We start from the raw sequence: 57,671 nt of genomic DNA on the forward strand, positions 1-57,671 counted from the left end.
AATTATACAATAAAAGGTGTCCTTTTTGGTTGTTTATCCAGAAAAAACAGTGATTTTTCTTTCAATAAGGGAATTCCCCATTCTGCTGGATGCGCTCTCGGCAAAACGGGGATATTATTTTCTAAAAGCGAAATCTCTGTCTTCCGATATTATCACAAACTGCGCAAAAACAGGAGGCAGAATCTGCCTCCTGTAGCTTTTTAACACTATGATATTCTTTATGCCAGCGGTTTTCCAGTCAGCATCTCGTATGCCTGAAGGTATTTCTCAATGGTCTTGTCCACGATTTCCTGCGGCAGGGTCCAGTCGTGGTTTCCGTCGTTGGCTTTGAGCCAGTCGCGGGCGAACTGTTTGTCGAAGGACGGCTGGCCATGGCCTGGCTCGTAGCCGTCGGCCGGCCAGAAGCGGGAGCTGTCCGGAGTCAGCATCTCATCGCCGATGACGATGTTTCCGTTTTCATCGAGACCAAACTCAAATTTGGTGTCTGCGATGATGATACCTTTGCTTAATGCGTAATCGGCGCATTTTTTATACAGAGCGATGGTGTAGTCGCGGAGCTTTTTGGCATATTCTTCTCCTTTTCCCGGAAAGTATTTTTCCAGGTGCGCGATGCTCTGCTCATAAGAGATATTTTCGTCATGATCCCCGATTTCAGCCTTGGTGGACGGGGTGTAGATTGGCTCAGGGAGCTTGTCGGACTCTTTTAATCCTTCCGGGAGCTCGATGCCGCATACTTTTCCGGTCTTCTGATAGCTTGCCCAGCCGCTTCCGGTGATATATCCGCGGACGATGCACTCCAGCGGAAGCATCTCCAGTTTACGGCACATCATGCTGTTTCCGTCAAATTTTTCCTGCTGGAAGAATTCCGGCATGTCTTTTACGTCTACAGAGATCATGTGATTCGGAAGGATGTCCTCGGTCAGGTCAAACCAGAATTTGGACATCTGCGTCAGAACGGTACCCTTTTTTGTTACTACATTGTTCAGAATAACATCGAAGCAGCTGATGCGGTCGGTTGCTACCATGATCAGGCTGTCGCCGTTATCATAAATCTCGCGTACCTTACCCTCTTTGATTGGCTTTAATTCTTTCATCATGAATACCTCTTCTTTTCGTATTGGATTGTGAGCGGAATCTCATCGAGGACGGTGAAATTCCTTTGACACTTTTACCCTACACCACTCCTTATAAATTGTCAAGCATTTATTACCGTGACTACTAAATAAAATTCGTCAAAAAGCGGGCGGTTCCCCACCTTTTTATGGAAAAGCCGCCCGTTGTATCTGTTTTTATACAATTTTTATGCGAAATGGAACCGGAAGGTATAGCTGTATCTTCCCTTGCATACACGGTACTCCGGATGAATGTTCTTCGTCCAGCCGGTATCTCCGCCAAGGCCTGCGTGAGCCGCATCCAGCATCAGCCAGGTGCCTGTCGTCTCTTTCGGAAGTTCCTCCTCATATGCAGCTTTCCGATATTCTTCCATAGAATACGGCAGGGCACTGAAATGGAAGTCATCGCCGCCTACCACCTGAACGGTATGGGTTCCGTCAGAAAGAACAGCAAATCTTGTGTCCTCATGACCGCCGCACTCACACGGTACCACGAACGGAACGTGCTGTTCTGCCACAGTCGAAGTGTAAAGACCCGTCAGTGCTGCATCTTTTCGGTCAGCATACGTCTCCCACGGTCCTTTTCCGTACCAGGTCAGCTTATCGAATGCTGCCGGAAGGCGGAAGGACTGGCCGACTCTTGCGATTGTCTCAAGACCGCTGTTGTTTACCACCTCATTTTTCAGCTCCATGCCTTCACTGCCGATGCGGTACAGGGTATGAACGGTAAAGAGTACGGCGTTGTCCGGCTCTGCTGCATAAGAAGACTGTACTTCGAGTAGAACCTGATTTCCTGCACTGACAGCAGATATGGTCTGTACTTCTTTTTTCAGGCGGTCCAGACCCTCTGCACGCCAGATATCATCGTAATCGCTCTCATGGGTTCCCTCATCAATACCGGTTGCCGCGCGGTAGAACTCGTCTTTTCCGCCGGTCATAAAGGAAACACCCTTTGCCTGATACTCGGTGAATTCTCCAGTCTTTTTATCAAAGACAATTTTAGTCTCCTCGCCGGTGATGACAACCTGATTCTCGTCTTCTGCCATGGTCAGCGGTTTCTCTGCTATCGCTTTTTCCTCTGCAAGATAAACACCTGTGGTAACCGGAATCTGACGGCGGTATACGTCTGTTCCAGCCGGTGCATAGAACGTATCGCTGGCAAGTTCAATGTAATAATTTACATACGCCTCACCGTGCAGCTCCTCCGGAAGCTCCGGCATCGGAAGCGGCTCTGTCGTTCCTGCGGCGGTGTGGAATGCAGGATAGGTGCCTTCCGCGATCTTTTCGCCGTTCTGTACGATCTCATAGCGCACCTGCAGATGGGAGAGATCGAGGGTATGATAGCGGTTTGCCAGCACCCATGCCGTCTCACCGGTATATGGATTGCGTACCTGCTCGATCGTAACCGGAGACTGGCCGTTTCTTACCTCATATGCGCCCGGTTTATAGGAAAGATCTGCAAAGACAACGCCGTTCAGACACATATCCGGAACCGGATCGGTCACATCCTCGCCGAACGCTCCGCCGTAGCCGTATTTGATGCTTCCGTCCTCTTTGTGGATGGCAATCGCTTTGTCTGCAAAATCCCAGATAAAACCGCCCTGGAAACGTGGGTATTTGTTGACGTAGTCCCAGAATTCCTTGAAGTTTCCGTTGCTGTTGCTCTTTGCATACGCGTACTCGCACATGATGAACGGACGGAGATCGGAATCATCTGCCATCACATCCTCGAGCCAGCTCATGGTCGGATACATCGGGCAGATGACATCGGAAATGTTTCCTTTCGGGTTGCCGGACTCATACTGAACGTATCTTGTCTTGTCGTACTCGCGGATCCAGCCGTGCATGGCAGCGTGGTTTGCGCCTGCACCGGACTCATTGCCAAGAGACCACAGAACGATCGACGGATGGTTCTTGTCGCGCAGTACCATGCGGGTTGCTCTCTCCAGATAAGCGGCTGTCCACTCTGCAGATGCACTGAGCTGTCCGCCGTAGCCGTGTGTCTCAAGGTTTGTCTCATCGACAAGATAGATACCGAGTTCATCGCACAGATCGTACCATTTCACGGAATTTGGATAATGACTGGTACGAACGGCATTGAAATTCAGTCGTTTCATCACAGCGATCTCTTTGCGCATCTGCTCCTCGGAAACGGTACGTCCCGTCTCTGCGCAGAAATCATGACGGTCGACACCTCGGATCACAAGGCGCTTGCCGTTCAGCGTCAGAATACCGCGGCTGTTGATCTCCACCTGACGGAAACCGACTTTACAGCTCTCGATGTCAACGGTTTCGTTCTCTTTGTTCTGCAGTTCAACAACCAGAGTGTAAAGATTCGGAGTCTCTGCAGTCCACAGTGCCGGGTTCTCTACCGGAGCAGTTACAGTTGCAATGAACTTCGGCATCAGATAAAAGCCGCACTCCGCGAACGGTTTGGAAACCATCTCGGTTACTTTGTTCTGCTCCGCATCGTACAGTGTCACTTTTGCATGGTATTCGCCGTACAGCGGTTTGGAATTATCCGGCCAGATCGTAACGGAAAGGGTGGCTTTTGTGTAATCCGGATGGGTAAACAGCGTCTCTGCCTTGTAGTCCAGCATGTGCTGCATCGGTTTCGATACGAGGCGGACATCGCGGTAGATACCGGACAGATGCCAGTAATCCTGATCCTCGAGATACGTACCGTCACAATAGCGCATGACCTGTACCGCGAGGGTATTTGTTCCTTCTTTCACATACTCTGTGATATCGAACTCCGCGTTTACCTTGCTGTCCTGGGAATAGCCGACCTGTTTTCCGTTGACCCAGAGATAGAAGCAGGACTCGACACCTGCAAAATCGATGAGAAGCTGTCTGCCGATATAGTCTGCCGGAACTTCAAATGTTCTGAAATAACAGCCCGTCAGGTTTTTCTCCGGTACGTACGGTGCATTCAGCTCATAGTTACCTTCGGTAATTTCAATTTCAAATGCTTCACCGTTTTCGCCGCGTTTGAAGGGATACAGCATATTGGTGTAAACCGGTTTTCCATAGCCCTGCAGCTCCCAGTTGGACGGCACCGGAATCGTATCCCAATCTGCGTGATCAAACGTTTCCTCATAAAATGCTTCTGCATCATCCGGGCACGGATACATTTTGAATTTCCAGTCTCCGTTCAGGTCTGCTACAAAACGGGATGCATTCCGGTCTCCGGCGAGCGCCTGCTCTATGGTCTCATACGCGCCGTATGGTGTATGCATCGGATAACGGTTTTTCTGTGTTACATGCTGATTTTCCCAGTCTCTTGTCTGTTTCATGTTCTTGAAACCCTCCTTACGTTCGCTTTCGCATCTTCCGACTGCCTATCTTCTTTTATCCAGATTGGTGTTCCTTTTTTGCTTTCCTGTGATATAATACATCTGTGGATTTCCAGAAGATTTATGCAGTTACCTTATGATTTAGTATAAAACACTGCACGTGGATGAGAAATAGTTGATCTGGTGTTTCTTTTATCCAAAATGGGAAAGTAAAGGAGAAGGCGTATGATACCGGAATATCTGCTTGCAAAAATCAAAAAGAGCGATGTCATCTATCGCTGTATTGGAAATGAAATGAAAAACGGGATTCTGGCATGCGGTTTTATGCGGAAAGAAACGGCGGACCGCTCCCAGTACCATTTTTCGAATGAATATTACAGCTGTTTTGTGCTGCTGCGCGGGAACGGAGAATATATTGCCGAGGACGGCACCTCCTATCCGCTGCAGACGGGAAGTCTGGTCCAGCGTCTGCCAGGCGTGCCGCATTCCACACGCGTTGATCCAGACGGGAAATGGCTGGAATTTTTTATCTCGATTGGGAAGCCGTTTTTTGAATCGTTCTGCTCGCTTTCTGTGCTAAACCGCGAGCCGGTGTTAAAAACGGAGCTGCTTCCCGGTGATCTCGAGCGGTATCAGAAACTTCTGCAGTCGCTGAAGGCCACACCGGACAGTCTGCTTCCTTTACAGATTCCGGAGCTGCAGACGGAGATTCTCCGGATGTACGGTTACCATGCGCACCGGGTAAACCTGCAGCGTGACCCGATCGAGGCCGCCTGCGATGCACTCTCCCAGAATCTTGACGGGGAGATTTCTCTTGAGGAACTCGCTCAGTCACTTCAGATCGGTTATGAGACGTTTCGAAAAATATTTAAAAAACAGACCGGCGTCTCTCCTGCACGGTACCGCACCGGGAAGAAAATGGAGCAGGCCCGTATTCTTCTCGAGGGCGGCGTACCGATGAAGGAAATTGCCGGTCTGGTAGGATATGGCGATGTCTATGCATTCAGCAAACAGTTCTCCCGTTTTTTCGGATTCCCGCCTGGAAAGTACCGTTCGCGTTTTCAGTCGGATACGGCTGATTTAGAACAGTTTTAAAATATCATCTACCGTTTTGCGTTTTGGCTTATCCGGGTTGATCGCGCGGTAGCCGACAGCGATGACAGCACCGAGGAGTTCCGTTTCCGGAATGGAAAGCGCTTCGCGGATGGCTTTCTCATTGCGGATACCCATGATCAGGGTGTCGAGGCCGAGTTCTCTTGCGCGCAGGATGAAGTTTTCATCGTGAAGACCAAGATCATAGTAGCCCCAGCCATTTCCAACCTCATTGTCCGGGGTTCCGTCCTGCATAAAGCCGGAACGGTCTTTGACGAAGGTCGTCACTACGAGAACGGCTCCTTTGGAGCTTTTCTGATTGAATTCCGGCAGACATTTTGCGGAAAATTCTTCGACTTTCTCCGGTGTTACAAGGGCATAGTACCGTGTTGTCTGTGAGTTTTTCCAGGACGGAGCCTGAATGGCTGCCTGTACGATCTCCTGGATCTGCTCTGCGGTTACGTGTTTCTCCGGATCAAATGCGCGGATGCTTCTTCTTTCTTCCAGCAGTTTTGTAAATTCCATGATGTATGTCCTCCTTTTTCTTATAAGGCCTCGTAATCTTCCCGTGAAAAACGGTGGTACGTCAGGCCGAATTCATTTTCTTCGACACAGTAACAGTATTCATCTACAGACGGGTCTGCAAAAGAAAATACATGGCCCATCTCATGCTCCTCGGATGCGTTTTCTTCCACGGTAGTATGCATTTTCTCTGCATAGGAAGAAAAGCAGTCCCGAACCTGCTCCATTGTGTTTCCAGGCATTGTGATCACCTGCAGAAGGTTCTGTAAGAGCTCCGGGACAGGAATCTCGCGTTCAATATAGGAACAGCCTTCCTCCGGGATTTCCACGCAGTAACGGTCTTTGATTGCTGATATTGCAAGAGCGCCAAGACGTGGCTGTACTTCCTTGCAGAATGCCGCAAGTGCGCTGTCCAGATCTTCTGTTTCGTTTAAAGAGAGGGAACGGCGCAGGGATTCCGCCGGGTAGTAGAGCTTCATCGTACCGCCCTCATAGCCGATCTTCACCTGCCATTCCCGAATCGTATCAGTAATATGTTTTTCCAACAGTTCTGCTGTCATATTTTTTTCAGTCACCTCCATTATGCTGCATATGCGAAAAGCACAGTATTATCATCGCACGAATCGTCCTCTGTTTCAAGAAAAAATTTCTGTTTTTATCCAGAGAAACCCACAGACCCCTTCAATCCAGATTTTCTGGCGGAGGGGTCTGTGGATTCTTATGATCAGAAGAATTTCTCAGTCATTTCATTCTGGATTACTCTTCATCTTCGTTTTTCTTTCTGCCGCGGAGTTTAAGTCCAAGTCCGCCGGCGCCAAGAGATGCAACGGCCATGCTTACCCATCCCCAGATGTTGGTTACATCACCAGTCTTTGCATTATCACTCTTCTTGGAAGTAGATGTATTGGATACATTGCTGCTTGCAAGCGGAGTCGAAGTTGCTTTCGGCGTGCTGGCCGGGGTCTTGGTCGGCTGTGCCGCAGGTGTTGTAGTCGGAGCAGTCGTCGGCGTTGTAGTCGGCGTTGTTGTAGGCGTGGTGGTTGGAGTAACAGTTGGAATCTCAGTTGGTGTTACGGTCGGAGTTTCCGTTGGGGTAACAGTCGGAGTCTCGGTAGGTGTTACAGTTGGGGTTTCCGTCGGGGTAACAGTCGGAGTCTCAGTCGGTGTTACGGTTGGGGTTTCTGTAGGAGCCGGGGTTGGCGTATCTGTTGCTGCTTTTACAAGTGCTTCAATAGCTGCATTCAGATGCTCGGCTGCCTCATCGACCGCTGCCTGCGTATGTTTTGCTTCCAGTTCTTCTTTCGCTTCGGAAAGCTCGGTCTGCATGCTTGCCCAGGATTCTGCGGTGTAATCAGCCTCATTCAGTGCCTCTGCTTTTGCAATCGCTGCTTCCAGAGCTTCCGTACTCTGTACCGGATCATCTTTTACAATGTTCTCATTGGTTGCCTGGAATTTGTAGGTTACATCTGCATAACCAAGTGCATGCATGGTGATCGTCCAGTATCCGGTTCCGTCAGTTCCTTCCGGAAGCTGGCAGCGTACCGAATCGGTCAGTCCGAGCTGGATTCCCATAGATTTGTGCATCCAGTTATCTGCGGCAAATTTCGTTCCGAAGGTGCGGAGTGCATTGGTATAGGTATCATCATTTCCATAGTAGGTCCAGGTTACACTCTGCATATTAGCGCCAAGGTCACCATAATCCTTATTCAGGTCTACACGAAGGAACTCGCCGAAGGAACCGTTTGCTTCCTGAACGGTCAGGCCAGCATCTTCTGCTGATGGAGCTGTCTTCAGTGCCTGATCTTTGATTCCGGATTCACTTCCAACTGTTCTTGCAGAGAAGGAGAAGCTTCCATCTTCGTTTTTCACTGCCGTTTTCAGTCCGTTGGTGTTCTCTGTTACATTAGCAACAAGGCCGGTGTAGCCGCTCAGTTTACCCTCGGAGAAACCGCCATTCAAAATTCCGCCGTTTTCTACAACTGCATATTTCTGGCAGAATGCTTCATAATCATCCTCAGCTACTTTAACTGGAACGTATTTCAATCCGTATACTTCATAATGATCGATATCTTTTGCATCATAGGTTACTGTCTGGCCGTTTGTCAGAACTACCGTTGTTCTGTCCGTGTAGTAAGCTACTTTGTACTGGGTGCCGTCTTTCATAAAGATAGTAGCATTGCACTGATAGCTTCCTCTGTGGAGACCATGGTTTGTAGTTGCACGGGTTACGGTATCAAATGCACCTTTATCATACTCGCCTTTCGCATCTACTTCTTTAGATTCCTCCGTACTTCCTGCCTCATATACGCCCTCATTTGCCCAGTACTCACTCCAGGAAAGACCTGCATATACGTATTTGTAAGTAATCTCTTTCTTTACAAGTGCTTCAATGGCTGCATTCAGATGCTGTGCTGCTTCATCCACTGCTGCCTGGGTATGTTTTGCTTCCAGCTCTTCTTTTGCCTCAGCCAGCTCGACCTGCATATTTGCCCAGCTCTCTGCGGTGTAATCAGCCTCATTCAGTGCCTCTGCTTTTGCGATAGCTGCTTCCAGAGCTTCTGTACTCTGTACCGGATCCTCTTTTACAATGTTCTCATCGGTTGCCTGGAATTTGTAAGTTACATCTGCATAACCAAGTGCATGCATGGTGATCGTCCAGTATCCGGTTCCGTCAGTTCCTTCCGGGAGCTGGCAGCGTACCGAATCGATCAGACCCAGCTGAATTCCCATGGATTTGTGCATCCAGTTATCTGCGGCGAATTTCGTTCCGAAGGTGCGGAGTGCATTCGTATAAGTTGCATCATTTCCATAGTAGGTCCAGGTTACACTCTGCATATTAGCACCAAGGTCACCATAGTCCTTATTCAGGTCTACACGAAGGAATTCACCAAAGGAACCATTTGCTTCCTGTACCGTCAGGCCTGCATCTTCTGCGGATGGAGCAGTCTTCAGAGCCTGATCTTTGATTCCGGATTCGCTTCCAGTTGTTCTTGCAGAAAAAGAGAAACTTCCGTCTGCATTCTTTGTTGCAGTTTTCAGTCCATTCGTATTCTCTGTTACATCTGCAACAAGACCAGTATATCCGCTCAGTTTGCCCTCAGAGAATCCACCATTTAAAGTTCCGCCATTTTCTACCACAGCATATTTCTGGCAGAATGCTTCATAATCTTCGGATGCTACTTTGACGGGAACATATTTCAGTCCATATACTTCATAATGATCAATATCAGCTGCATTATAAGTTACAGTCTCACCATTCGTCAGAACTACCGTTGTTCTATCGGTGTAATAAGAAACCTGATACTGCGTACCGTCTTTCATAAAGATGGTGGCATTGCACTGATAGCTTCCTCTGTGAAGTCCGTGGTTCGTCGTTGCACGCGTTACAGTATCGAAAGCGCCTTTATCATACTCGCCTTTGGCATCAACAACGCTGGAGCTTGTGGTATCTCCGGCCTGATATACGCCTTCTGCTGCCCAGTACTCTGACCAGGAAAGGCCTGCATACACATATTTGTATTCATCCTCTGCAGGTGTTGTGGTAGGCGTTGCCGTTGGGGCTGCTGTAGGAGCAGCTGTAGGAGTCGCCGTTGGGATCGACGCTTTCACAAGCGCTTTTACTGCCGTGTTCAATGCGTCTGCTGCGGTATCAACAGCCGTCTGAGACTCTTTTGCAGAAAGAGCCGCCTTTGCTGCGGTAAGTGCGGTCTGAACAGCTTTCCAGGAATCTGCGGTATAATCAGTCTCTTTTAATGCTTCAGCAGATGCGATTGCTTTTTCAAGAACTGCAGTATCTACGACAGCTGGAGTTGGAGTTGTCGTTTTGGCTGCTGCAAGAGCTGCTGTTTTTACTGCTGTAGAGGTTCTGGTTGCACCGGATACGGTATCCCAGCTTTCGATATTCGCAACAGTTGCATCTTTTCCCTGTAACTGTGCAATAATACCATTAGCTTTTTTGGTGCCGTTTAAGGCTTTGTTAAAATATGATCCATTTTCAGTTGCAACGTAGCCGCTTCCAGGTGTAACGGAAACATCTGTAAATTTTCCGTCTGCAACGGTCAGTTTAACGTTGACGTCATATTCATTCCATTCATTTTCAGCGTCATCGTCTTCTTCCGTTCTCGTAACATGAGCGGTAGACTCATAAGTGCCATCTGCCAGCACGCCGCTTGTGGAATCTGCCAGTACAGTTCCCGGGAGCAGGCTCATGGTCATGGAAGCTGCCATAACGGCGGCTAATGATTTTTTCTGAAGTTCCTTTCTTTTGATCATAACTTCCTCCTTTTTCCTTTTCCACAGTTTTGCAGGAAAAACAGGGGCAAAACTGTTGTTTATTATTATATTAGCTTTTGCTAATTAATAATTGTTTTAACTAACTGTAAATTATATTACTAATCCTAGATCGTTTTGTCTAACTCGCAAGTGGTTATTTTTTCTCAAAAAAGACACAGATTCTCCTTATTGAGTTTTTTTCACTATTTACTTATCTGATTTTTTGAAGTTTGCGGAATGATTTTTGTTTCCACACAGAAACATTTCTGAAGATATGCAGTGTTTACCGCGAAGAACTCTTCCGTCCTTCGCGTTTTACTGCCGAAAGAATGCGGTCCGAAAGGATTCCGATCAGCATTCCGGTGATGACACCGGCCACGAGAAGGGCCGGCAGATAATAGAACAGTTTGCGGTTCTGCACCACGAAAGCCGCCACGCAGATCTGGGCAACATTGTGTGTCACGCCGCCTGCAATGCTTACGCCGGTGATACTAAATCCTTTGATGTGTTTCAGCAGAAGCATCACCAGAAAGCTCAAAAGTCCGCCGGCAAGGCTGTAGAGGATGGACATTCCGTTTCCAAACAGATAGCCCATCAGAAGAATGCGGGCAACGGAAATCATCAGGACTTCCCCTGCCGGAAGGAAAAAGAGGCCGACAACGACAACCAGATTGGCAACGCCAAGTTTGATGCCGGGAACGCCGAGGTTGATCGGGATTAGTACCTCCACGTAACTGAAAATCATGGCAAGTGCCATCAGCATGGCGCATAAGGCAATTTTTCTGCTTGCAGTGCGGCTGTCTCTCATAAGTTCCAATTCCTTTCTTTTGCTGGTGCGTTTATTTCACAATGACATCCGGCGCATCGTCTGTGTCGTCTGATATCGAGCCATCGCTTTCTACCTCCGCCACCAGCTTATGCGGCAGGCACACGATCGTCTCATTCACCCGGGAAATCGTACCCTGTCTTTTGCAGTAGCCGTCCGGGCAGTCGGCCTCTTCCATGTGGGCACTTCCATTTTTAATCACGAGGACATTCGTTCCGTGATCTGTCTGAATTCTCACGGTCTGATCCTCTGCGAGCAGATACGTTCCGTAAACCTCGCCGTCCACCGTGACTTTCATGGTATTTCCATTTTCCGTTTTCGGCAGCCGAAGCGCCAGGGCAAGGATTCCGGCCAGGAGCAAAACGGCGCCTGCCAGAATCAGATCTTTTTTCTTCATACAATTTTCCTTATTCTGAAATTAGATGCCAGCCCATAACAGCAGTGTCAGCAGGAATACCGCACGGAACAGGGTAAACAGGATTTCATTTCCATGAAGTTCCTTTACTCCGCAGCAGATATTGCCTTTCGGACACGTATCAATACATTTCTGACACTGGAAACAGTCGCCGGAAATTTCCATGGAACTGTCGGACGGCAGCTCCACCGCAGACGGACACTGTCTCGTACAGGCGCTGCAGCCGCGGATACAGTTTTCACGTTTCCGGTGCAGGGTGAAAAACGGCAGGATCGGGAGCAGAGAAAAGACAGCTCCCATCGGGCACAGGAAACGGCAGAAAAAGCGTTCCTCAAAAAACATGCCGACCAGGATCAGCAGCAGGAGTACAATTCCCGGAACATAAGAGGAAAGCCGGAAATTTCCTGCATGCAGCATGGAAAAGACATCCCACGGACTCGTTCCTCTGGCTTTCTGATAAACTCCTGCAAAGCAGCAAAGTGCAATCAGAAGCAGAATGCCGTATTTGAACAGTGCCAGTTTTTTTGCTGTTTCCGGTTTGATGCGTCTGGGCTTCTTTTTACGTTTCTTACAGATTATACCATAAATTGCGTGCATTGCATCCCCCAGACTTCCAAAAGCGCATGCAAAACCGCAGAAAAATCTGCCAAAAACAATCGTAAATGCACAGACAAGGAGCAGAGCCGACACAAACGCGGTCATTTCGATTTTCTCGCCCTGTCCCAGCTGCGTAAAAATGTATTTGACTCCGTTAAATGCAGCAGTGAATACCGACGGAAGAAACAGGAAATATAAAAGCTGGATTCCGGCGCGCAGGCAGGAAACGATCTGCTTTCTCTTCTTTGCCGGCAATTTGGATAAGTCTAAATTTTTCATGTTATTTCTCCGCCTTTTCTATTGCTTCCTGCGCCGCATTTTTGATGCCGGTGGAGCTGAAGGTTGCTCCGCTTATCGTATCAACATCGGCGGACTGTGCCTCAAGAATCTTTGGAATGATCGCCTCCGCGTTTGACAGATACGCACTGTCCTCGCCGTCGGCGGATGTGATGGCAAGATCGGTAATCTGGCCGCCCTCTACAGTTACTTCAACTGCAATGGTGCCGCCGAAGCCGTCAGCCTCACCGTCATACGTGCCGTCCACGTACTGCCCTTCTGCTTCTGCTGCTTCATCCGCGCCCGTATCCGCCGTGTTGGATGCAGCTGCGGCGGCCTGCAGGTTTTCCTTCTGCAGCTGGGTCGTCTCAAGCTCTGCCGAAAGCCGTGCGATCTGATCCTCTTTGTCTCTTTTGTCGAGCACCGTGTTGTAGCCGATCAGAACAGCGGCAATGACAGCGATATTCAAAAAACGAACAATCAATTGTCTCATCTGTTTTCCCCTTTATTGCGTTACTTTCGCAGCGTCCAGCGCATTCCGGCATGCCTCAAGAATGGCTTTTGAGGAGCAGGTTGCGCGGGAAACGGTATCAATGTTCTCAAGCGTTCCTGTTTCCAGAATCTGAGCGGAAACGCCTTTGATTTTGGAGGTTCCCTCGGATGCGCGGCGGATGTAGGAGGCATTCTGACTATCTCCGTACCCGGTGATGTTGCTTAATGCTACGATTTTATCGTTTTCAATCGTTACCGTTACGGAAAGCTGATAAGCAGTAAAATCTTCATCTTCATCCGGTTCGCAGACGGCAATCGCTGTGTATTCGCCGTCCTGATAGATCTTTTGTTCCGGAGTTTCCGTCGGCGTTGGGGTTGGCGTCTCAGTTGGCTCCGGGGTTTCGGTCGGGGTTGGAGTTTCCGTCGGTGTCGGAGTTACCGTTGGCGTCGGGGTTGGATTTTTCTTTTCTTCAGTTACGCGTTCTGCCTCTTTTAAAGCTTCCTCGATTGCCGCAAGAATTCCCCTGGAGCTGTAGGTTGCGCCGGAAACAGTGTCAACTTCCAGTGTCTGGTTTTTCACAACGTCCTTTGCCGTCTGTTTTGCGCGTTTTAAGAATGCTTCGTCATCTTCACTCTCGGTCACGAGAATGGCCTTGATCGTCTCATCCTGAATGACAACTGCCGTTGTAATGTCTCCCAGATAGCCCTCACCGGTTCCGTAGTAAATGCCTTCCTCGTATGGGAATTTTCCTTCCGGAACCGCTGTGGTTCCGCCGCTGTTCGTTCCGTTATCCGGAACGGTTTCGCCGTTTGTTGCTTTCTTCGCATTTTCCAGTGCCTGTTTTACTGCGTTCTGGATGCCGCGGGAGCTGTAGGTTGCGCCGGATACGAGATCCACATCGGTTTTCTGTCCGTCTACGATGCGGTCCGCTACGACTTTGGCACGGTTGAAGAATGTCTCGTCATCTTCGTTTTCCAGAATCAGTACCGCTTTGATCGTCTGATCCTGCAGGGCTACCGCCACTTTGATGTCTCCCTGAAAACCGGCGGCTGTGCCGTAATAAATGCCGTCCTTATACGGGAAACTTCCCTTGGATGCGGATGAGTTGTTGCTCTGACTGTTTCCATTGCCGTTGTTCTGGCTGCTGTTTCCATTGTTTGTATTATTCTGGCTGCTTCCATTTGTGCCGGAAGATCCATTCACCGCCGCCTGGCTTAACGCGCTGCGTACGGCTTCGATAATACCGCGGGAGCTGTACGTTGCACCTGAAACGGTATCCACATTGGTGCTCTGTGTCGAGATAATCGTGGAAATCAGGGAAGAAGCGCTGGAAAGATAGCTCGGTGTATCACTGTTTTCCACAATATTAATCGAGGTGATTTTTCCGCCGCTGACAACAACACAGACTTTCATCGTACCGCCAAAGCCCGTTCCGCTTCCGTAATACGTTCCGTCCCGGTATGCGGCCGGTTCTTCGATTTTCGATACGGTAACACTTCCGCCGGAAGATGCAGCGCCTATCGCACCAGATGCAGATGCCGGTTCTGAGGTATCTGTCTGACCGGTCAGTGCATTTTTTACGGCCGCCAGGATTCCTTTAGAACTGAAGGTTGCACCGGATACCGTGTCCACATCCACACTTTGGGATGCGATGATGCGGTCAATGACACCCTTGGCACGGTTCAGGAAGGCTGCGTCCTCACCCGGAGCACTGACAATCGAGATAGACTGAATGGTTTTGTCCTTTAATACCACAGATACGGTAATTGTTCCGCCAAAACCAATTCCGCTTCCCTCATACGTTCCGTCTGCCAGTTCAAAACTGCCGGAGCCGACTGCCGCAGCAGTTTCTGCTTCGGTATCAGTTGTCTTCTTTTTCGTATCCTCTTTCTTTTTATTGTCGTCTTTCTTTTCCGCTGTATCGGTATCCCGTCCCGGCTCCGGTGTCACCAGTGCCTCCGGCTGCTCTACGGCATAAACCGGTGCAGTATATCCATTCAGCGAAATGCCCGCGCAGGCCGCTACAATAACCGCTGCAAGAGCCGGTGCAAATGCTGTCAGTTTTTTCCATTTTCCCATGGTTATGTATCACCGTCTTTCCTGATAATGTTTGTCTCATGATCGGATGTGAAATCATCGGCGATTCCTTCGGTTACGTACAGAACGCCGTTCTCATCCTCCAGAATGGTGTCGAATTCATCGCTGTGCGCACGCCAGTATTCGGCCGCCTTATCCTTTCCCATGATGAAAAGAGAAGTCGAAAGGCCATCCGCCAGTGTTCCGTCCGCGCTTACGATCGTCACAGATACCAGACCGTTATTCGCCGGATGACCAGTTGCCGGATCAATGATGTGATGGTATCTCACACCGTCCTGTTCGAAATACCGCTCATATCCACCCGAAGTGATGACTGCCCGGTCAGCTGTTGAGAGAATGCCGAGATAATCGTCCTCTGCTTCCGGACTCTGCACGGCAACACGCCATTTGCTGCCATCCGTTTTCGTGCCGACAACCTGAACGTTTCCTCCGAGGTTGATGAGCCCGCTCGTCACACCGCATTCCCGGTAAATATCCGCGATTCTGCCGGACGTATAACCCTTTGCAATTCCGCCGAAGTCGATTTTCATGCCGCTCTTTGCGAAGCTGATGGATGAATTTTCTTTGTCGTAGACAATATTATTGGCATCGGTCAGTGGAAGGAGACTTTCGATCGTCTCATCCGAAGGAACGGTATAATTTCCAGTCGTAAAGCCCCAGGCATCCATGATCGGGTAAATTGCGATGTCGAAAACACCGTTTGTGCTGTCATACAGATCCAGGGAGCGTTCCAACAGATAGGTGGTATCCTCCGATAAGGTTCCGCCGCCGTTCGCATTGATCTGCGCGACCTCACTCGTTTCCTCTCCAGTCGACAGGAGCGCATCCAGCCGCTCAATCTCCTGCTGTGCCTGATCTACCGCCTTCTCTGCGTTTGGACCGTAGGCAGTTACCGTCATGTACGTATCCATCGCAAAAATATCACGGCTGCTCGACGCATCGGCGGCATCGGAAGAAGATGTGGATGACGCGGATTCCTGCGTGGAATTCTCTTCCGAAGCGTCAGAACTGCTCGAAGACTCCGAAACAGACACCGGCTGTGTCTGACTTTCACTGCTCTCCGGCTGCGCTGCTGTCCCCGTACCGGAACATCCGCCGACCGTCATCACCATGGCAAGACAAAATGCTGCAACAATTTTCTTTTTCATAAATAAAACTCCATTTTTTCTTATGTTAGGAAACTCTAACTTTGGTATTATAACATTAACTTGTAACTTACGCTATGAATTACTTGATAAAAGTTTTTCAATTAGTGTTCTGCATCTGATAAATTTTCTCATTTTATATACTCTAAATCAAGTGGATTTTACTGGAATTCAAGCACCGATATACAAAAAGCCCCCACAGCCGCATTGCTGCGGCCGCGGGGGCTTTAGAAATAACATTTTCAGAAATTACATATGATCATGGCAGGTACGTGCAATTACGTCCATCTGCTGCTCTTTTGTCAGGTCGATGAATTTAACTGCATAACCGGATACACGGATCGTGAAGTTTGCGTACTCCGGTTTCTCCGGGTGCTCCATTGCATCGATCAGTTTTTCGGTTCCGAATACGTTTACGTTCAGGTGATGTGCACCCTGCTCGAAGTATCCGTCCAGAACGTGTACCAGGTTCTCGGTACGCTCTTCGTCGTTGTGGCCGAGTGCGCCCGGGTTGATGGTCTGGGTGTTGGAGATTCCGTCCAGAGCGTCCTCATACGGCAGTTTTGCTACAGAGTTCAGGGAAGCAAGAAGTCCGCTCTTCTCTGCGCCGTAAGACGGGTTAGCTCCTGGAGACAGAGGCTCGCCGGCTTTTCTGCCATCCGGCAGAGAACCAGTTGCTTTACCATATACAACGTTGGAAGTAATGGTAAGGATAGAGGTAGTCGGCTCGGAATCACGATAGGTATGGCAGTATTTCAGTTTGTCCATGAAGGTACGAAGCAGCCATACAGCGATCTCGTCTGCTCTGTCATCGTCGTTACCGTATCTCGGGAAGTCACCGGTTGTCTCGAAATCAACAGCCATTCCTTCTTCGTCACGGATAACTTTAACTTTAGCGTATTTGATTGCGCTTAAGGAGTCTACTACGTGAGAGAATCCTGCGATACCGGTTGCGAAAGTACGTCTTACATCGGTGTCGATCAGAGCCATCTCTGCTGCTTCATAGTAGTATTTGTCATGCATGTAATGGATCATGTTCAGAGTTCCAACGTACAGATGAGCCAGCCAGTCCATCATAACGTCGTATTTCTTCATAACCTCATCATAGTCCAGATACTCGCTGGTGATCGGCTGATATTCCGGAGCAACCTGCTGTTTTGTCTTCTCGTCTTTACCGCCGTTGATTGCGTACAGAAGGCATTTTGCAAGGTTTGCACGAGCGCCGAAGAACTGGATCTCTTTACCGGTCTCGGTAGCGGATACACAGCAGCAGATGGAGTAATCATCGCCCCATACCGGACGCATTACATCATCGTTCTCATACTGGATAGAGCTTGTCTGTACAGAAATATGAGCTGCATATTTCTTGAAAGCTTCCGGAAGGTGCTCAGAGTACAGAACAGTAAGGTTCGGCTCTGGGGACGGTCCCATGTTTTCCAGTGTATGCAGGAAACGGAAATCGTTCTTTGTAACGATAGAACGTCCGTCGATTCCCATACCGGCAACTTCCAGCGTAGCCCATACCGGGTCACCGGAGAACAGCTGATTGTAAGACGGAATTCTTGCGAATTTAACCATACGGCATTTCATTACCAGATGGTCGATCAGCTCCTGAGCCTCTTTCTCGGTCAGGATTCCTTTTTCGATATCTCTTTCAATGTAGATGTCAAGGAAAGTAGATACACGGCCAACGCTCATTGCAGCACCGTTCTGGGTCTTGATTGCTGCAAGATATCCGAAATACAGCCACTGAACAGCCTCTTTTGCGTTCTTAGCCGGCTGGGAAATGTCATAGCCATAAGACTGTGCCATAACTTTCATTTCCTGAAGTGCTTTTACCTGGTCTGCGATTTCTTCTCTTAACTGGAAGTCACCACGACGCATTCCCTGACGGTTGGTTGCAGCGAAATCTGCTTTTTTGCGCTCGATCAGGTAATCAATACCGTACAGAGCAACACGACGATAGTCGCCTACGATACGGCCACGGCCATAGGTATCCGGCAGACCGGTCAGGATTTTATTATGACGGGCTTTCATCATCTCTGGTGTGTAGATGTCGAATACACCCTGGTTATGTGTTTTGTGATATTTAGTGAAAATTTCATGAAGCTTCTCGCTTGGTTTGTAGCCGTAAGTCTCGCAGGACTGCTCAGCCATTTTAATTCCACCATACGGCATAAATGCACGTTTCAGCGGTTTGTCTGTCTGAAGACCAACTACCTGCTCCAGATCTTTCATGCTGTCATCGATATATGCTGCGCCGTAAGCTGTGATTCCGCTTACAACTTCTGTCTCCATATCCAGAACGCCGCCTTTTGCACGCTCTTCTTTCTGGAGTTCCTGTAATTTGCCCCACAGACGGTCTGTAGCCTCTGTCGGTCCTTCCAGGAATTTTTCATCTCCATCATATGGAGTATAGTTGTTCTGAATAAAGTCACGTACGTCAACGCCTTCTTTCCAGAGTCTTCCGGAAAAGCCGTCCCACTGTTCAAATTCTCTCATTTGATTTGTTCCTTTCTGGTGTTATTTTGTTTCGTCACGCTCCGGCATCTTCTTTGCACCGGGCATGAACACCTCCGCATGCATAATATAACAAATCTCTGCTTTCCGCGCAAGATATGCACTTGAAAAAATACAAGGAAAAACCACAAAATCTTGTATTTTTATAAGAACAAAATCTACATGTGGCGCTTTCTTTTCAGGCTCCGTATCCTATCTCGTAGATCTGTTTTGTAAAGTCACAAATGACATACGTTCCATCGGAAAATTCACTTTTCTGAATGCTTCCGTCAGCCGCAAGGCACGTATGGCGTACCAGCTCCAGAAATGCCGTTTTTTCATGGAGTTCTGTCACAACGCGGCACCGTTTCGCCATCTCTTCCAGGCTGATTTTTTCTCCGTCAAACGCTCCGTCCGTATTCGGGTAGGCACCGTCCCGTACCAGATACGGCGCGCCGCCGGCGAGGAGGGCGTACAGCATATAATCTTCGTCTTTTGTCACACGGTCCATCATCCACGGCTCGATTATGCAGTCATGATACACAAGATTAAAGAGCGGCACCGGGATTCCTTTTTTCGGTGTCTCTGCCGGGCGCAGCATAAAGTCATACGGTGCATAATGGCAGAACACCAGATATGGAACGGCCCAGTCGCTGACCTCCTCGGAGCTTGAGAGAATCCCCTGTGAGATCAGCCAGGAGAAGCAGTTTCCGCGGTACGTATAGCAGTCTCTTCTCGTCATCACATGCTCCGGATTTGCGCACTCGTCGCCCTCGTTGCACGTAAACACATCGAGGTATGCACCGTCAAGCCGGATTCCGTTTTTCTTCAGTTCGGCAAAATTCCGTTTCACATAGAACGGTGCCTGCGTTGCACAGAGATAGCTCTGCGGTCCGCCCGCCCAGTAACTGTGTCCCGGTATCGTTCCGTCCGGAAGGCGGCAGGCATAATTTTCATCGTAGCTCGGTGCTGCGTGGTAATAATCGCGGTACTGATCGTGAATCCCGAATTGATAGCCGAAATCATGCATTGTATCGACAAGCGATTTCATGCCTTCCCATCCGCCGGCCGCTTGGCATGCCGGTGTGTAGTCCGGATGCTGGTTGTCATACCCCGGTTCTGCCCAGCCGTCCAGATGAAGATAGACTTTCTCTACGCCGAGATCATGAATTTCGCGGATCTGCTGCTCGCGCACGGAAAACGGCACTACGCGGTTATTTTTCTCCGGGTTCTGCGGATCGAAAAAGCCGGACTCCGGCTGCACAACCGTCTTGATTCCCGTATGAACAAAACACGTTCCCACAAGATCGTGAATGGACGGATTCTGTACTGCCTTTTCTTTCAAAGTGCGCAGATGGCCCTGTTCCCGTACATACTGGCGGTACGTTTTGCAGAGGTCGTTATAATCGCAGTCATTTAAAAACGTATAACGGAATACGCGGCGGTAATTCATTGTTCCAAGGCTCGGCTCCAGCCATGCCCCCACGCTGGTATACGGGCCGCCTGCCGGGTGCTCTGCCTGATAACCGGCGTTCCACGGTGTTGTACAGATCGCTGTATAGCCGCATCTTTCCTTCACCTGGCCGAACCACGGCATATAGCCGCCGGAGGTCTCAAATCTGCCGTCAAACGAAAGCTTTCCAAGTTCCGTATTCCAGGTATTCGGAATCAGAAGTCCCTGTCCCTCGGTAAGGAGTGTATACCAGTCATCACGCCCGTTTGTAAACTCCATTGCCGTCGGCCACAGCACCTTTACCGGATGCAGTCCCTCCTCGCAGAGCGGAATCCACTCCATCCAGAGTGTTTCATCCACAGCTTCGATCCAGATAATCGTCTCGAAGGCATACGGTGTTCCCGCAAATCCCGCATAACGGCTCCGGATGCCGCATCCGACACCGAAGGAATAGACCTCATGGGAAATCTCCTCTGCATCCAGAAAACGGTATGTTCCCTCTGCAAAAATCAGTTCAGGTGTCTTTTTCGGATCCGTATTCCAGACAACGCTGTCTTTTTCGATCCTAAGTCCCAGCGTCTCTTCATCGAGCATCACAGCAAGCGATCCGCTTTCTGTTTTTTTCATCGTGTGATATCCCCCTTTTTCTTTATCATATGCGTTCCAAACGCCAGAAAGGCGCAGAGAACCCGTCCGCCTTTCTCTGCACGGTTCCGGATTTTCTGCGCCTTTTTCCACCTAACTATCATTTCGCAAACATGATTTTTCTGTTTTTCGTAAAAATCGTTATCCTCTGTTTTAAGCAATATTTGCTTGTTTCAGACGATTAGTAGTCTAAATAAAATCTGAATTTTATTTAGATTTTGTTGCTATGAAGTGTGAAAGCACTATTATTGTTGTCTTATTCTCGTTCAGCCCTTATACTATATATACAGCCTACCGCCATAGGTGAGTATTTAGAAAGGAGCTTTGAAAATATGGATAAGTTTGTCAAAATTCTTGCAAAAGATGAACCTTATATTACTCCGGATTGTCCTAATTGTAATAATGCGTTAAAAATTAAGACAGAAGATTTTTTCGGTGCTAACGACAACTATGAAACAATTTGCCCCCACTGCAAGGGGAAAGTCACATTTTCCGGCATAAAGAAACAGCTTGACCAGTTAAAGAGACAGTTTGAAAGTCTCGGAATAACATGGTAGTTATTGGTCACAAGGGATTGTTCCCCACCTGAATGAAAATTTCACATCTTCTAAAGTAGGGTTTTTCTTTATTTTTACGAGATTTTTTAGGTATTCATTTAATTCTTTTTTGTTTTTTAGGTAGATTTTAGCTTTTCTCATTTTGCCTCCATTAAAAAAGCGTATCACCGGTTTTGCCAGTAATACGCTTCGTTTTGTTGGTTGGTTTGCTACAGAATAATTGTTTTTACAAATTATAGAAAAATGCTAGTTACTTCTGTACACTAACTTACATAATCTCTTCTTTTTCTACGACTTTACCGTCTCTCCAGATTCTCTCCAAATCGTAGAACAGGCGGTTCTCCTCATCAAAGATGTGGATGACAACATCGCCGTAGTCCATCAGAATCCAGTTTGCAGTCTGATAGCCTTCGATCTGTTTTGGATGTACGCCGGCTTTTCCGAGTACCTCCTCTACGTTGTCTGCCATCGCCTGTACCTGGTTGCGGTTGCTTCCGCTGGCGATCATGAAATAATCTGCCAGAGTAGAAACATGGGTAATGTCCAGAATGCGGACATCCATTGCTTTTTTATCTTCCAGTGCTTCCAGTGCAAGTTTTGCAGTCTGTTTTGCTTCGCTCATTTATGCTTCCTCCTTTGCCGTCCGTTCCCGGTGCAGTGCCTCATAGAACTGATATGCCTGCTCCGTCATCGGGTCCATCGTCTTCGGGTTTTCCGACAGATACGCCATACTGTCTTTTAAAATTTCATACATGCATTCGTCGATATCGGTGAATGCCAGCTTCCGAAGGCGGGTAAGGTGCGGTGCCTTGTTTCGTGCCGGCTCGATATAATCTGCGATATAGATGATCTTCTCCAGCAATGTCATATCTTCTTTTCCTGTCGTATGCCAGGTGATGGCACTTAAGATCTCCGAATCTTCCACCTTATACTTGTCCTTCGCCAGAAATGCACCGAGCTTGGCATGGATCAAAAACGGATTGTTCCGCTCAAACTCAGTGATTTCAATCTTGTTTTTCTCACACATGGTGATTTTTTTCTTATTCGGAATGCATTTTGCACAGTCGTGAAGCAGTCCCGCGACACGGGCTTTTTCGAGATCCTCGCCCCATACCATCGCCATGGATGCTGCGGTAAACATCACACCGAGCGTGTGATGATAGCGGTCTTCATCGACTTCCTTCTGGAGTTTTTTGTCCAGTTTCCATAAATCGTACTGTTCCATCCTGCTCTTCCTCTAATCCTGATAGATTTTCTGCTCCTGAATGTAGGAAATCACAGAATCCGGCAGATAGTATTTCACGGATTTTCCTTCCCGGATCCATTCCCGAAGTTCGTGGGAAGAAACATCCAGATTCGGTGTGTCGAGTTTCAGAAAGGTACCGTGAAGTTTTTCTGCATTTCGTTCCATACAGGCCAGAAGCTCTTCCTTTTTTGCCCGATCCCTGGTCGCCACAAGGATCTTTGCCGCGGCGCAGATCCGCTCTGGATTTTTCCACTCATCAAAATAGAACAGGGAATCCGCTCCAATGATAAAGTAAAACTCCGTGCCCGGGTTCTCTTCGCGCATCGCCTCAAGCGTCCGATAGCTGTAGGTATAGCCCTCATCTTCCATCTCTTTGGTGCAGAGCACAAAATGAGGATTGGATGCGATGGCACGGCGCACCATCTCGACACGCTGTGCATCCTTTGCCCGTCCCGCCCGGTTCCTCTTATGTGGCGGATTTCCGGCCGGAAGGAACCAGACTTCATCGAGCCCGAACTGCTCGTACGCCGCCTCGCCAAGGATCAGATGACCGATATGAATGGGATCGAATGTGCCTCCCATAATGCCAACTTTTCTGTTTGTCTTTTCCATACGTTTTCCTCAAAAAGCGCCGGAACTGCAGCGGTATGCTCCGGTCCCGGCGCTTCTTTCCTGCGGATTATTTCGGAAGCTGAATTTTCTTTTTCTCTTTTTTGCCCTCTTTGTACAGCACGATCTTTTTGCCGATCACCTGTACGACCTGGGAATTGGTGCGTTCTGCCAGAACTTCTGCGATCTCTCTTGGATCATCGAGGCAGTTCTGCAGTACATTGATTTTAATCAGCTCTCTCGCCTCAAGTGCCTCTGCAACGGCAGCGGTATGCTCCGGTGTGATGCTGCTTTTTCCTACCTGCAGAATCGGTTCCATGGTCATGGCAAGGCCTTTCAGGTATGCTCTCTGCTTGCTGGTCATACGTCTCCTCCTTCGTTTTTATTCGTTCGTTTTATTTATAATAATCAAATTCAAATCCATACATCTTGACGGTATCGCCTTCCTGGATGCCGGCCTGCTCGAGTTCGTCTAAGATGCCGGTATCTTTTAAGAACCGCTGGAAGAAAGCAAAACCTTTCTCGGAATCCAGATTGGTGTAGCCGAGCATCTTCTCGATCTTCGGTCCCTCGATGATGAAGCGGTGCTCGTCCTCCGGGTCCTGCACGACGGTGTACGGCAGGTTCTCAGCAAGAAGCATATCCTCCGGGAAGAATTCCTGCTCGAAGACCATACGCTCTTTCGGAAGCTCATCGAGTTTTTTCTGTACGGCATATAAAAGCTCTTTTAAGCCTTTTCCGCTGACGGCAGAAATCGGATAAACCGGGATGCCTTTCGGCTCGAACTCTTTTTTCAGACGTTCCACAGGATCCTCTTCGCCCTCTTCTACATAGATCGCATCGGTCTTATTGGCCGCGATGATCTGCGGGCGTTTTGCGATCTCCGGGTTATAGGCTTCGAGCTCTTTGTTGATCTTGTTGATATCATCCACCGGATCTCTTCCCTCGGTCGATGCAACGTCTACTACATGGATCATCACGCGGGTTCTCTCGATGTGGCGCAGGAATTCATGGCCGAGGCCGACTCCTTCCGATGCACCCTCGATCAGTCCCGGGATATCTGCGATAACAAATCCGCTGCAGCCCTCAAGGTCTACGACACCGAGGTTCGGGGAAAGCGTGGTAAAGTGATAATTTGCAATTTTCGGTTCTGCATTTGTCACGCGGGAAAGCAGGGTCGATTTTCCAACGTTCGGGAAGCCGACGAGTCCGACGTCCGCGATGACTTTCAGTTCCATTCTCACTTCCAGCTCCTGTGCCGGCTGGCCTGGCTGGGCGTATTTCGGAACCTGCATGGTAGCGGTTGCGTAATGCATATTTCCGTTTCCGCCTTTTCCGCCTTTTAATACAACCTGACGGCGGTTTTCACCGGACATATCTGCGATGACTTTTCCGCTCGCAGCGTCCATAATGACGGTTCCTTCCGGTACTTTCAGGACAATATCTGCGCCGTTTCCGCCATGGCATCTGCGTTTTCCGCCCGGCTCGCCGTCGGTAGCAGAAAACTTTCTTCTGTGGCGGTAATCAACCAGTGTATTCAGTCCTTCGTCAACTTCAAAAATAACGTCTCCGCCTTTGCCGCCATCGCCGCCGTCCGGCCCGCCGTTCGGTACAAAAAGCTCTCTGCGGAAACTGACATGTCCGTCTCCGCCCTTACCGGAGCGGATCAGAATTTTTGCTCTGTCTGCAAACATGGTATTCTCCTGTCTTAATCTAATCTACGCAGCTATTCAGAACCCCATTTCGAATCCGGCTCTGAATAGTTAACAAAAACGGCTTCAAACCTCTTAAGATTTGAAGCCGCACCTTTGTCTTACTCTTCTGTTGCTACCGGATATACGGAAACCTGTTTTTTGTCACGTCCTTTTCTTTCGAAAGCTACGCGTCCGTCAACCATAGCGAATAAGGTATCGTCTTTTCCGATTCCTACGTTCACGCCTGGATGAATCTTGGTTCCACGCTGTCTGTAAAGAATGTTTCCAGCCTTTACAACCTGTCCGTCAGCTCTTTTTGCTCCTAATCTCTTGGACTCGGAATCTCTACCGTTCTTGGTAGAACCAACTCCTTTTTTATGAGCGAAAATCTGAAGGTTCATATTTAACATGGTATTACACCTCCTTGAATGCGATCTCTAAGTATTGTGCTCCATAATCGCGGCGGATACTTTCGAGGCCCAGCAAAAGTGATTTTACAAGAAGTGCGGTACTTTCAGAATACCCATTCGGGAATGAAAAATACACGTATCCATCTCCAGCCTCACTTATAATCAGATCCTCTGTCAATGTTTCCACGGAATTTACGGTGTTTACAACCAGTGCGGAGACAGCAGCACAGATAATATCCTGCCCTTCCTCTGCATAGCCTGCATGACCGTTTGACTCCACGGAGATGTACTCGCCGTCACACTCTGTTACGGTTATACAAATCATAAGACTTAAGCGTTGATTTTTTCAATCTTCACTTCAGTGTACTGCTGTCTGTGACCGTTTTTCTTATGATAACCAGTTTTTCTCTTGTACTTGTAAACGATAACTTTTTTGCCTTTACCGTTTCCAACTACAGATGCGGTTACGGATGCATTTTTAACGTCCTCGCCAACTTTCAGTCCGTCATTGCTTACTGCAAGTACCTGATCAAAAGTTACGGTTTCTCCAGCTTCAACGCCAAGTTTCTCTACTCGGATAACATCGCCTTCAGCTACCTTGTACTGTTTACCACCTGTTGCAATAATTGCGTACATATGGCACCTCCCTATCAATTACTCGCCAGATTCGGTGGTCTTTCGACTCTTTTACCTCTCTGTGCGGCATACTTCTACAATATATCATCACATCTGCTGTTTGTCAATAGTATTTTTCAGGAAATTGCAGATTTTTTTTCGCATGCAATTGCCAGTGCGCCAGGTCCGATGTGGCAGGCAACGCTTAAGGACAGCGGATGCGCATCGACTTCAAAATCCGGGAAGGCTTCTTTTACTTCGGCAATCCATCCATCGATTACTTCTTTGTCGTTTGCGGTATAGGCAATGTGAAGTCCCATGATGCCGGCTGCACGCTCTTTTGCGAAGCGTTTGTCCATATCTTTTTTCATAGCCTTGATCATGGCTTTCTTTGCCTGTTTCACACCGCGCGCTTTTTCAAACGCGTCAAGCTTCTCTCCCTGGATCGTCAGCACCGGTTTGATATTTAAAACGGTTCCGATCATGGCTGCTGCCGGCGTAATGCGGCCGCCTTTTTTCAGGTATTTTAACGTATCTACCATAATATAGATACTTGCATCCAGCGCATCCTCTTCCAGAATTGCTTTGATGTCTTTTGCTGCCACGCCGCGGTTTGCCATTTTCTTTGCATCCAGAACGGACTGCTGCTGCGTAACGGAGATTCTCTGGTTGTTGACAACCTGCACTTTTCCTTCGTAGTCCTCGGACAGCACGGTCGCTGTATCACAGGAGGCGGAAAGGCCGCTTGACATCGGAATATAAACAATGTCATCGTACTCTTCGAGAATTTTGTTCCAGAAATCCATCAGATCTCCCGGAGACGGCTGAGATGTGGAAACAGCCGCATCCTCTGCCAGAATCTCGTAAAACTGTTCCTGTGTCAGGTCGATATCCTCAAACTGGATTTTTCCGCGCATGAAGAAAGGCATCGGAAGGACAAAAACGCCCAGCTCTTTCGCCTGACTCTGTGTAATACCGCTGTTGCTGTCGGTAGCAATAGCTGTTCTTGCCATAGTTCTTATTCCTGCTGTTTTTTGTTTTCCGAAAAAACAGCTTTTCCTTTCTGTAATATCGTGTAACACTTAATTTTCTGTTATTCTATCACAAACCGTACCTGTTTTCTACCCGGCTGGGACATTTCTGCAAAATTGCCCAAACTGCTTTTGATGCTTTTTACATCATACCAATACCAAGGAAAAACAGTCCGCCAAGGATCAGCAGAATGGTCGGAATTACGATTTTTGCAATGGTCTTTTTTCTTCTCTCCTTCGGGAAAAATCCTTCGCTTTTTGTCTGCTGGTACGTCAGAAGACGGCTTCCCATATAAAGGCCGATCGGCATCAGCGCTGCTTCGATCAGATACATGCCGATGTACGTTTCCGTTGCGTATCCGCTGCCTGCTGCTGCGTTCCCCTGCGAGAACATATAGAGGAAGCTTGCCGCAATGCTCGCCACAATCGTCGATGCATTGTGGACGAAATGGAACAGCGAGCTGTAAAACATGTTGTCGGTCTTCATCCGCACATACGAGAGAACGATTCCCATCATCATCATGGGAAGAAAACGGACGATGCTCATGTGAAAAGCGCCGAAATAAACGCCCATCAGAAGCAGCATCACCCATTTCTTTTTGATTCCGCGCAGGCTGTACTGCAGAAGACCGCGGTGCAGTGCTTCTTCACAGATGGCCGGTGTCAGCGCAACGACAAGCAGCTCGCCGAAATAGGAAAGGCCCGCCATACTGCTGTCCATGGATTCCGAGAGGCTTGCGTATTCCTGCGGGAAAATCCATTCCATCAGAAGGAAAAGGGCAAGCACACCGCGGTACGTCACATACCACATCAGAATGGTTCCGAGGATTCCGGCTCCATCCGGCTTTTTTAATGGGAACACTTCTTTTAACGGAATATGAAGTGCCCGTACAACGAGAATGGATCCGATCAGGAATACGATGATCTCGTCCAGCGCATTTCCATACATGCCGCCGGCAAGAACCAGCGGGATTCCGGCGAGATTAAAAAGAACCATCAGAAAGGCAAACACCAGCAGGCCCTGCCATGGTTTCAGTATCTTTGCTTTTTCCGCCGGATGCGGCCGTTTTGCCGGCATCTGGTTTCGAAAGGGTTCGTAAAGATATGGGGTATCATTTTCATTGAGGTGAATCGGTTTCTTTTGTGGTTCCATATTCATCCCTCCTTTGTAAGGTTACTGTCATTTCATCTGTTCTGACAGCGGCCGGCGGATTTTCTTTCTCGTCAGTTCCACGAGATGAAGCGCCGTCATATCGACAACTTTGGTCTGGACGGGATCTTCCCGCACAAGACCCTGCAGGAAGCCGAGAAGGCGCTCTTCCTGCTCTTTTTCCGGCATGTTGATAAAGTCAATCAGGATCAGACCGGAAATCCCGCGCAGGCGGATCTGGCGGGCGATTTCGCGGGCTGCCTCCTGGTTTACGCTGTACAGAAACGTATTTTTCCGTCCGCCGAGCTGCTTTCCGCTGTTCACATCGATCGCGGTCAGCGCCTCGGTCGGTTCGATTACGAGAAATCCGCCGGAAGGCAGTTCCACACGTTTGTCGAGTGCCTGTTTTACGTGATATTCGAGATTTTCTTTCTTTGCCAGCGTGGTAAGCTTATCCTCATACCAAGTCAAGCGGCAGTCACGGAAATCATGACGATCCAGATATTCTCTGCAGAGCTCATACATTTCTCTGTCATCTGTCACAAGTTCTGAAACTGACGGTGCATACCGTTTGACAAGTTCCGGCACGGCATCCGACGCCCGATACAGGCAGGAGTACAGGCTCCGCATCGTTCCATACTGGACAATCCGCGCGAGTTTTTCGGACAGCTCGAGATATTCCTGCCGGATCTCTTCTTCCGAAGCATCAGCGGATGCGGTGCGGAAGATCACGCCAAACGGAAGGCTTCCGCCGGAAAGCTCTGGAAACATCCGGCTTCCCAGTTCTTTTAACCGTTTTTTCTGCTCCGGCAGAAGGCGTCCCGAGCATGAGATTTCCGGCTTTCCATAATAGAGCGCCAGGGCACTTCCCGAAAGAGAAAGTTCTGCTGTCGCCGACGGAAGCTTCGTTTTCTGCGCTTCCCGCTGGATCTGCACGACAATTTCATCTCCGACATGCAGTTCCGTTCCCGGTGCTTTTTTCAGAAGATACCCTTCTTTTACACGGGACAGATCAAGAAAACAGCTCTGCTGCTCCGCAAACGAGACAAATGCCCCGCGGATCCCGGGCGCCAGTTTTTCCACCCGGCCGACATAGATATTGCCAAGCAGCGTTTCCTTCTCCCTGCAGAGGGCCGTCAGTTCGACCGGTCTTTCTCCTTCCACCAGCGTGTGTACCAGGTAATCTTTTCCCTCCCACGGCAGATGGGCAATGACAACTCGTTTACTCAACTTCTTCTCCTAATGCTTCCAGCGGAACCAGCTTTCGCTCTTCTTCCGTTCCGATGTCTGCGTAAACTTCCTCGCGCAGAATCGTGTATGCAAACGGCGGCAGTTCAACCCCGCACCATTTGCAGAACGCTTCCATCACGAGCTCCGGTTTCAGGTTCGAAACACTTCCGGTGGAGAGCTGCATCCAGACACCACTTTTCTTTGCTTTCATATCGTAAATCCATGGGCGGATATCGGTCAGCTTTTCGCTTCGTTTTGTCTTTCGCATGATCTCAATCTGCGGAAGTGCAAAAAACACCGGTACTTTCGTTTCCAGATCAATCTCCGGCATTTTTCCCTCGCGGAACTGCACGAGATAATCGGCTCCTGCTACGAGAGACATTGCCTTGCTTGCTTTTCCATCCGGCACATGGCGGGCGGAAAGCACTTCCATTCCCTCAACCATCGTCGCATTCAGACGTTTTACAATCTCGTCGGTTTTCATATCTTCCGCGAGCACCATATCGAAATATTCACCGGTGCTGCTGATGCCGACACCGAGCGGAGAAGCAAACGACAGCAGCATGTGCGGGCTGAAGCCCTCGGAATAAGCGATCGGAAGTTCTGCACGGCGGATTGCTTTCTGGAAGTAACGCATCACATCCAGATGACCCACAAATTTCATCACACCTGTTTTGGCAAACTTAATTCTGATTTTCATAGCAGACACCTCCTCCGAATGATTTTGCTCCGCAGCCGGAACACTGCATCTTACAGTTCGGGGTAACGGTTTCTTTCTGTGCCCGCTCCCATTCGCGGATCAGGAATTTTTTCGTCACGCCGATATCAAGGAAATCCCACGGAAGGATCTCATCGGTGCTGCGCTTACGGCAGGCATAGAACGAAACGTCAATGCCGGTCTCTGCAAACGCTTCTTCCCAGGCATCTTTCCGGAAATACTCGGACCAGGCATCGAAAATAGCACCTTTTCTGTACGCTTTTTCAATAACTTCGGCACATTTCCGGTCACCGCGTGCAAGGAATCCCTCCAGAAGGGAAATATCTGCCTCATGATAAATGTAACGGATGCTCTTCTGATTCAGCTGTGCGCGGACCTCTGCCTTTACAATCGCCGCTTTGTCAAGAAACTCCCTCTCCGTGTTCATCGGTGCCCACTGGAACGGAGTGAACGGCTTCGGAATAAAGAACGAGGAGCTTGCCGTAATCTGGCATTTTCCGTTTCTCTGGTCTTTCGGAATCTCATAGTAACGCTCTGCGATCTTTTCCGCCAGATGTGCAATTCCTTTGATATCATCCTCGGTCTCGGTCGGAAGGCCCAGCATGAAATACAGTTTTACTTTATTCCAGCCGCCCTCAAACGCTTTTCCGGCTCCTTCGAGAATAACCTCCTCAGTCAGACCCTTGTTGATGACATTCCGCATCCGCTGGCTTCCAGCCTCCGGTGCGAAGGTCAGGCTGCTCTTTTTGATGTCCTGTACTTCGCTCATGACATCGAGGGAGAATGCGTCGATACGGAGTGACGGGAGGGAAATATTAACACCTTTCTCCGGACAGCTGTCGATCAGATAGTTGACGAGTTCCGGAAGATGGCTGTAGTCACTGGAACTTAACGAGCTTAAAGAAATCTCATCATGTCCGGTGTTCCGCAGCATATGCGCGGCAAGCTCTTTTAATTTCTCAACATCACGCTCTCTTGTCGGACGGTACACCATGCCCGCCTGACAGAAACGGCATCCGCGGATGCATCCTCTCTGGATCTCCAGAACGACACGGTCCTGTGTTGCCTTGATAAACGGCACGACTGGTTTTTCCGGATAGGTTGCCTGTGTCATATCCATAACAAGCTGTTTTTTGATTTTTTCCGGCGCTTCCGGAATGGCCGGTGTAAACGCTGCAACGGTTCCGTTCTCGTGGTACGTTACTTCATAGAACTGCGGTACGTAAATGCCCGGGATCTGACATGCCTTTTTCAGAAAATCCAGACGGGTTCCGCCGTTCTTTTTATTTTCCAGATACGTGTCGAAAAGCTGGTCGTACACAACCTCACCTTCTCCGATATAAAACAGATCGAAGAACGGAGCAATCGGCTCCGGGTTGTACGTGCACGGGCCGCCGCCGATGACGATCGGATCCTCATCGGTACGATCCACCGCATGCAGCGGGATTCCGGCAAGGTCGAGCGCCTGCAGAACGTTCGTATAACACATCTCATACTGCAGGGTGATAAACAGAAAATCCTCGTTTTTCACCGGCTCCTGGGATTCCAGTCCGAAAAGCGGAATGTTCTGTTCGCGCATCACGCGGTCCAGATCCGGCCACGGGGAGTAAACGCGCTCGCACCACATATCCTCGCGTTTGTTGAACATATCGTACAGGATCTGGATGCCAAGGTGGGACATACCGATCTCATACACATCCGGGAACAGGAATGCGCCGCGCAGGGCTACTTTCTCTTTGTCTTTTACGACACTGTTGAATTCATTTCCAATGTATCGCGCAGGCTGCTCAATCTGGAGCAGCACTTCTTCTGGCAATGCTAATTTTCTCATGCAATTCTCTCACTTGTTCTTATTTTTTATTTGTCCAGATACGCCGCAAGTAGTTCCAGCGTATTCTTCACACCGTCCACATGGCTTCTCTCATATCCATGGGATGCGTACACACCTGCGCCGATCAGGGCGTGGCGTGCGTCTGCACCGCCGCGGAGAGTTGCCTCCACGTCAGAGCCATAGTGCGGGTAAACATCGGCTGCATAGTCGATTCCGTTTGCTTTTGCTGCTGCAATCAGCTCACCGGTAAAATCGTAGCTGTAAGGGCCGCCGCTGTCTTTGACGCAGATGGATACCTGGTGTTCCTTACACTCCAGTCCGTCGCCGACACAGCCCATATCAACAGAAAGAATATCTGTCACGCCCTCCGGAACGGAAGCAGATCCGCCGTGGCCGACTTCTTCGTACACGGTGATGTGCTGGTAAACCGGACGGGACGGTGTGACATTTTCTTCTTTTAAATACTTTGCATAGCCGAGCAGGATTGCAACGCTCAGTTTATCATCGAGAAAACGGCTCTTGATGTAGCCCTTCTCGGTGATGCGGGTTCTCGTCTCAAAGCAGACGATATCGCCGGTCTCGATGCCGAGCGCTTTTGTCTCTTCTTTCGAAAACACCATTTCGTCCAGAACCACTTCCATATTGTCGTACGTGCGGTCCTGCTGGTCGTAGGAACCATTCACATGAATCGACGGGTTATTCATCTGGAAGCAGCCCTCGTACCGTTTTCCGTCTCTTGTGATGACAACGCAGTTCTCGGCCTCCGCATTGTTCGGATTCATACCGCCAAGCGCGGTGAGGCGAAGACGACCGTTTGCTTTCACTTCCGCTACCATGCCGCCGAGCGTATCCGTATGTGTCTCCACAAGGACACCGCCGTTTCCTTCACAGCCTTTGGCAAGCTGCACCAGAAGGCCGCCCTTTGTGGTGATCACCGGCGCATAGCCCATCGCTTCGTACTCTGCTTTCAGCCATGCAACGGCATCCTTCGTGTAGCCGGTCGGGCTGTCGATGGAGAGCAGTTTTTTCAGTTTCTCTGTTATAAAATCAACATAAACCTTTGTATTTTTCATGTTTCTTCCTCCAGTTTTTGTTTCTGTTTTTTGTTTTTATCCAAACAGAAACCGCAGATTTTTCTCTTTTTGAAAAAAGACCTTGCCTTTTATCATACCACAGAAATGAATGGGATACAACCTTTGGAAAATGCAAAAAAGGAAACCCGAAGGATTTTTGCTCCTCTGGATTTCCCTTTTGCATTTTCTGCTGTTATCTGTTTTTGTTAAAATTAATCAGGCATCCTGCTTTTACGATCTTCTTTTCATTTTCTGTCATATCGGCAATGTATAAGGACAGTTCTTTTGGATGGCTGCCAAGTACATAGGCTTTGATTTCCTTCATATCACCATCCAGCGCGCTTCGAATGCCCGGGACGAAAATGTAGTCTCCTACTTCAAATTCCGGTTCGTCTTTCATCTGGAACGGAATCATACCCCAGTTCATGACGTTGGAGCGGTAACGTTTTGTCGCGTATTCCTTCGTGATATTGGCAAGGCCGCCGATGACTCTCTGACAGCTTGCTGCCTGCTCTCTGGCAGAACCGTCTCCCGGCTTTACCGCATAGATCATGCTTCCGATTTCCGTCTCCTGCGGCTGAATTTCTTCCTGCCCCGGAAGCTGCCGGATCTGTTCAAAAATTTCTTTTAACTGCGGCTCTTCCTCCAGCACATTTTTTCCTGCGGTTCTCGCCTTTTCCAGACGGTCTACTTCTTTGGAGCGGCCCACATATTTCGGATCTCGCCGCGACAGGGTAAACTCGGCCAGTCCGAGCGGATTGGAACGGTAGGATGACGTTTCGCCGGATGGAATCAGTTCATCGGTCGTCGTAACCGGATCGAGAATCTTCGAGCAGACCTTCAGCAGAATGTTATCGGTTAAAGGACTCATCGCCGGCCAGTCTTTGATGTTCGGGCCGTAAACGAGCGCTTTCTCTGCATCTCCTTTTCCGTAACCGTAATAAACTCTCTTATCATATACCGACGAATCGAAGCTGTACTCCGGTACATCGCCCCAGCAGTCCATGGTTTCCGCAGAAGTCAGGATTCCTCCGTTTGCAGCGGTTGCTGCGATCGAACGGGCGTCCATCAGGGCAACGGCAGACATCTGTCCATTTCCCGGCTTGCTTCCCTCGCGGTTCGGGAAGTTTCTGGTCGTATGGCGGATGCTCAGGCCATCGTTGCACGGTGTATCTCCGGCGCCAAAGCATGGTCCGCAGAACGCCGTACGGATAATTGCTCCCGCTTCCATAAGGTCTGTGATATAACCCTGTCGTGTCAGGTTGATAAAGACAGGCTGAGAGGATGGATAGACTGCCAGGCTGAAGGTGTCGTTTCCGATATCTTTTCCTTTCAGCGCGTGGGCCGCTTCCACAACGTTCGTATAGTTGCCGCCCGCACAGCCTGCAATGACCGCCTGCTGTACCTGCAGTCCTTTTTCCGTCACTTTGTCCACCAGATGAAGTGCTGCTTTTCCCTGGGAAATCTTCTGTGCTTCTTTTTCCACATCCGCAAGAATGTCTTTGAGATTTGCATTCAGTTCATCAATCTCATAGGTATTGCTTGGATGGAACGGAAGTGCGATCATTGGTTTTACGGTACTTAAATCCACAGAAACAACACCGTCATAATATGCCACATCAGCCGGATTCAGCTCTTTGTAATCATCTCCTCTTCCGTGCAGATTCAGGAAGTTTCTCGTATCCTCGTCCGTTCTCCAAATGGAAGAAAGGCAGGTCGTTTCTGTTGTCATTACGTCGATTCCGTTTCGGAAATCCGTTGTCATGGACGATACTCCAGGTCCTACAAACTCCATGACTTTGTTTTTGACGTATCCGTTTTTGAACACAGCACCGATGATGGCAAGTGCAATATCCTGCGGTCCCACCCAGGGATTCGGCTTTCCGTCAAGATAAATTGCGATAACCTGTGGACATGCGACATCGTACGTGTCACAGAGAAGCTGTTTTACCAGCTCACCGCCGCCCTCACCGATCGCCATTGTTCCCATTGCGCCGTACCGGGTATGGGAATCCGATCCGAGAATCATCTTTCCGCATCCGGCGTACATTTCTCTCATAAACTGATGAATGACTGCGATGTGCGGCGGAACATAGATGCCGCCGTATTTCTTCGCTGCGGAAAGGCCAAATACATGGTCATCTTCGTTGATCGTTCCGCCGACGGCACACAGCGAGTTATGGCAGTTGGTCAGCACATACGGAATTGGAAATTTTTCCATTCCGGACGCTTTTGCCGTCTGAATGATACCTACAAACGTGATATCGTGAGACGTCATTGCATCAAATTTCAGCTTGAGATTCTGCATATTTCCGGAGGTATTATGTGCCTCCATGATGCCATAGGCAATGGTTCCCTTTCTCGCTTCTTCTTTTGTGACCTTCTTTCCCGTCATAGCTTCCACTTTCGCTGCTTCTGCTTCCGGCACAAGCGTGGTTCCGTTTACCAGGTATGCGCCTGTATCATATAACTTTACCATGGCGTTCTCTCCTTTATCTTTATTTATGCCTGTTCTACATAATCATCGATCATTTCAAACAGTTCTTTTTCTTTGTTTTTCGCCTCATTTTTCTGTTCGCGGCTTCTTTTGTCCTGCTCCTTTTTATATAGATTCATCACGCAGGCTCCAAAAATCGTCTGATAACTGATACTCTGCTTCATACGCTTCTCCTTTTCCTCTGCGGTATTTTTAGGTGACTGAGGCTGCAGACCCGGGGCTGTGTGTGTTTTAGCCGTTCCGGGTCTGCTCTATCATGGCAACAAATCAATGTGTGACTGGCTGTTTTGGTTTGATCTGGCGCACAACATCCATAATGGTGCCGTCGCGCGCCTCGATAATGCCGACTACGCGGTCTTCAAATTTTACCGGATCCGGTTCTCCGACGATTCCGTATGCGATATCCCGCAGTTCTTCTATGGTTTTCAGCGGCACAGTATCCGCTTTTTTCAGTGCTTCCAGCAGATCCGGTCTGGCCGGATTGACTGCCACGCCGTAATCGGTGACCACTACATCCACAGATTCCCCCGGTGTGGTAACCGTTGTGACGTCGGTGCAGATCGCCGGGATTCTTCCCTGCAGAAGAGGGCAGATGACGATGGTGCATTTTGCTCCCTGCGCCGCATCCGGATGGCCGCCCTGTGCACCGGTAATCATGCCGTCGGATCCTACAACAACGTTGCAGTTAAAGTGTACATCCACTTCCAGCGCTGCCAGTACGACGTAATCCAGCTTGTTGACAAACGCACCCTTGTTGAACGGGTTGGCATACGCGCCTGCGCTGATGCGGAAATGGTTCGGGCGGACGATATTATTGACAGCATCCAGGTCAAACGCCTGGGTATCCATCAGGCATCCGATCTGTCCTGCTTCCAGCATGTCTACCATCGGCTTTGTCATGCCGCCGACCGCAAATCCCATCTTAATTCCGCGCTCTTTCATGATTTTTCCGAGGGAGATCGCCGATGCAATTGAAGCACCGCCGACGCCGGTCTGGTAGGAAAATCCCTCTTTGAAATACGGAGTGTTGACAACAACCTGCGTGCAGTATTCTGCCATCATGATTTTTCGGACATCCGTTGTCGGTTTCGCTGCGCCCGTTGCAATTTTCTCCGGCAGGCCGATCTGATCGACCACGCAGACATAATCCACTTTTGTGCCTGCCACATGCGCCGGATAATTCGGGAACGGCACCAGGCAGTCCGTAACGGCAACGACTTTGTTCGCATGATTTCCATCTACGAAAGAGTACGAAAGCACGCCGCAGTTGCTTTTTCCGCCGACGGCACGGCAGTTTCCGTAATCATCGCACGTCGGTGCTCCGATAAAGGAGATATCAATTGTCGTTTCTCCGGTCTGAATTGCACGGACACGGCCGCCGTGGGAACGCATGATGGCAAGGCCTTTTAATTTTCCGGTTGAAATGGCTTCTCCGATTTTACCGCGCACACCGGAAGACTGAATGCCGGTAATCGTACCGTCCTCAATCATCGGAACGAGCGCATCGTGCGCTTTTCCAAGAGAGGACGCACAGATCGTAACATCTTTGATGCCCATTTTCTGAACCTCTTTCATGACCATATTGACCACGAGGTCGCCTTCTCGGAAATGATGATGGAAACCTAAGGTCATCCCGTCATGGGCACCGCATTTGACCAGTGCCTCGTGAATAGAGCTTACCATTTTGCTGGTGTTATGATCCATCACAACCTTTACGATCGGTCCCTGTTTGTGAAATTCCATTCCCTCTTTATAGTTATTTCCCTGGAATACTTCTTTTCCCGTCTGCTCCAGAATTTCTTCCGGGATATCTCTTCCAACTGCATTTATCATCTTATAAGTCCCCCTTGTATACGCCGGACGCTTTTGCCAGTTCAATCACGCGTTTTGCTCCGTCATAAAATGCGATGTCGATCATTTTGCCGTCCACGGTAAATACGCCGATACCCATGGCTTTCTTTTCGTCAATCTCTTTTACAACCTTTTCCGAGAAAATGATTTCCTTTTCCGTCGGGGTATAAACATTATGTACTACGGAAATCTGCCGCGGGTTGATGATGGATTTTCCGTCAAAGCCCATCATCTTGATCATGCGCACCTCTTTTTCAAACGCTTCCATGTCATCCAGATTGGTAAACACGGTATCAAAGCACTGTACCTTCGCTGCTCTTGCCGCGATGATCATCAGCTGTCTGGCTCCTGCAAATTCCACGCCGGTTCCGGAAATCGTCGTCTGAAGGTCTTTCGAATAATCTCCGCCGCTTAAGGCGATGCCGAACAGCCGCTCAGAGGACTGACAGATTTCCAGCGCATTCATAATGCCCATGGCCGATTCCAGCGCCGCCATAATCAGGGTTCTTCCTTCCGGAATTCCAAATTCTGCTTCTGCTTTTCTGATCTCTTCTTCTACCATTCTGACATCTTTTGCGCTTTCGGTTTTTGGGATCCGGATAGAATCTGCACCGCCTGCCACACTGGCACGGATATCTTCTTTCCAGTATTCGGAATCAAGTCCGTTGATCCGCACAACGCGCTCCACACCGTGGTAGTCAATTTCCTGCAGTGCATGATACAGAGAATATCTCGCTGCATCTTTTTCCTTTTCTGCTACGGCATCTTCCAGATCCAGCATAATGGAATCCGGTTTGTAGATATACGGGTCTTTGATGAGTCCCGGTTTCTGACAGTTCAGAAACATCATGGTTCTTCTTAATCTCTTTTTGTTCGGATTCATGATCGAATGACACCTCCCCATGGTAAATCAGATGTTTTTTCATTGGAACGGTATACAGCACATTCCACACGCGCTTTTAGGGTACAGTCCAGTGCGCCTTTGTCCACGATATGGACTCTTGCATCACTTACTTCCAGGCGTTCCAACGTTTCCAGTACAACCTCCGTAATTTTTCTTCCGTACTGCTGGATCACGCTGCTGTCCAGTTCCAGTGTTATGCCGCCTTCTTCATTCGGCTCTATCGTGACCATGGCATCACTGGATTCCAGGGTTCCTGCTACTGCCGGTTTTTCAATCTTCACTTTTTTTACCTCCTGTATGTCCTGTCTGTTTTTATCTTGTCTCTATTGTAAGCCCTCAAGGCTCCCACGTATAATTACTTAAAAGAATGATGTCATATAAAGAATTTATATACTCCTGTCATCGCCATCACCGCCAGCACGGCCAGGTTGATAAACGATACCGCAAACAGCTCCAGAAACATCTTGTTCTGCGGAAAGCGTTCCTCGGAATCTTTCTGCTGCGCCACACCCGCCATAATCAGGGCACCTGTTGTAGAGATCGGCGTATAGCCTGCAATCGTTCCGCCGATGACAACCATGGCAACCAGATAAACACCGTCTGCTCCGATTCCGCTTGCAAGACCGCCGCAGATCGGAACGAGCGTCGGAAATACAACGCCGAGGCCGGAGCTGAAAAAGGACATGATGCCGGCCAGAAGCGCAATCACCGGTGCTGCACTCTTTTCGCCCATAACTTTTTCCAGTGCAGAGACCAGAAGATCGACACCGCCGGATAACGAAATTACATTCATCAGAATTCCTACACCGAGCACCATGATAATAACATTCCACGGAACACCGGCAATCGCCTTCTTTTCCTTTCCGCATCCGAGAATACAGAGCACCGAGCCGATCAGGAATCCGGTCAGGCCTACATTCCAGGATAATACCAGTACACCGAAGGCCAGAAGCAGAAGACCTGCAATTGACGCCATCTGCTGCCAGGTAAACTTCGGAAGCACTTCTTTCTCATCGGTCTGCATCGGTTTTTCCACTTTCCAGCCGCGGTAGTAAATGTAAACCAGTGCTGCACAGATCAGTGTTGTGACAATCGTACAGATCATAATCGGCACCGTATTGCCGTTCAGGTTCTGCTCCTCCATCAGGCCCCGTACAACGGCTGCTTCCGGTGTCAGCGGACTCATTCGTCCGGCCATGGCTCCCATGTCTCCGATGATTGCCGTCATAATCGGGTTAATTCCTGCGGAAATCGAGATCGGAATGGCGATCACCGGGATGATGGCAAGGCACGGAATCGAACCAGGGCCAACGGCGCTCAGCACCATGCCGATCAGGAACATAACGAACGGAATCATCCGCGCCGGCACTTTGTTTACGATCTTTTTCGCCAGCAGCTCCAGCGTTCCGTTTCCATTGATAATGGCAAAGAGATACGTCACACCTACCATCTGTACAAACAGGGATGTACTGAATCCGGAAACAACGTCTTTCGTTGAAAGTGTATCCGGGAACAGCAGCGTCAGAATCATGGCAAAGCCAATGCTTAAAATTCCGACATTCACATTGCGGACAAAACCGATCACGATGGCCGCCAGCAGAAGGACCAGAGAAATTACAGCTAAGTTCATATTCCGGTCCTCCTATGCAAATACGATGCAGACCGGGCTGCCTGTCGGGATGATGTTCAGGGTCGGAAACAGCTGGCCCGTCGCGGAATCAAATTCAAATTCTACAATGGTATCGCTGTCCTCATTTGCCACAAAGCAGCGGCCGTTCGGTGCAAAGCAGAAGAAACGCGGTGTTTTTCCAAGGCAGGAATAAAAGCCGGTATTCTTCAGATATCCCGTCACCGGATCAATGCGGTATACGGCAATACTGTCGGTGTAGCGGTTGGATACAAGCACATAGCGTCCGCTCGGGTCCACACAGACCTCACTGGCATCGGAATAGCTGGTGATGGTTTCCGGCACGGTGGACAGCTCCTGCATGGCTTCCATTGCACCTGTCTTCTCATCGAACTGGAAATAGAGCACCTTGTTTCCTTTTTCTTCGCACATATAGACCCAGCGGTTGTTTGGATGCACTGCCGCGTGTCTCGGTTCGTCCCAGGTTCTCGCAAAGAACTGCGCCGTCTGGGTAAATGTTCCTGTCTCATGGCTGTACCGCAGTGCCCGCATCTGGCCGTATCCGTTGATCCGTCCCTGTGCACAGGCGAACAGATAATTTTTCCTCTGATCCCAGAGACACTGATGAATCGTAGAAACCTTTCCCTCTTCTTTTCCTTCATAGGTGTAGGTCGCAGCCACATCACCGAGGGAACCGTCCTCTTTTCTCTCGATCGTGTATAAAGTGCCGCCCTGCAGCGTTGCCACGATCACATGCTTATTTTCTTTGTCTATCGTAATGTCGACCGGATTTTTTCCTCCGATGTCGATGGTATTCAGATGCTTCAGAGTATGATCCGCAAGGATCTGATAGCTGCTCACTTTCGTAAAATCTCCGTGTACGGAATAGAGAAATTTCTTTTCCTGATCCATCGTCTGGTACGACGGGTTCGGCTCGGTTTCCAGACACTGCACCAGCTTCCAGACACCGGTCTGATCGTTGATTTCATAGACACATAAGCCTTTTCCTCTTGCGTTTCTTTCTTTTGTTGTTCTGCATCCTACGTATGCGTAACTCATTTTTATGACCTCCTTTTTGCAGTTTGCACGTTCGCTGTTACTGCTTTCTGTTAAGAAAATCATATAAGATCCGCATGTCAAACGGAAATTCACAAAAAGACTATGCCGGGTATTCCACATCGGAATACCCGGCATAGCAGGAAGCCTTTTTTCTTGTTACATTTTTTCTCTCAGTTTTGTTCTGTTACCTGATTGACCTGATAATACTGTTCTACAAAGCTGACGAATTCCATGATGGCAGGGCTTAAAAAGCACCGGTCTGACATCATCATCCACACTTTTCTGCTCACAATATCACCATGGCGGTCATACACCGGAAGCTTCTGCAGCTTCTCTTCGTTGATCTTCCATTTGGAGCCGAACACAAAAGTAACACCGATTCCGCTCTCTACCATCTCGATGGCAATGTCGGCATGCGTTACCGTATACGTATCCCTTGGAATCTCCCCGAAATGGCTCTGCCACCACTGATTGACCATCAGCTTTACCAGCGGATTGTAATACGATTCGATCAGTGTATATTTCTCGATGTCTTCGAACCGTACCCCTTTTTGTGTCACCATATACATTTCTTCATCCAGCAGACAGACTTTCTCCCCGATATAAGGATAGTCACCGCAGATGATTCCAATATCAATGCTTCCGCTGGTGAGTTGCTGAATGATGTTGTCACTCGTATTCGATACCGTCCGGATCTGAAGGTGATTATACTGCTCCAGATACTGCATCAGCATCTGCGGCATATGAATCCGGGCAAAAGAATTTGGGACACCGATTTTCAGGATATCTTTTTTGACGGTTCCGTTAAAGTGCTGTTCGATCTCCTTCAGAAAATCAATCATGATATTTGCCTTTTTTACCAGGTAAATTCCATCCTCTGTAAATTCCACGCCCTGGCTGCTGCGCCTTACGACTTCAATATTCCACTCTTCTTCGATGGCACGGACCCGCTTGGTCAGTGCGGACTGCGTCATATACAATGCTTCTGCCGCCTTGGTCATGCTCTTCTTTTCATATAAAACAACCAGAATTTTCCAGTCAATTTCCTTCATGTTTTTCTTTGTTCTTTTCTGAAATCTCTTTTTCTACATAGGTTACAAATTCTTCCAGATGCGGGGAGAGGCGTTTGTTTTTCGAATACAGAAACCAGGTGTTTCTCGTCACCGGTCTGCCGTCCAGCGTTTCCAGCGGTGTCAGGCAGAGATGATGCTCATTTTCGAAATGGGCCGGCAGAAAACAGATCGTATAGCCCACGCCTCTTGCGATCAGCTGCCACGCCACGTCAACGTATCCTACCACCATGCCGGACGGAAATTCGTTTTCAAATCGTTCCTCCCACCATGCATGGAGCAGTTCCATTGTGCGGTCATTCGTCTTGTAGCCCAGATACTGCATCGACGGCAGTTCTTCGAAAGTAACCGGCTCTTTTGTCACAAGATACGCGGCATCTTTTCCGATCAGCCGCCGGTTCACAACGCCCTCATAATCTCCGCGGATAAAGCCCACATCAATGGATTCATCCAGCATCTTGCGGAACAGCACGTTGCTCTGTTCGTTTATGATGCTGAAATTGATATTCGGATGGTCCCTGCGGTAAGCAAGAAGAAGATCCGAAAGGGAATATTTACTGAAGGTATAGGAAGATCCGATCACAATCTCTCCTTTCGATTTTTCCTTCATCCCTTTCAGTTCTTCTCTTGTCTTTTTCAGGAATTTCAGATATTCCTCCGCTTTTTCTGCCAGAAAGTCTCCTTCCCTCGTAAACTCCAGTCCTTTGGGGGTGCGGTTTACAATCTGTATCTGAAATTCCTCTTCCATATGCTGAATCCTTTTTGTCAGAGATGGCTGCGTCATATACAGCAGATTTGCCACCTTTGTCATATTTGGATTTTTATGCAGTTCATATAAAATTTCCCAGTCCGAATCCTTCATCTTTCGATCTCCTTTTGAAATCACGCATTTTCTCCTGTCATTTTACCACAAAACAGGCACCGGGTCAAAAAATGTCTGATTTTCAGCGAGATCTTTTTTTATTTATGCATTTTTCAGGTTTCGGATGGTATCCAGAAGATAATCGGTAAATTCAGCCGCACTTGCATCCTCCGGGAATGTCGTCACGACGAGTTTTTTCTCGGTTACGGTGCAGATTTCCAGTGCCTCATCCAGAAGACGGCTGCGGTCTCCATAACCGATATGCACCAGCATCTGTCCGATGGCACGGATCAGACTGCATGGGTTGGCATACGCGCCTCTGTTGTGGGAAATCAGATACGGTGCGGTGCCGTGGATCGCCTCAAACAGGGCATACCGGTTTCCGATATTGGAGGAGCAGGCATTTCCAAGGCCGCCTGCGTGCTCTGCCGCAACATCGGTCACGATATCGCCGTAGAGGTTCGGAAGCACAACGACTTCAATTCCCTGGTTAAAGCTTTCATCGAGCATCTTCGCACACATAGCATCCACCAGGCGCTCCTGAATTTCGATTTCCGGATACTCTTCTCCGACTTTACGGACTGCCTTGATAAAATTACCGTCTGCCAGTTTTACGATATTGGCTTTCGTCACAATCGTCACATTTTTCTTTCCGTTCTTTCTGGCAAACTCGAACGCTGCTCTTGCGATGCGTTCGCTTCCCTGTTTCGTCTGAACCTTAAAGTCTACGGCAAGATCCTCATCTACCTGAATGCCTTTGTCGCCCCAGATATACTCGCCCTCGATGTTTTCCCTAAAGAACGTCCAGTCAATGTTTTTGTCCGGAATCTTAATCGGCCGTACCGCCGCGAAAAGTTCCAGCTCTCTTCGAAGCAGACTGTTGGCGCTGACCAGGTTCGGCAGGCCTTCTCCGGCTCTCGGCGTTACCATCGGGCCTTTCACCAGCACATCACATGCTTTGATTTCCGGAATGATATCCGACGGCAGGCTTTCCATCTTTGCCACACGGTTTTCAATCGTCATGCCCTCGATCGTTCTTACCTCGATTTTTCCGCTTTTGATTTCATCACCGGCAAGCTCATTTAAAACGCGGAGTGCCTGCTCCATCAGAATCGGTCCTACGCCGTCGCCCGGCAGAATGCCAACGATGATTTTTTCTTTCTTCTTGAAATCGGTCAGCTCCTGTGACTCCTTCATCCGTTCAATTCGTTTCGATTCCTGCTCAATCAGGGCCCCAAATTTTTCCTGCGCCTGTTTCACATGTTCCTGTGTGATTCCGCTCATAGATGTTACCTCCGTTTTCCTAGTTTTCTAACTGTTTCTTTAAATAGCGGAGCTGTCCGCCGCTTAATACTACATCGATTTCATTGTCGGTCAGATCGAGATTAACCTCAAACACCGTCTCTTTCGTTACGTTTTTCACCTGTACTTTTCTGGTCGGGATCTGATCGAGAAGCTGTGTGATTTCCAGCTCATCTCCCTGGTCGATCTTGTCATAATCTGCCGGATCTGCAAACAGCATCGGAATGATTCCATGGTTGACCAGATTTCCTTTGTGAATGCGGGCAATACTCTTGGCAATGACGCATTTCACGCCAAGATACATCGGATTGATGGCCGCATGCTCTCTCGAGGAGCCCTGTCCGTAATTCTCGCCGCCCACGATAATGCTTTTGCCGAGCTCTTTTGCTCTTGCCGCAAAATCCGGTGCATATCTGTGGTAGCAGTACTGCGACATCAGCGGGATATTGGAGCGCATGCTGGAAAATTCTGCGCTGGCCGGTGTGATATCGTCGGTGGAAATATTGTCTCCGCCTTTCAGGCTGACCGGCACTTTCAGATACTGCTCCGGCACATCCGGTACCGGGAGAAATTTGATATTTGGTCCGCGGACGATTTCGACTTCCTTTGCTTCTTCCTCCGGAAGCGGCGGGATAATCATATTGTCGTTGATATCGTATTCGTCCGGCTCTTTGATTTCGGCCAGTTTTGCCACATCGCTGCTAAGGATATCTTCTGCGGTTGCAAAGGTTCCCATGATGGCTGTTGCTGCTGCACTCTCCGGGCTGACCAGATAGATTTTGGCATTCGGGTTGCCGGCTCTTCCCTTGAAGTTACGATTGGAGGTACGCACGGCCACACCCTCCGTCGCCGGGGTCTGTCCGATCGCACAGCACGGTCCGCAGGCAATTTCCAGGAAGCGCACACCGGCATCGATCATCATATCAACATAACCGTCGCGGAGCAGTGCTTTATACGTCTGTCTGGAATTGACGGCACATGTACAGCTCACATTATCGTTGACTTTTCTTCCCTGGAAGACCAGTGCGGCTTTTGCCACATCTGCATAACTTGTATTCGTACAGCTTCCGATGAAGACCTGCTGCACCGGAAGTTTTTCCACTTCCCGCATCGGTTTTACATTATCCGGCTGATGCGGACATGCCACCAGCGGCTCCAGTTCACTTAAGTTGATCTGGATCTCTTCGTCATACTCGGCATCTTTGTCCGGAAGAAGTTCGACGTATGCATCCTCTCTTCCCTGCGCTTTCATGAATTTATGTACCTGCTCATCCGCCGGGAAAATTGAAGTGGTAGCTCCCATCTCCGCACCCATATTGGTGATGGTCGCACGCTCCGGCACTTCCAGTGTTGCCGCACCCGGTCCCACGTACTCGTATACATTTCCAAGACCGCCTTTGATCGTAACCTTCCGCAGCATTTCGAGAATGACTTCTTTGGCATTCACACCCGGCTGCAGTTTTCCGGTCAGATTGACTTTAATCACACGCGGCATCTTCAGTCGCATCGGAACACCTGTCATCGCCGTTGCAACATCCATTCCGCCTACACCGATGCAGAGCATGCCGATCGAGCCGCCGTGCGGGGTGTGGCTGTCGCCTCCCATACTGATTTTCCCAGGCGCTCCAAATCGTGCCACATGAACGGTATGACAGATTCCATTTCCCGGTCTGGATACGTAGACGCCGAATTTTTTTGCCGCAGATGTCAGATAAATATGGTCGTCCGGTGTTTTGTGGTCGACATAGAGCAGATTGTGATCCAGATAGCTGACGCTGCATTCCGTGCGGACACGATCAAGGCCGATGGCTTCAAAGGCAAGATACGTCATAACTGCATTAATGTCATGGGTCAGTGTCTGATCCACTTTGATAAAAACTTCTTCCCCCGGAACCAGGCTTCCGGATACATAGTGTGATTCAATAATTTTTCTGGTTAATGATTTTCCCAAGATGTTTCCTCCTTTTTGCTTCTTTCCGATTCTTGTTGCTGTCTTTAGTATAGCGGATACTTCTTTCGAAATGAAATTGTATAAAGTCATGTGCTTATTCCGAAATGGAATCCCCTTTTTCTTTGCTTTCCATATAGCGGCTCATGCCCTCCGCCGCAATTTTGGCACCCGCTACCGCATGAACCACAGTTTTGGAACCATGGACGACATCACCGGCTGCAAACACGCCTTCTTTTGTTGTCATTCCATTTTCATCCACAAGGAGAAGTCCCTGCTCGGAAGCCTCGAGTCCTACAGTTGTACGAACCAGCTTTCTTCGCGGCCCCTGGCTGATGGAAATGATCGTCGAATCTGCCTCGACCTGCTCTTCTTCCTCTTCGAAGCCAATGATTTTGTTGTTTTCATCGAGAATCGAATTGACAAAAACAGGACCCTTCTCTGTGATCCGCCGGATCTCTTTTCCAAATACGAACTCCGCCCCGTCAAGCTGTGCATACGCCACTTCATTGGAGCTTGCCGCAATTCTCGTTCCTCTCGCGTATAAGGTCACCTGGCGGGCACCGTTTCGAAGCGCCGTTCTTGCCACGTCCATCGCTGCATTTCCCATGCCGATGATGGCTACCTTTTCTCCGAGATGGTACGCTTTCGGGCTTGCCAGATAATCAATTCCAAAATGAACATTTCCCAGACACTCTCCTTCAATCCCGAGATTTCTGGCCTTCCATACACCGGTTCCCACAAAAATGGCGGCGTATCCGTCCCGGAGCAGATCATCAATCTTCAGGACAGCTCCTATCGTCGTATTCGGCCTGATCTGGATGCCAAGCTGCCGCATCTGTTTTTCATACCGTTCCAGAATCTGCTTGGACAGCCGGAATTCCGGTATTCCATACTGCGTGATGCCGCCGATTTTGTCCTTCCACTCAAAAACCGTCACCGGATATCCTTTTTTCGCCAGGGTAATGGCCACCGTCATGCCTGCCGGGCCGGCTCCGATCACAGCCGCTTTCTGTGTCTTTTTTTCTGCTGCCTTCACCTGCATCCGGTCCAGATACGTATCTGAGAGATACGTTTCAATGCTGGAAAAATGAACCGGCGTTCCTTTTCTGCCCAGCACGCAGTTTCCCGCACACTGTTTTTCGTGATTACAGACAATCGAACAGATCACGGACATCGGATTGTTTTCAAACAGTATTTCTCCGGCTTCCAGTACCTTGTTTTCCTTGAACAGCTGGATGACCTTCGGGATCGGCGTATGAACCGGACATCCCTGCTGGCACATCGGTTTTTTACAATTTAAGCATCTGTTTGCTTCGTCAATAATATGCAGTCCCATATTTTTTTCTCCCTTCCGCCTGCTTTTTCTTGCTCTCATCATAGCCCGAAACAGAATTCTTTGGAAAATTCTGTTTTTCTATATACGGATTCCGAAAGGGAATTGCCCGATCTCTTCCCATTTTCCTTCTTTTCCGGTATGATTGCAGTAGACAAAATCCCATACGGCATGGTATGTTTGAAGAAGGAGGAATTCAATATGACCTATCCGGCATCCGAAAAAAAATCTGGAAAAGAAGTTACTTTAGCCCAAATGCTGGAGGCAAGAGAACGGCGTGCGTTTCACCAGAAAGAGCTCCTTTCCAAGTTCCGCAGACCTCTCCTTAGTTTCACCATGAATATTGCAGGACCGGTCAAGAACTCAGAGCTGATCCGCAGAGGCTTTGCGAAAGGTTTGTCTGATCTCCGGCAGCAGCTCACACGCCAGAAAGCCGGGATTCTTTTTGAGGAAGTTTTTTCGGATATCACGGGAAATGAAGCCTTTCTCGTTGTCGATATCGACGGAAAAGAATTAAAGGAACTCTCCTGCGAGCTGGAGGATCAGAATGACCTAGGACGGCTTTACGATATGGATGTGCTGGTACCCTCTTCGGATGTGCCTTTTTTTTCAAGAAAGCTGGACCGCACCGAGATTGGAAAACCGCACCGCGTCTGTCTGATCTGCGGTGCTCCGGCAAAAGAGTGTGCTTCCCGCCGTCTTCACAGCGTGGAAGAACTGCAGGCAAAAACAGAATCCATTCTGAAAAATGCTCTGCTGGAACAGGATGCAGTCCTTATCGCCGGTCTTGCCGTGCGTTCTCTTCTCTATGAAGTGAGTGTCACGCCAAAGCCCGGCCTTGTCGACCGTGCCAACAACGGAAGCCACAGAGATATGAATTTTTATTCGTTTCTGAACAGCGCCTCTGCCCTATGGCCCTACTTTCACGAATGTGTACGGCTCGGACAGGAATACACCGGCTGTGCGCCGGAACTTCTTCCCGACCTTTTTACCCGGCTGCGTCTTCCAGGTAAACTGGCGGAAAACGAGATGCTGTACGCCACGGGCGGTGTCAATACCCACAAAGGAGCGATTTTCAGCATGGGCATTCTCTGCGCCGCACTCGGTGCTGCCCTGCCTTCCCAGCGGAAACAGCCGGAAGAGATTTTAAAGCTCTGCTCGCTTCTGACAAACGGCATTACAACGTATGATTACGCCGGTCTCACAAAAGAGAACGCCAGAACTGCCGGGCAGCGGTTTTACGTCATGTATGGAATTACGGGAATCCGCGGGGAAATGGAAAACGGACTCCCTGTTGTTTCCCGGTACGGTCTTCCGCTTCTCGAGCAGCTGCTTTCTGAGGGAAAAAGCGAAGATGAGGCAGGTGCTGCCGTTCTGCTCACGATTATGGCGCATATGACAGACACCAATCTGATCGCCAGAAGTAATCTGAAAACGCAAAAGACCGTTTCCGCTCAGGTGCAGAACGTAATCGAAGCAGATAACTGCCCGGGAACCGCCCTGCTCGATGAAATGAATGAACAGTTTATGGAACAAAATCTGTCTCCCGGCGGAAGTGCGGATCTGCTTGCCGTATGCTGGATGCTTCACTTTGTTAAAGAGGAGCCTCTGCTTCACTGATGCTGCTGCTTTTGAAAGGAACTTTTTATGTGTGACACCTGCACCATTTCCCATATTTCCCCTGCAGATACGCGCCGTCTCGCCGAGATTGATGCACTGCTTCTGCAGGAGGGGATTCAAAGAGACAAAAATCTCGATGTGATCTGCGCTGTTTTTAACGAGCAGAACCGGATCATCGCCACCGGAAGCTGTTTTTTTAATACACTGCGCTGCTTTGCCGTTTCGAAAGAGTACAAAGGAGAAGGATTTTTCGCAAAGCTTCTGTCTCATCTGATTGAACTTCAGTTCCAGAAAGGGTATACCCATCTGTTTCTCTACACGAAACCGGAAACTGCGCCGCTGTTTGCCAGCCTCGGATTTTCTGAAATTGCCCGTGTGCCGGATACGCTTGCTTTCATGGAAAACAGACGCAGCGGATTTTCCGATTATCTGAAAAAACTTATGGAAACCAAAACGGACGGAAAGCAAAGCGCTATTGTGATGAACGCAAACCCGTTCACGCTGGGACACCAGTATCTGATCGAAACCGCAGCTTCTCGGTGTGATACACTGCATCTTTTTCTGATCAGCGAAGATGTCTCCCTTGTTCCGTTTTCCATCCGCAAACGGCTGGTCAAAGAAGGATGCGCCCATCTTTCGAATGTCGTTCTTCATGGCAGCGGTCCCTACATCATCAGCAATGCGACGTTTCCAAGCTATTTTCTGAAAGAAGAAACAGCGGTGATCCGCGGCCATGCACTGCTGGATCTTGCTGTCTTTGAAAAAATTGCTTCTGCTCTGCAGATTACCGAGCGGTATGTCGGCGAGGAACCCTTCAGCCTGGTAACCGGGCTTTACAACGAGATCATGGCAAACGAACTGCCAAAAGCAGGCATTGCCTGTCATATCATTCCGCGCAGAAAAACAGACGGCCGCACCATCAGTGCTTCTGCCGTCCGTTCCTGTTTAAAAAACGGCGATTTTGCTCTTCTTCGAACCCTGGTTCCGAATTCTGTTTACCGGTATTTTACATCCCCGGAAGCAGAACCCGTACTTTGGAAGATTCAGCACGCCGAATCTGTTATTCACTATTAAGGAGTATACAAATGGACACAAAAACTCAGGCATCGCAGCCTGCATTACAAACGTTAAAAGAATATGCTGTCATTACCGCAGCTGTTCTGATCATGGACATTGGAATTTATGTTTTTAAATTCCCCAACAATTTTTCTTTCGGCGGTGTATCCGGTATGGCCGTTGTCATCTGCCGGTTTCTTCCGTTCACTGCCTCACAGATCAACCTTTTTATCAACCTGCTGCTTCTGCTGGTTGGTTTTGCTGTGCTGGGTCGGAACTTCGGCGTCAAGACAGCCTACGTGACCGTGCTTTCCTCGGTTCTTCTGAACATTTTTGAAAAGCTGTTTCCGATGGCACATCCGCTTACCGATGAGATCATGCTGGAGCTCTGCTTTGCCATTATTCTTCCGGCACTGGCGGCAGCACTGCTGTTTTTTGAGAATGCCTCCGGCGGCGGCACGGACATCATCGCCATGATTATCAAAAAATACTCTACGATGAATATCTCCACTGCCCTGCTGGTGACCGACCTCATTGTTGTCATCCTTGCATTCCTGATTTTCGATACCTTAACCGGACTTTGTTCGGTTCTCGGTCTGATGGCGAAAACACTGCTGATTGACAAAACGATTGAGCGGATGAAGCTGAATAAATTTTTTACGATTATCTCCAACAATCCGCAGCCGATCTGCGATTTCATCACAAAGGATCTCAATCACAGCGCAACCCTTTACGACGCCGTCGGCGCTTACTCCTACCAGCAGCGGACGGTCATTCTCACGGTTGTGGATGTCAAGCAGGCCGTCTATCTTCAGCGTTTTATTCATGATACCGAGCCGACCGCGTTTATTGCAATTACAAAGAGCAGTGAAATTATCGGAAAAGGCTTCATGAGTTATATCTGATCGATTTAAACCATATTTTTCACAAAAAAATCCGAAGGTTTTTGACACCTTCGGATTTCTTTGTATATGTTTATTCTGTTTATTTCTCTTCTGCTTCTTCGGTATCTTCTGCCGGCGCTTCCGCATTGTGGGAAGCCATCAGGCTTACGACGATGGATTCCGGATTGGTCTTTATGGTAATATCCGGGTCAGCGGCCAGGGACAGATCTTTGACACGGATAACATCACCGATCTTCATTTCTCCGACATCGACCATTACCTGATCGACCAGGGATGCCGGATATGCCATGTAGGCAACCTCGTTCAGATCCTCCTGCAGAACGCCTTCTGCGATCTTTTCATGGTTTACAAGGACAATTTCCGCAACGGAATGAACTTTCTCGTTGCTGACCAGTGCCTGGAACTCGATCGAATCAATCTGTCCGGCTACCGGGTTATAATCAACATTTTTGATCAGAACATCGTATGCGGTTCCGTCGACATCCAGCATAATCTGGCTGCCTTTGTGGTCTGTCTTCAGCAGTTTCTCGACATCTCTTTTTACCATCTTAACTGGAATGGATTCTTTCATCTCTCTGCCGAATACATTGCCGACAACGTATCCTTCTCTTCTGAGTCTTTTTGCTTTTACATCCAAACTTCTCTTTTCAGCTTTTAAAGTATTCATTTACCTTTTCCTCCAAAAATCTGATTCTTAGCAGGCTTCTTATCTTGTGAAGGGTGTTAAGTTTGCTTTGCCTTGTGGCTATGAATAAGTTTCTTGGAACAGGATGTTTGGGAACATGCAAGGAAGCTTTTGTTTCTTGTTGATTCCCTTTCTTTGTTCTAGCTGTAATATAATACTGCAAACAGGATTTGTCAACCCATCTTTTTTGATTTCACAATTTCTTCACATTTGCAGTTTTCAGCACGCCTCTTTATACTCCATCAGCTTCTGACGCGCTGTGCGGTTCAGACTGCGCGGTACGGCAATCTCAATCGTTGCATAATGGTCGCCGTGTACGTTCGCATCTTTCATGGATACCATACCTTTGCCTCGTAGACGGATCTTGCTGCCGGACTGGGTTCCCTCTTTGATCTTGCAGACAACATCTCCGTACAGCGTCGAGACACGCGCTTCACCGCCAAAGACTGCCGTTGTGTATGGAATCTGAATCGTCGTATAGATATCCATTCCACGCCGTTCAAAGCCTTTCTTTTCTTCTACATTGACCCTTAACAGCAGATCGCCGCGACGTCCGTTTGATCCTGCATGGCCTTTGCCGCGCAGGCGGATGCTTTTTCCACTCTCGATACCGGCCGGGATTTTAACCAGCAGCGTATTGGTCGTTCCGTCCGGATTCCGCAGGGTAATCTGTTTTTCACAGCCCGATGCCGCTTCCTCCAGGCGGATCGAAACCTCAGCGTGCAGATCCAGATCCTCAGCTGTACCACGACCGGAAAATGCATCCTCAAACGGATGTCGGCTGTTCCCGGACCGTGTATACCGCTCGCTTCCGAATCCGCGGCTTTTACCATGAAACATCTGATCAAAGAAATCGCCGAACATGTCATCTGCGTTTCCTTCAAAATGAAATTCGTGATAGCCACCGTTGTTTCCACTTCCGCCGAACGGGTTTCCATATGCACTGCCGTACGGATTTCCGCCGCCCTGCTGGCTGTACGCGCCGGCTCCCTGGTCGAACGCCGCGAATCCGAACTGATCGTATATTTTCTTCTTTTCCGGATCGCTTAAGACAGAATACGCTTCTGTCACTTCCTTAAATTTCTTTTCCGCATCCGGGTTTCCCGCATTCGTATCGGGATGATATTTTTTCGCCAGTTTCCGGTATGCACGCTTGATTTCTTTTTCATCTGCATTCCGGCTGACGCCTAATACTTCATAATAATCTCTCTTTGTTTCCATCATCAGGCACCTCCAGTCAAGCCTTTTCCTGATTTCCCAGGTGAACAATTCCTGGCTCTTTTTATCTGTTCTATTCGTACTATAACACGCATTTTTCGCACTGTCAATTCTTTTCACGGAAGATTCAAAATTCCTATACGAATTGAAAAAACTGCCGTGCACTGTTACAATAAGAGATATCCAATTCTCACGATTTTTTATGGAGGTACTTGATTGATGCATTCCATTTTCTGGTTCCGCATCCGGCAGTGGGTGTTGAGCCACGTTCTTCATCTGACAGAGCATAAGAAACAGACACTCCTTGCAGCACCGGATGCCGTTCTGCAGCTCCCCGCGTTATTCCGGAAACGCCGGATCTCCCGGATTCTCCTGGTGACTACCCCAGGCTTTATCCGCCGCGGAACACTGACGTCTCTGCTGGATGGCTGTAAAAAAGAAAACATTTCCGTCACCATTTTCTCCGAAATCGCCCCGGATCCGCAGATCGAGAGCGTGGAACAGGGTTTCCGTCTTTATCAGCAGATTCAGGCGCAGGCTATCCTCGCCATCGGCGGCGGATCCGTTCTCGATGCAGCAAAGCTGATCGGTGCCCGCGTCTGCTGTCCGAAAAAGACGGTTCCTGCGATGCGGGGCCTCCTGAAAGTCCGTCGGAAACTTCCACAGCTGTTTGCCGTGCCGACGACAGCCGGAACCGGTTCAGAGGCAACGGCGGCAGCTGTCATCACAGACTGTATCGACGGGAAACCATACAAATACGCCGTCAATGACCTCTGTCTGATCCCGGATACGGCAGTTCTCGATCCGCAGCTTACGATCAGCCTCCCGTCCTCTATGACCGCAGATACCGGTATGGATGCCCTGACCCATGCCATGGAAGCTTTTCTTAACCTCTTCGCTTCCCGCAGCGTGCAGAACGCATCCATTGAGGCTGTCTGTGAAATCTTCCATGCCCTGCCCGAAGTCTGGCGAGACGGCACCCATCTTGCCGCACGGCAGGAAATGCTTCATGCATCGTATCTGGCCGGTTTCGCTTTTACCAACAACTTTGTCGGCTACGTCCATGCCATTGCCCACGCCGTCGGCGCACTGTACCACATTCCGCACGGAAGAGCCAACGCGGTTCTGCTGCCTGCTGTTCTGCGCGAATACGGTTCCTGCATTACGCCTAAACTTGCCGTTCTCGCCGATGCGCTTTCTCTCGGCGGAGATACCGTTTCTGAAAAGGCTGAGCGGATGATTGCAGCTATCGAGGCTATGCGCGATTCGTTTGACATTCCATCCACTCTGCCGCACCTTTCGCCGAATGATTACACAGAAATAGCACGCCGTGCTTTAAAAGAAGCAAATCCCACCTACCCTGTTCCGCAGATCTGGGATTCTGAAAAAATCTTTTCTGTGCTCCGCCGTGTACAATCCTAAAGCCGCTGTTTTCTCGAATTAAATTTGACAGAACGCAAAAAACATGGTAATTTATTAGAGATATCGCATAGAGGAGTGAATAAAATGAATAAAAGAACCATGAAAAAAATGGCCAAAGCGAAACAGCAGGCTGCAGAAGCTGCAAAAACAGCGGAAACCGTTGTAAAGACAGCGGCACCGGCAAAAGAAGTAAAACCAACGACTGAAAAAACCTTACATACAGAAGCAGCCGAAGGAAAAGCAGAAGCTGCAAAAGAGCCGAAAAAAGCAATCAAAAAAGAAACCGTTAAAAAAACAGTAAAAAAGGAGACCACGGAAACCATGGCAGAAGCAACCAAAACCCCACGCAAAATGACAAAAGTATCTGATACCGTTCTTGAGATCTTCGAGACAAAAGTATCCATGAAAGACCTCGAAGCAGTCATCAAAAAAGAAGTAAAAGCAAACGGATTAAAAGGCGAGATCAAAATCTACCTGAACGCAGAGCAGAGAGCCGCTTACTACACCGTAGACGGACAGGGATCTGACGATTTCAAAGTAGATCTGACCACTCTTGCTGAATAATTTTTCTGTCAGCTGATCTATCAGAACAGACCAAAAGCGGCATGTCCGAAACAAAGTCTTCCGGATTTTGTTTCGGGCATGTTTTTTGCTGTCTGTTCCCAAAACTAAAAAACGACAAGGTATTTTTCTATGAAAACTGTAAACCATCTCGGAACCGACCCGATCGGAAAGCTGGTTCCCCGTATTGCTTTTCCGAGCATGCTGGCACAGTTCGTGAGTGTTCTGTACAGCATTGTAGACCGTATGTACATCGGCCATATTGTCTCTGTCGGTGATCTGGCGCTCGCGGGTGTCGGCGTCTGCGGTCCCATTCTCACCATGATCGGCGCGTTCTCCTCCCTCATCGGGGTCGGCGGCGCACCGCTGCTCGGCATCCGGCTCGGAGAGAAAAATAAAAAAGAAGCATCCCGCATCCTGGCCAATGCGTTTCTGATGCTTGTTTCCCTGTCCCTCGTTCTGACAGCCGCGGCGCTTTTTTTAACCCGCCCGATGCTGATGGCATTCGGAGCCAGCACCGTTACGTATCCTTACGCCAGAGCCTATTTTATGATCTACGTTTCCGGCTCTTTGTTTGCACTTTTATCGACCGGCCTGAACCAGTTTGTGATCTGCCAGGGCTTTGCCAGTGAGGGAATGAAATCTGTTCTGCTAGGTGCCGTCCTGAATCTGCTGCTGGACCCTGTGTTTATCTTCGTTCTGCATCTCGGCGTGCGCGGCGCGGCAATTGCAACCGTGCTCTCCCAGATCGCAAGCTGTCTGTATGTGCTGCATATTCTGTTCGGAAAGACGATTCCGATCCGCATCACCTTCGGCGGGTATTCATTTGCGATCATGAAACGCATTCTGACAGTCGGTTTTACTCCGTTTCTAATCATTGCCATCGACAATGTGATGATCATTGCGATGAACGCCGTCCTGCAGCGATATGCACCCGCCGGACAGGGAGACAGCTTCATCACCTGTGCAACGATCGTTCAGAGCTTTATGCTGATTATTACGATGCCGCTCGGCGGAATCAGCGGCGGAACGCAGTCAATCCTCGCATACAATTATGGAGCTGGAAATTCCAGGCGTATTCTCGAGGCACAGAAAACCATCATCGCACTCTGTGCCGGATTTACGACCTTGATGTTCCTCGTCTCCAATGCCGCCGGAACGCTGTTTGCGCAGCTTTTTACTTTCGATCCGCAGATCGTCTCGATGGTGGTCCGCGCGATCCATATTTCGACACTCTCAGTCATTCCGCTCGGCATTCAGTACGAGATTGTAGACGGCTTTACTGCAATGGGCTGCGTGCGCTATTCGTTTGCACTCTCCTTCTTCCGGAAATTCGTCTACTTTACCGCTCTGTTTCTTCTGCCGCGGTTCTTTGCACTGGAAAACATCTTCTACGTGGAACCTATTTCCGACCTGATCGGGCCGGTTGTCTCAATGATCGTTTACTGGACTTCGATTCAGAAGATTCTGAAACAGCGGGAAGAGGCGGTACGGCTGATGCACACAAAAAAAGCATAAAAAATCTCATATCAAAAAAGCTGTTCTTTTCCGCGGAGTTTTCAAAACTCTCACCAGAAAAGAACAGCTTTTTCTGCTTCTGTTAAAATGTCTTCGGCATCGGAACGGTTTCCTGTACTTTCAGACCGTATTTTGCTGCCAACTGCAGTGCCTTCTGTTCCGTCTCCGGATTCCAGACGGCTTTCGGCGTATGGGCATCACAGCCGAAAACGGCGGTGTTTCCTTCTTCGCCGGCGATCTTCCAGAACTTCTCGTTCGGATACCATCTTTCTTCCATCAGACCAAGGAAATTGATCTCCAGCGGAATGTTTCTCTTTTTCACCTCACGGCAGAGTCTCCGGTATTCCCGGTCGAACACTGCTTCGTCGCCGTTGAATAAAAAGAGATCCGGGTGTGCCAGATACAGGTATTTTCCGGTATCGATGCCTGCCAGGCACTGGTCCACATACTGTTTCAGGTAGCTTCCGTCTGTTGTTCCATGGCCGCTGTAGAGAATCTTTTCGATCTCATTTCCCAGGCTATGCTGGCCAAGCACAAAGTACTCAAACGGATAGTCCGACAAAAAATCAATCAGCTGATCCCAGAATCTCGGGAAATACTCTGTTTCGAGTCCGAGATGGATTTCAATATCCTTGTCATACTCTTTTTTCAATGCCAGCACGGTGTCTACATAGCCTTCCACCTGATCGAGCCGCATCCGCATGCCGGAATCGTAGCCGTCCGGGAACGGATAAGGCGAATGGTCGGAAAAACCGAGAATTTTAAGGCCGCCCTCAATCGCGCGCTCCACATACTCCCGCTCCGTTCCGTCCGCATGGCGGCACCGCCATGTATGGGTATGGTAATTTGCAATCATGATCTGTAACCTTCTTTATTTTGTATCTTATTCTGCTGCTTCTTTGGAGATATCCGTTCCAAAATATTTTTCCGAAAGCTCTGTCAGAGTTCCGTCTTCTGCGAGCTCGCCAAGTGCTTTGTTGACTGCTTCGAGCAGTGTCTTGGTCTCATCACCTTTTTTCATCGGAATGCCGACTTTGGTGGATTCCGGATCGAGGCATGCAATTTTGATCTCTGCATCCGGGTGTGCTTTCATATAATCGTAATACGTTACCTCTGCGTTCAGAGTTGCATCGATACGGCCGCTTAAGAGAAGCTCGAAAGTCTGCTCCAGATCGTCAACACCGGTAACAGTTGCGCCGTATTTCTCGGCAACTTCTGCATACGTACTGGAAATGGTGTTTGCAGTGCTCTTTCCGTCGAGATCCTCCATGGACTGGATTTCATCGTTAGCAGAGTTTACGATAACAGCGGTGCGGTTGTATGCAT

The 57,671-nt window shown here is 49.0% G+C and carries 53 protein-coding genes (1 of these 53 running past the window's edge); 9 read left to right on the forward strand and 44 right to left on the reverse strand.

Going from position 1 to position 57,671, the window contains the following annotated elements; genetic code table 11:
• A partial coding sequence (locus tag ACY2VT_RS04465; RefSeq protein WP_461879045.1) for a hypothetical protein occupies positions 1 to 204 on the forward strand: 204 nt, incomplete at its 5' end.
• A gap of 14 nt (positions 205 to 218) precedes the next feature.
• Here ACY2VT_RS04465 and ACY2VT_RS04470 read toward each other — a convergent pair.
• Together ACY2VT_RS04470 and ACY2VT_RS04475 are read right to left on the reverse strand one after the other, a co-directional pair.
• A complete protein-coding gene (locus ACY2VT_RS04470) occupies positions 219 to 1,094 on the reverse strand; it encodes a phosphoribosylaminoimidazolesuccinocarboxamide synthase (RefSeq protein WP_461879093.1) in 876 nt (291 codons plus the stop codon).
• Between the two features lie 206 nt (positions 1,095 to 1,300).
• Entirely contained in the window at positions 1,301 to 4,408 is a 3,108-nt protein-coding gene (locus ACY2VT_RS04475; protein WP_461879046.1) for a glycoside hydrolase family 2 TIM barrel-domain containing protein, read from the reverse strand.
• A 225-nt stretch (positions 4,409 to 4,633) separates the two neighbouring features.
• Here ACY2VT_RS04475 and ACY2VT_RS04480 point away from each other — a divergent pair, with 225 nt between their 5' ends.
• On the forward strand, positions 4,634 to 5,503 hold the full coding sequence (locus ACY2VT_RS04480; RefSeq protein ID WP_461879047.1) for an AraC family transcriptional regulator: 870 nt from the start codon (positions 4,634 to 4,636) through the stop codon (positions 5,501 to 5,503).
• On the opposite strand, the gene ACY2VT_RS04485 is transcribed toward ACY2VT_RS04480, so the two are convergent.
• From ACY2VT_RS04485 to ACY2VT_RS04535, 11 genes are all read right to left on the reverse strand, one after another.
• A complete protein-coding gene (locus tag ACY2VT_RS04485; RefSeq protein ID WP_461879048.1) occupies positions 5,489 to 6,025 on the reverse strand; it encodes a nitroreductase family protein in 537 nt (178 codons plus the stop codon). The two genes, ACY2VT_RS04480 and ACY2VT_RS04485, sit on opposite strands and share 15 nt — an antisense overlap.
• A gap of 20 nt (positions 6,026 to 6,045) precedes the next feature.
• On the reverse strand, positions 6,046 to 6,582 hold the full coding sequence (locus ACY2VT_RS04490; RefSeq protein WP_461879049.1) for a DUF3877 family protein: 537 nt from the start codon (positions 6,580 to 6,582) through the stop codon (positions 6,046 to 6,048).
• A gap of 196 nt (positions 6,583 to 6,778) precedes the next feature.
• A complete protein-coding gene (locus tag ACY2VT_RS04495; RefSeq protein ID WP_461879050.1) occupies positions 6,779 to 10,294 on the reverse strand; it encodes a penicillin-binding Tp47 domain C-containing protein in 3,516 nt (1,171 codons plus the stop codon).
• A 283-nt stretch (positions 10,295 to 10,577) separates the two neighbouring features.
• Positions 10,578 to 11,102: a Gx transporter family protein gene (locus ACY2VT_RS04500; protein WP_461879051.1), complete on the reverse strand. Its 525-nt coding sequence runs from the start codon at positions 11,100 to 11,102 to the stop codon at positions 10,578 to 10,580.
• Between the two features lie 31 nt (positions 11,103 to 11,133).
• A complete protein-coding gene (locus ACY2VT_RS04505) occupies positions 11,134 to 11,517 on the reverse strand; it encodes a NusG domain II-containing protein (protein ID WP_461879052.1) in 384 nt (127 codons plus the stop codon).
• A gap of 21 nt (positions 11,518 to 11,538) precedes the next feature.
• Positions 11,539 to 12,411: a 4Fe-4S binding protein gene (locus ACY2VT_RS04510; protein WP_461879053.1), complete on the reverse strand. Its 873-nt coding sequence runs from the start codon at positions 12,409 to 12,411 to the stop codon at positions 11,539 to 11,541.
• A 1-nt stretch (position 12,412) separates the two neighbouring features.
• Positions 12,413 to 12,901: an FMN-binding protein gene (locus tag ACY2VT_RS04515; RefSeq protein ID WP_461879054.1), complete on the reverse strand. Its 489-nt coding sequence runs from the start codon at positions 12,899 to 12,901 to the stop codon at positions 12,413 to 12,415.
• A 12-nt stretch (positions 12,902 to 12,913) separates the two neighbouring features.
• Complete coding sequence (locus ACY2VT_RS04520; protein WP_461879055.1) at positions 12,914 to 14,980, reverse strand: FMN-binding protein; 2,067 nt, start codon at positions 14,978 to 14,980, stop codon at positions 12,914 to 12,916.
• A 2-nt stretch (positions 14,981 to 14,982) separates the two neighbouring features.
• A complete protein-coding gene (locus ACY2VT_RS04525) occupies positions 14,983 to 16,146 on the reverse strand; it encodes an FAD:protein FMN transferase (RefSeq protein ID WP_461879056.1) in 1,164 nt (387 codons plus the stop codon).
• A gap of 246 nt (positions 16,147 to 16,392) precedes the next feature.
• Entirely contained in the window at positions 16,393 to 18,645 is a 2,253-nt protein-coding gene (gene pflB / locus ACY2VT_RS04530; RefSeq protein ID WP_461873584.1) for a formate C-acetyltransferase, read from the reverse strand.
• 196 nt (positions 18,646 to 18,841) lie between these two features.
• The gene (locus ACY2VT_RS04535) at positions 18,842 to 20,722 is read right to left on the reverse strand and encodes a DUF5696 domain-containing protein (RefSeq protein ID WP_461879057.1); all 1,881 of its coding nucleotides are present in this window, start codon (positions 20,720 to 20,722) and stop codon (positions 18,842 to 18,844) included.
• A gap of 350 nt (positions 20,723 to 21,072) precedes the next feature.
• Here ACY2VT_RS04535 and ACY2VT_RS04540 point away from each other — a divergent pair, with 350 nt between their 5' ends.
• On the forward strand, positions 21,073 to 21,297 hold the full coding sequence (locus ACY2VT_RS04540; RefSeq protein ID WP_461879058.1) for a hypothetical protein: 225 nt from the start codon (positions 21,073 to 21,075) through the stop codon (positions 21,295 to 21,297).
• 268 nt (positions 21,298 to 21,565) lie between these two features.
• Here ACY2VT_RS04540 and rsfS read toward each other — a convergent pair whose 3' ends face one another.
• From rsfS to ACY2VT_RS04675, 27 genes are all read right to left on the reverse strand, one after another.
• On the reverse strand, positions 21,566 to 21,919 hold the full coding sequence (gene rsfS / locus ACY2VT_RS04545; RefSeq protein ID WP_022462899.1) for a ribosome silencing factor: 354 nt from the start codon (positions 21,917 to 21,919) through the stop codon (positions 21,566 to 21,568).
• Positions 21,920 to 22,522, reverse strand: coding sequence for a bis(5'-nucleosyl)-tetraphosphatase (symmetrical) YqeK (gene yqeK, locus ACY2VT_RS04550; RefSeq protein ID WP_461879059.1), 603 nt, complete (start codon positions 22,520 to 22,522; stop codon positions 21,920 to 21,922).
• Between the two features lie 12 nt (positions 22,523 to 22,534).
• Complete coding sequence (nadD, locus tag ACY2VT_RS04555) at positions 22,535 to 23,155, reverse strand: nicotinate-nucleotide adenylyltransferase (protein ID WP_461879060.1); 621 nt, start codon at positions 23,153 to 23,155, stop codon at positions 22,535 to 22,537.
• A gap of 67 nt (positions 23,156 to 23,222) precedes the next feature.
• Positions 23,223 to 23,516, reverse strand: coding sequence for a ribosome assembly RNA-binding protein YhbY (gene yhbY / locus ACY2VT_RS04560; protein ID WP_022462902.1), 294 nt, complete (start codon positions 23,514 to 23,516; stop codon positions 23,223 to 23,225).
• Between the two features lie 31 nt (positions 23,517 to 23,547).
• Positions 23,548 to 24,846 carry a GTPase ObgE gene (gene obgE, locus ACY2VT_RS04565; protein WP_238061403.1) on the reverse strand — a complete coding sequence of 433 codons (1,299 nt, stop codon included), beginning with the start codon at positions 24,844 to 24,846 and terminating at the stop codon, positions 23,548 to 23,550.
• A gap of 119 nt (positions 24,847 to 24,965) precedes the next feature.
• A complete protein-coding gene (gene rpmA, locus ACY2VT_RS04570) occupies positions 24,966 to 25,256 on the reverse strand; it encodes a 50S ribosomal protein L27 (RefSeq protein WP_022462904.1) in 291 nt (96 codons plus the stop codon).
• A 4-nt stretch (positions 25,257 to 25,260) separates the two neighbouring features.
• Positions 25,261 to 25,581: a ribosomal-processing cysteine protease Prp gene (locus ACY2VT_RS04575; protein ID WP_238061404.1), complete on the reverse strand. Its 321-nt coding sequence runs from the start codon at positions 25,579 to 25,581 to the stop codon at positions 25,261 to 25,263.
• Between the two features lie 5 nt (positions 25,582 to 25,586).
• Positions 25,587 to 25,892: a 50S ribosomal protein L21 gene (rplU, locus tag ACY2VT_RS04580; RefSeq protein ID WP_022462906.1), complete on the reverse strand. Its 306-nt coding sequence runs from the start codon at positions 25,890 to 25,892 to the stop codon at positions 25,587 to 25,589.
• Positions 25,893 to 26,008: 116 nt separating this feature from the next.
• Positions 26,009 to 26,884, reverse strand: a complete 876-nt coding sequence (locus ACY2VT_RS04585; RefSeq protein ID WP_173829003.1) for a DegV family protein — start codon at positions 26,882 to 26,884, stop codon at positions 26,009 to 26,011.
• A 160-nt stretch (positions 26,885 to 27,044) separates the two neighbouring features.
• A complete protein-coding gene (locus ACY2VT_RS04590) occupies positions 27,045 to 28,055 on the reverse strand; it encodes a CPBP family glutamic-type intramembrane protease (protein ID WP_461879061.1) in 1,011 nt (336 codons plus the stop codon).
• Between the two features lie 27 nt (positions 28,056 to 28,082).
• Positions 28,083 to 29,282, reverse strand: coding sequence for a ribonuclease E/G (locus tag ACY2VT_RS04595; protein WP_461879062.1), 1,200 nt, complete (start codon positions 29,280 to 29,282; stop codon positions 28,083 to 28,085).
• A complete protein-coding gene (locus tag ACY2VT_RS04600; RefSeq protein WP_117508951.1) occupies positions 29,275 to 29,982 on the reverse strand; it encodes a TIGR03936 family radical SAM-associated protein in 708 nt (235 codons plus the stop codon). Before ACY2VT_RS04600 ends, ACY2VT_RS04595 begins: the two co-directional genes overlap by 8 nt.
• Positions 29,966 to 31,831: a TIGR03960 family B12-binding radical SAM protein gene (locus tag ACY2VT_RS04605; RefSeq protein WP_461879063.1), complete on the reverse strand. Its 1,866-nt coding sequence runs from the start codon at positions 31,829 to 31,831 to the stop codon at positions 29,966 to 29,968. Before ACY2VT_RS04605 ends, ACY2VT_RS04600 begins: the two co-directional genes overlap by 17 nt.
• Positions 31,832 to 31,857: 26 nt before the next feature.
• On the reverse strand, positions 31,858 to 32,904 hold the full coding sequence (locus ACY2VT_RS04610; RefSeq protein WP_461879064.1) for a M42 family metallopeptidase: 1,047 nt from the start codon (positions 32,902 to 32,904) through the stop codon (positions 31,858 to 31,860).
• Positions 32,879 to 33,088: a hypothetical protein gene (locus ACY2VT_RS04615; RefSeq protein WP_461879065.1), complete on the reverse strand. Its 210-nt coding sequence runs from the start codon at positions 33,086 to 33,088 to the stop codon at positions 32,879 to 32,881. The genes ACY2VT_RS04610 and ACY2VT_RS04615 overlap by 26 nt, the downstream gene beginning before the upstream one ends.
• A gap of 9 nt (positions 33,089 to 33,097) precedes the next feature.
• Positions 33,098 to 35,383, reverse strand: coding sequence for a hydratase (locus tag ACY2VT_RS04620; protein WP_461879066.1), 2,286 nt, complete (start codon positions 35,381 to 35,383; stop codon positions 33,098 to 33,100).
• A gap of 23 nt (positions 35,384 to 35,406) precedes the next feature.
• On the reverse strand, positions 35,407 to 35,565 hold the full coding sequence (locus ACY2VT_RS04625; RefSeq protein ID WP_461879067.1) for a hypothetical protein: 159 nt from the start codon (positions 35,563 to 35,565) through the stop codon (positions 35,407 to 35,409).
• 103 nt (positions 35,566 to 35,668) lie between these two features.
• On the reverse strand, positions 35,669 to 37,234 hold the full coding sequence (gene citF / locus ACY2VT_RS04630) for a citrate lyase subunit alpha (protein ID WP_461879068.1): 1,566 nt from the start codon (positions 37,232 to 37,234) through the stop codon (positions 35,669 to 35,671).
• Between the two features lies 1 nt (position 37,235).
• Positions 37,236 to 38,135 (reverse strand): aldolase/citrate lyase family protein, encoded by a 900-nt coding sequence (locus tag ACY2VT_RS04635; protein ID WP_461879069.1) that lies wholly within the window; start codon positions 38,133 to 38,135, stop codon positions 37,236 to 37,238.
• Positions 38,132 to 38,437 carry a citrate lyase acyl carrier protein gene (gene citD / locus ACY2VT_RS04640; RefSeq protein ID WP_461879070.1) on the reverse strand — a complete coding sequence of 102 codons (306 nt, stop codon included), beginning with the start codon at positions 38,435 to 38,437 and terminating at the stop codon, positions 38,132 to 38,134. The genes ACY2VT_RS04635 and citD overlap by 4 nt, the downstream gene beginning before the upstream one ends.
• 92 nt (positions 38,438 to 38,529) lie before the next feature.
• Entirely contained in the window at positions 38,530 to 39,786 is a 1,257-nt protein-coding gene (locus tag ACY2VT_RS04645) for an SLC13 family permease (protein WP_461879071.1), read from the reverse strand.
• A gap of 12 nt (positions 39,787 to 39,798) precedes the next feature.
• Positions 39,799 to 40,842 (reverse strand): lactonase family protein, encoded by a 1,044-nt coding sequence (locus ACY2VT_RS04650; protein ID WP_461879073.1) that lies wholly within the window; start codon positions 40,840 to 40,842, stop codon positions 39,799 to 39,801.
• A gap of 170 nt (positions 40,843 to 41,012) precedes the next feature.
• Positions 41,013 to 41,894 carry a LysR family transcriptional regulator gene (locus ACY2VT_RS04655; RefSeq protein WP_461879074.1) on the reverse strand — a complete coding sequence of 294 codons (882 nt, stop codon included), beginning with the start codon at positions 41,892 to 41,894 and terminating at the stop codon, positions 41,013 to 41,015.
• On the reverse strand, positions 41,881 to 42,774 hold the full coding sequence (locus ACY2VT_RS04660) for a LysR family transcriptional regulator (protein WP_461879075.1): 894 nt from the start codon (positions 42,772 to 42,774) through the stop codon (positions 41,881 to 41,883). Before ACY2VT_RS04660 ends, ACY2VT_RS04655 begins: the two co-directional genes overlap by 14 nt.
• A gap of 102 nt (positions 42,775 to 42,876) precedes the next feature.
• A complete protein-coding gene (locus ACY2VT_RS04665; RefSeq protein WP_461879076.1) occupies positions 42,877 to 44,058 on the reverse strand; it encodes an isocitrate/isopropylmalate family dehydrogenase in 1,182 nt (393 codons plus the stop codon).
• A 19-nt stretch (positions 44,059 to 44,077) separates the two neighbouring features.
• On the reverse strand, positions 44,078 to 46,027 hold the full coding sequence (locus ACY2VT_RS04670; protein ID WP_461879077.1) for an aconitate hydratase: 1,950 nt from the start codon (positions 46,025 to 46,027) through the stop codon (positions 44,078 to 44,080).
• Between the two features lie 94 nt (positions 46,028 to 46,121).
• Entirely contained in the window at positions 46,122 to 47,363 is a 1,242-nt protein-coding gene (locus ACY2VT_RS04675; protein ID WP_461879078.1) for an NAD(P)-dependent oxidoreductase, read from the reverse strand.
• Positions 47,364 to 47,501: 138 nt separating this feature from the next.
• Between ACY2VT_RS04675 and citG the strand changes: the two genes are divergently transcribed.
• From citG to ACY2VT_RS04690, 3 genes are read left to right on the forward strand one after another with little or no spacing between them, the layout of a single operon-like run.
• Entirely contained in the window at positions 47,502 to 48,980 is a 1,479-nt protein-coding gene (citG, locus tag ACY2VT_RS04680) for a triphosphoribosyl-dephospho-CoA synthase CitG (RefSeq protein WP_461879079.1), read from the forward strand.
• Positions 48,981 to 49,007: 27 nt separating this feature from the next.
• Positions 49,008 to 50,054: a [citrate (pro-3S)-lyase] ligase gene (gene citC, locus ACY2VT_RS04685; RefSeq protein WP_461879080.1), complete on the forward strand. Its 1,047-nt coding sequence runs from the start codon at positions 49,008 to 49,010 to the stop codon at positions 50,052 to 50,054.
• An 11-nt stretch (positions 50,055 to 50,065) separates the two neighbouring features.
• Complete coding sequence (locus tag ACY2VT_RS04690; protein WP_461879081.1) at positions 50,066 to 50,941, forward strand: YitT family protein; 876 nt, start codon at positions 50,066 to 50,068, stop codon at positions 50,939 to 50,941.
• A 79-nt stretch (positions 50,942 to 51,020) separates the two neighbouring features.
• Here the strand turns inward: ACY2VT_RS04690 and ACY2VT_RS04695 are convergent, their stop codons facing one another.
• A complete protein-coding gene (locus ACY2VT_RS04695; protein WP_461877720.1) occupies positions 51,021 to 51,608 on the reverse strand; it encodes a 50S ribosomal protein L25 in 588 nt (195 codons plus the stop codon).
• A 237-nt stretch (positions 51,609 to 51,845) separates the two neighbouring features.
• The gene (locus ACY2VT_RS04700) at positions 51,846 to 52,847 is read right to left on the reverse strand and encodes a DnaJ C-terminal domain-containing protein (RefSeq protein WP_461879094.1); all 1,002 of its coding nucleotides are present in this window, start codon (positions 52,845 to 52,847) and stop codon (positions 51,846 to 51,848) included.
• A gap of 216 nt (positions 52,848 to 53,063) precedes the next feature.
• On the opposite strand from ACY2VT_RS04700, the gene ACY2VT_RS04705 reads away from it, so the two are divergent.
• From ACY2VT_RS04705 to ACY2VT_RS04715, 3 genes are all read left to right on the forward strand, one after another.
• Positions 53,064 to 54,266, forward strand: a complete 1,203-nt coding sequence (locus tag ACY2VT_RS04705; RefSeq protein WP_461879082.1) for an iron-containing alcohol dehydrogenase — start codon at positions 53,064 to 53,066, stop codon at positions 54,264 to 54,266.
• 84 nt (positions 54,267 to 54,350) lie between these two features.
• Positions 54,351 to 54,830 (forward strand): DUF6465 family protein, encoded by a 480-nt coding sequence (locus ACY2VT_RS04710; RefSeq protein ID WP_461879083.1) that lies wholly within the window; start codon positions 54,351 to 54,353, stop codon positions 54,828 to 54,830.
• Positions 54,831 to 54,959: 129 nt separating this feature from the next.
• Complete coding sequence (locus ACY2VT_RS04715) at positions 54,960 to 56,345, forward strand: MATE family efflux transporter (protein ID WP_461879084.1); 1,386 nt, start codon at positions 54,960 to 54,962, stop codon at positions 56,343 to 56,345.
• An 82-nt stretch (positions 56,346 to 56,427) separates the two neighbouring features.
• Here ACY2VT_RS04715 and ACY2VT_RS04720 read toward each other — a convergent pair whose 3' ends face one another.
• Positions 56,428 to 57,201: a histidinol-phosphatase gene (locus ACY2VT_RS04720; RefSeq protein WP_055217914.1), complete on the reverse strand. Its 774-nt coding sequence runs from the start codon at positions 57,199 to 57,201 to the stop codon at positions 56,428 to 56,430.
• Positions 57,202 to 57,228: 27 nt separating this feature from the next.
• Positions 57,229 to 57,671: the 3' portion of a transporter substrate-binding domain-containing protein gene (locus ACY2VT_RS04725; RefSeq protein WP_461879085.1), read on the reverse strand. The gene runs 415 nt beyond the window's last position; only the last 443 of its 858 coding nucleotides appear in the window; the start codon falls outside the window, past its right edge; the stop codon is at positions 57,229 to 57,231.

It is taken from the genome of Fusicatenibacter sp., assembly GCF_050872605.1.
Lineage (GTDB): Bacteria > Bacillota > Clostridia > Lachnospirales > Lachnospiraceae > Fusicatenibacter.

Excerpts from the sequence above, each read along its gene's own strand:
- ACY2VT_RS04470 (WP_461879093.1), bottom strand. The coding sequence starts at position 1,094 with ATGAAAGAATTAAAGCCAATCAAAGAGGGTAAGGTACGCGAGATTTAT.
- ACY2VT_RS04475 (WP_461879046.1), bottom strand. The coding sequence starts at position 4,408 with ATGAAACAGACAAGAGACTGGGAAAATCAGCATGTAACACAGAAAAAC.
- ACY2VT_RS04480 (WP_461879047.1), top strand. The coding sequence starts at position 4,634 with ATGATACCGGAATATCTGCTTGCAAAAATCAAAAAGAGCGATGTCATC.
- ACY2VT_RS04485 (WP_461879048.1), bottom strand. The coding sequence starts at position 6,025 with ATGGAATTTACAAAACTGCTGGAAGAAAGAAGAAGCATCCGCGCATTT.
- ACY2VT_RS04490 (WP_461879049.1), bottom strand. The coding sequence starts at position 6,582 with ATGACAGCAGAACTGTTGGAAAAACATATTACTGATACGATTCGGGAA.
- ACY2VT_RS04495 (WP_461879050.1), bottom strand. The coding sequence starts at position 10,294 with ATGATCAAAAGAAAGGAACTTCAGAAAAAATCATTAGCCGCCGTTATG.
- ACY2VT_RS04500 (WP_461879051.1), bottom strand. The coding sequence starts at position 11,102 with ATGAGAGACAGCCGCACTGCAAGCAGAAAAATTGCCTTATGCGCCATG.
- ACY2VT_RS04505 (WP_461879052.1), bottom strand. The coding sequence starts at position 11,517 with ATGAAGAAAAAAGATCTGATTCTGGCAGGCGCCGTTTTGCTCCTGGCC.
- ACY2VT_RS04510 (WP_461879053.1), bottom strand. The coding sequence starts at position 12,411 with ATGAAAAATTTAGACTTATCCAAATTGCCGGCAAAGAAGAGAAAGCAG.
- ACY2VT_RS04515 (WP_461879054.1), bottom strand. The coding sequence starts at position 12,901 with ATGAGACAATTGATTGTTCGTTTTTTGAATATCGCTGTCATTGCCGCT.
- ACY2VT_RS04520 (WP_461879055.1), bottom strand. The coding sequence starts at position 14,980 with ATGGGAAAATGGAAAAAACTGACAGCATTTGCACCGGCTCTTGCAGCG.
- ACY2VT_RS04525 (WP_461879056.1), bottom strand. The coding sequence starts at position 16,146 with ATGAAAAAGAAAATTGTTGCAGCATTTTGTCTTGCCATGGTGATGACG.
- pflB (WP_461873584.1), bottom strand. The coding sequence starts at position 18,645 with ATGAGAGAATTTGAACAGTGGGACGGCTTTTCCGGAAGACTCTGGAAA.
- ACY2VT_RS04535 (WP_461879057.1), bottom strand. The coding sequence starts at position 20,722 with ATGAAAAAAACAGAAAGCGGATCGCTTGCTGTGATGCTCGATGAAGAG.
- ACY2VT_RS04540 (WP_461879058.1), top strand. The coding sequence starts at position 21,073 with ATGGATAAGTTTGTCAAAATTCTTGCAAAAGATGAACCTTATATTACT.
- rsfS (WP_022462899.1), bottom strand. The coding sequence starts at position 21,919 with ATGAGCGAAGCAAAACAGACTGCAAAACTTGCACTGGAAGCACTGGAA.
- yqeK (WP_461879059.1), bottom strand. The coding sequence starts at position 22,522 with ATGGAACAGTACGATTTATGGAAACTGGACAAAAAACTCCAGAAGGAA.
- nadD (WP_461879060.1), bottom strand. The coding sequence starts at position 23,155 with ATGGAAAAGACAAACAGAAAAGTTGGCATTATGGGAGGCACATTCGAT.
- yhbY (WP_022462902.1), bottom strand. The coding sequence starts at position 23,516 with ATGACCAGCAAGCAGAGAGCATACCTGAAAGGCCTTGCCATGACCATG.
- obgE (WP_238061403.1), bottom strand. The coding sequence starts at position 24,846 with ATGTTTGCAGACAGAGCAAAAATTCTGATCCGCTCCGGTAAGGGCGGA.
- rpmA (WP_022462904.1), bottom strand. The coding sequence starts at position 25,256 with ATGTTAAATATGAACCTTCAGATTTTCGCTCATAAAAAAGGAGTTGGT.
- ACY2VT_RS04575 (WP_238061404.1), bottom strand. The coding sequence starts at position 25,581 with ATGATTTGTATAACCGTAACAGAGTGTGACGGCGAGTACATCTCCGTG.
- rplU (WP_022462906.1), bottom strand. The coding sequence starts at position 25,892 with ATGTACGCAATTATTGCAACAGGTGGTAAACAGTACAAGGTAGCTGAA.
- ACY2VT_RS04585 (WP_173829003.1), bottom strand. The coding sequence starts at position 26,884 with ATGGCAAGAACAGCTATTGCTACCGACAGCAACAGCGGTATTACACAG.
- ACY2VT_RS04590 (WP_461879061.1), bottom strand. The coding sequence starts at position 28,055 with ATGGAACCACAAAAGAAACCGATTCACCTCAATGAAAATGATACCCCA.
- ACY2VT_RS04600 (WP_117508951.1), bottom strand. The coding sequence starts at position 29,982 with ATGAAAATCAGAATTAAGTTTGCCAAAACAGGTGTGATGAAATTTGTG.
- ACY2VT_RS04605 (WP_461879063.1), bottom strand. The coding sequence starts at position 31,831 with ATGAGAAAATTAGCATTGCCAGAAGAAGTGCTGCTCCAGATTGAGCAG.
- ACY2VT_RS04610 (WP_461879064.1), bottom strand. The coding sequence starts at position 32,904 with ATGAAAAATACAAAGGTTTATGTTGATTTTATAACAGAGAAACTGAAA.
- ACY2VT_RS04615 (WP_461879065.1), bottom strand. The coding sequence starts at position 33,088 with ATGCAAAAGGGAAATCCAGAGGAGCAAAAATCCTTCGGGTTTCCTTTT.
- ACY2VT_RS04620 (WP_461879066.1), bottom strand. The coding sequence starts at position 35,383 with ATGGTAAAGTTATATGATACAGGCGCATACCTGGTAAACGGAACCACG.
- ACY2VT_RS04625 (WP_461879067.1), bottom strand. The coding sequence starts at position 35,565 with ATGAAGCAGAGTATCAGTTATCAGACGATTTTTGGAGCCTGCGTGATG.
- citF (WP_461879068.1), bottom strand. The coding sequence starts at position 37,234 with ATGATAAATGCAGTTGGAAGAGATATCCCGGAAGAAATTCTGGAGCAG.
- ACY2VT_RS04635 (WP_461879069.1), bottom strand. The coding sequence starts at position 38,135 with ATGAATCCGAACAAAAAGAGATTAAGAAGAACCATGATGTTTCTGAAC.
- ACY2VT_RS04645 (WP_461879071.1), bottom strand. The coding sequence starts at position 39,786 with ATGAACTTAGCTGTAATTTCTCTGGTCCTTCTGCTGGCGGCCATCGTG.
- ACY2VT_RS04650 (WP_461879073.1), bottom strand. The coding sequence starts at position 40,842 with ATGAGTTACGCATACGTAGGATGCAGAACAACAAAAGAAAGAAACGCA.
- ACY2VT_RS04655 (WP_461879074.1), bottom strand. The coding sequence starts at position 41,894 with ATGAAGGAAATTGACTGGAAAATTCTGGTTGTTTTATATGAAAAGAAG.
- ACY2VT_RS04660 (WP_461879075.1), bottom strand. The coding sequence starts at position 42,774 with ATGAAGGATTCGGACTGGGAAATTTTATATGAACTGCATAAAAATCCA.
- ACY2VT_RS04665 (WP_461879076.1), bottom strand. The coding sequence starts at position 44,058 with ATGAGCGGAATCACACAGGAACATGTGAAACAGGCGCAGGAAAAATTT.
- ACY2VT_RS04675 (WP_461879078.1), bottom strand. The coding sequence starts at position 47,363 with ATGGGACTGCATATTATTGACGAAGCAAACAGATGCTTAAATTGTAAA.
- citG (WP_461879079.1), top strand. The coding sequence starts at position 47,502 with ATGATTGCAGTAGACAAAATCCCATACGGCATGGTATGTTTGAAGAAG.
- citC (WP_461879080.1), top strand. The coding sequence starts at position 49,008 with ATGTGTGACACCTGCACCATTTCCCATATTTCCCCTGCAGATACGCGC.
- ACY2VT_RS04690 (WP_461879081.1), top strand. The coding sequence starts at position 50,066 with ATGGACACAAAAACTCAGGCATCGCAGCCTGCATTACAAACGTTAAAA.
- ACY2VT_RS04695 (WP_461877720.1), bottom strand. The coding sequence starts at position 51,608 with ATGAATACTTTAAAAGCTGAAAAGAGAAGTTTGGATGTAAAAGCAAAA.
- ACY2VT_RS04700 (WP_461879094.1), bottom strand. The coding sequence starts at position 52,847 with ATGGAAACAAAGAGAGATTATTATGAAGTATTAGGCGTCAGCCGGAAT.
- ACY2VT_RS04705 (WP_461879082.1), top strand. The coding sequence starts at position 53,064 with ATGCATTCCATTTTCTGGTTCCGCATCCGGCAGTGGGTGTTGAGCCAC.
- ACY2VT_RS04710 (WP_461879083.1), top strand. The coding sequence starts at position 54,351 with ATGAATAAAAGAACCATGAAAAAAATGGCCAAAGCGAAACAGCAGGCT.
- ACY2VT_RS04715 (WP_461879084.1), top strand. The coding sequence starts at position 54,960 with ATGAAAACTGTAAACCATCTCGGAACCGACCCGATCGGAAAGCTGGTT.
- ACY2VT_RS04720 (WP_055217914.1), bottom strand. The coding sequence starts at position 57,201 with ATGATTGCAAATTACCATACCCATACATGGCGGTGCCGCCATGCGGAC.